Below are 47471 nucleotides of genomic sequence, written 5' to 3'. Positions count from 1 at the left end.
TGGCGCGATACGAACTGACCGAGGTCGATTTTTCCAGAACCGTTGCCGGCGTCGAAGGCCTGAAACAGCCATGACGGACACCGCGACCGAGAACCGCCCGCTGCGCCTGATGCCCTATGGCCGCGCCTACAAGCCGTTTTCGATAGGCCTCTCGCAGATTGCGACAACGGACTGGCTGGAGGCGGAGGGTGATCTCGGCCGCTATCTCGACGAGAAGAGACAATTTCTGGAAGCGGACCCTGACGCAATCTTCCGCGCCGCGCCCGACAGTCTCGCAGCCCAGCAGGAAGCGCTCGAGTTGATTGTCCGCCACCTGGGGGACGAGCATCGCGACACCCACCGGCTCGACGGCGCCATGATGTCGATGGCCGGCCACACCGTCGATATCGCCGACGGGACCATGCCGCCGCTGATGCGGGCGGGATTGCTGATCGCCGACGACCTTGCCATTCTCACCAGGCATGACGGCCATTGGCATCTTTCCGCCGGCTTCATCGCTTTCCCCTCCTCCTGGTCGCTGGCCGAAAAGGCCGGGCGGCCGATGGACGAGGTCCATGCGGACGTGCCGGGCTTTCAGGGCGGCACAAGAAATGCGGCGATGGTCACGCGCATTTTCGACAACCTGAAGCCCGACCTTCCGGCCGAGCGGTTCAACTGGTCCTTCAAGGGCTCGAATGCGCTGGCGATGCCGGTCTCCAAGCATCTGCCGGAAGACCCGTTCCGGCCGGTCCGCCCGATCGGCGACAATGTCCTGCGCGTCGAGCGCCAGACGCTGCGTCGTCTGCCGGAAACCGGCGCCATCCTCTTCACGATCAAGATCCACGCCGATCCGCTGGCCATGGTCCGGCGCCATCCCGAGAACCATGCGATCGCCGCAGCCATGCTGAAGCAGCTTGACGGACTGACGGCGGAGGAGCGCGCCTACAAGGGAATGAAAGATGCCGATATCGACGCGCTTTCGGCTTATCTGCGGGAAGTTTTGAACTGACTTCTGGAACGACGGCAACAAATCCGCTTTACTGTTGCCCGGCGTTGTGGTCACGCTTTTAACGCGATCGACAGGCCACGGAACAAAATGGCCGTGTCACAATTTGTGCTTACGTTCGCGGCATTCGCCTTGCGCGCAGGTCCTAATCGAGAAGGAAACGGAAATGCTTCAGGAATACCCGATCCACGCCGAAATCACCGGACCCATTGTCATGATCGGTTTCGGGTCCATCGGGAGAGGCGCCCTGCCGCTGATCGAACGGCACTTCAATTTCGACAAGTCGCGCATGGTCATCATCGATCCGAATGACGCCCATGCCAATATCGCGGCAAACCACGGGGTCCGCTTCATCCACGCTGCCGTGACCAGGGACAATTACGAGGAATTGCTGGAACCGCTTCTGACAGAGGGCGAAGGTCAGGGCTTCTGCGTCAACCTTTCCGTCGACACCTCCTCGCTCGACCTGATGAAGCTGTGCCGCTCGCTCGGCGTGCTCTATATCGACACGGTGATCGAACCCTGGCTCGGTTTCTATTTCGACAAGAACGCGGACAATGCCTCGCGCACCAACTACGCCCTGCGCGAAACCGTGCGCAAGGAAAAGCGCAAGACCCCCGGCGGCACCACCGCCGTTTCCTGCTGTGGCGCCAATCCGGGCATGGTCTCCTGGTTCGTCAAGCAGGCGCTGGTCAACCTTGCCCGCGACACAGGAATGAACTTCGTTGAACCCATGGCAGATGACCGCGAGGGCTGGGCGCAGTTGATGAAGGATGCCGGCGTCAAGGGCATCCACATCGCCGAGCGTGACACCCAGCGCTCCAAGTTCCTGCGTCCGCAGGGAACCTTCTGGAATACATGGTCCGTCGAGGGGTTCGTCGCCGAGGGCATGCAGCCCGCCGAACTCGGCTGGGGCACCCACGAAAAATGGATGCCGAAGAACGCCAAGAAGCACAAGAAGGGCTGCAAGGCCTCGATCTATATCGAGCAGCCCGGGGCAAATACGCGGGTGAGAAGCTGGTGCCCGACGCCCGGGCCCCAATACGGCTTTCTCGTCACACACAATGAATCCGTCTCGATCGCGGATTATTTCACCGTCAGGAACGACAGCGACAAGGTCTCCTACCGGCCGACCTGCCACTATGCCTACCACCCGGCCGACGTGGCCGTGCTCTCGCTGGACGAGATGTTCGGCAATGGCGGCAACCCGCAGGCGGAAAGCCTGGTGCTGGAGGAGGCCGATATCCTGACCGGCATAGACGAGCTCGGCGTGCTGCTCTACGGCCACGACAAGAACGCCTACTGGTTCGGTTCAAGACTTTCGATCGAGGAAACGCGCGACCTGGTGCCCTACCAGAACGCGACCGCGCTTCAGGTCACCTCCGCCGTTCTGGCCGGCATGGTCTGGGCGCTGGAAAACCCGGAAGCGGGCATCGTCGAGGCCGACGAGATGGATTATCGCCGCTGCCTGGAAATCCAGATGCCCTATCTCGGCCCGGTCGAAGGCCACTATACCGACTGGACGCCGCTCTCCGATCGCCAGACCTTCTTCGAGGAACGCAAGGACGAGAAGGATCCCTGGCAGTTCAAGAACATCCTGGTGCAGTTCTGAGAACGGGGAACGGCCGCAACGCATCGCCTGCGCGGCCGTTCCGTCCTGCTCCTGCTCTCTCAGCCGGTCGCGACAAACGGGAACAGGCGCGTCGCCTGACATCGCACCGGGAAAACGGGTCCGGCCGCGCCGCCGGATCCGGCGATGACCTGCAATGAAGCCTTGATTATGTCAGGCGAGACGGCCGTGGCAGTGTTTGAACTTGCGGCCCGAACCGCAGGGGCACAGGTCGTTGCGGCCGACATTGCGGTATTCCGGCGGCAGTTGACCGGCAGGCGCTGCGGCTTCACCGGCGCCGACCTGTTCGCCCGCCATTTCGTCTTCGCCGGTATCCGGGTCGACATGGCTGGCGCGCAGCTTCGCCGGATCCACTTCCGGCTGGGGCTGCGGCTGTTGCGCCTCGCGCACCAGCTGGACGCGCGAGAGCTGCGAGACGGCAAGCTCGCGCATATTGCCGAGAAGCGCCTGGAACAGTTCGAAAGCCTCGGCCTTGTATTCCTGCAGCGGATCGCGCTGGGCATAACCACGGAAGCCGATGACCGAGCGCAGATGATCGAGATTGACGATATGCTCGCGCCAGAGATGGTCTAGCGACTGCATGGTGACCTGGCGCTGGACATATTTCATCACGTCAGGCCCGAACTGCTCGGCCTGCCTGGCCCGGACTTCCTCGGCCTGATCGGCGGCGGCATTGATGCGCTCGAGGATTTCCGGCTCGGCAATGCCGTCTTCGGCGGCCCATTCCTCAATCGGAAGGTCGAGGCTGAGAATGCGCAGGCAGTCTTCCTTCAGGCCGGCGACATCCCACTGCTCGGCATAGGCGCGTTCGGGAATGCGGCGGTGAACCGCGTTCTCGATCACCTCATGGCGCATGTCCTCGACGATCTCGGAGATATCGTCGGAATCCATCAGCTCCTTGCGCTGGTCGAAGACCACCTTGCGCTGGTCGTTGAGCACATCGTCATATTTCAGAAGGTTCTTGCGGATGTCGAAGTTTCGGGCCTCGACCTTCTTCTGCGCGCGCTCCAGCGCCTTGTTGATCCACGGATGGACGATCGCCTCGCCTTCCTTCAGGCCCAGCTTCGTCAGCATGCTTTCCATGCGGTCGGAGCCGAAGATGCGCATCAGGTCGTCCTGAAGCGAGAGGTAGAACTTCGAACGGCCCGGGTCGCCCTGACGGCCGGAACGGCCGCGCAACTGATTGTCGATGCGCCGGCTTTCATGACGTTCGGTGGCAATCACGTAGAGGCCGCCGGCAGCCAGCGCCTCCTGTTTCAGCCGGGCGACATCCTCGCGGATCGCCTGCTCCTTCGCCTCGCGCTCCGGACCCGGCGGCGTGAACTTGCGCTCGACCTCGACGCGTTCGCCCTCTTCGTTGGTGACGATATCGATGCCCGGCTCCAGATAGCCGAGTTCGGCCTGGATGCGCATCTCCAGATTGCCGCCGAGCTGGATATCGGTGCCGCGACCGGCCATGTTGGTTGCGATCGTCAGCGCACCGGGCACGCCGGCCTGGGCAATGATGAAAGCCTCGTTCTCATGATAGCGGGCATTCAGGATCTCGAACTCCGCGATGCCGTCGCGCTTCAGCGCCGCAGCCAGCATCTCGGATTTTTCAATCGAAGTCGTACCGACGAGAACCGGCTGGCCCTTTGCCTTCGCGGCCTTGATCTCCTCGACGATCGCCTCGTATTTTTCCTGGACCGTGAGGTAGACCTCGTCATCCTCATCGAGACGCACGATCGGCAGGTTGGTCGGCACCTCGACAACGTCGAGGCCGTAGATATTGCCGAATTCTTCCGCTTCGGTTGCCGCCGTGCCGGTCATGCCGGCCAGCTTGTCATACATGCGGAAATAGTTTTGGAAGGTGATCGAGGCCAGGGTCTGGTTCTCCGGCTGGATCTTGACGCCTTCCTTGGCCTCGAGCGCCTGATGCTGGCCTTCCGAATAGCGCCGACCCGGCATCATGCGGCCGGTGAATTCGTCGATGATCACGACCTCGCCGTCACGCACGATGTAATCCTTGTCGCGGGAAAACATCTTGTGCGCCTTCAACGCGTTGTTGAGGTGATGGACGATGGCGACATTCTCGACGTCATAGAGCGATTCACCCTTCATCAGACCGGATTCGGTCAGCATCTTCTCCAGCTTCTCCATGCCGTCTTCGGAGAAGTTTGCCGAGCGCTGCTTTTCGTCGATCTCGTAATCGCCCTCGTCCAGCATCGGAATGATCTTGTCGATGGTGACGTAGAGGTCCGAACGGTCATCGAGCGGCCCGGAAATGATCAGCGGCGTGCGCGCCTCGTCAACCAGGATCGAGTCGACCTCGTCGACGATCGCGTAATTGTGGCCGCGCTGGACCATCTCCGCGCGCTGCATCTTCATATTGTCGCGCAGATAGTCGAAGCCGAGCTCGTTGTTCGTGGCATAGGTAATGTCAGCGCTGTAGGCCGCGCGACGCTGCTGGTCGTCGAGGCCGTGATGGATGACGCCGGTGGTGAGCCCGAGGAAGCCGTAGAGCCGCCCCATGTTCTCGCTGTCGCGACGCGCCAGATAGTCGTTGACGGTCACGACGTGGACGCCCTTGCCGGCGAGCGCATTGAGATAGACGGGAAGCGTGGCGACGAGCGTCTTGCCCTCGCCGGTCTTCATTTCGGCGATCGCGTTTTCATGCAGGATCATGCCGCCGATCAGCTGGACATCGAAAGGCCTCAGGCCGAGCACGCGCTTCGATGCCTCCCGGGCGACGGCGAAAGCTTCAACAAGAAGATCGTCCAGGCTTTTGCCGTCGGCGAGCTGCTTTTTGAATTCCTCGGTCTTTGCCTTTAGGTCGTCATCCGAAAGCGCCGTCATCTGCTCTTCAAGCGCGTTGATCGCCGCCACGCGGGGCTTGTAGGAGCGGATCCGGCGATCATTGGCCGAACCGAACAATTTGCGGGCTACGCCACCGAGTGAGACCATTTCAATAGCTCTTTCTGAAAGTTGTCATATCTATCCTGTACGTGGCGCCGTACAAACGCATTCCTGACAAGCGGGGTCCATATCACCGTCCGGAGCTTCACTGGACGCGGGCTTGGCAGACAGATAAGAGGGGGGTCGGGGGATGTCAACGTCAAAGGCCGCGCCACAATGGCCACATTCCTGTGTTGCCGGTCTTCTTGCGGACCGCCGCACATTAAATCGCGGTAAGGATGCAACGCATTCCGGCCGCACACGTTGACGCGTGGCAACGCTTCTACCACATGCGACGGGCCCGACCGGCGCAAGAGGGCGAAACAGGAGGTTTCGCCGCACAACAGGAAAAGGTGAACTCATGCAGAAAAGACATTTGGCAGCGGCAGCACTCCTGGCCACGACTGTCAGCTTCGCGGTCCCGTCCTTCGCTCAGGACAGCGGCTCTTCCGCGAACGACGCCGTCGTCGCCACCGTCGACGGCGCCCCGATCACCCGGTCGGAACTGCAGACCACGCTCGACCAGTTCAAGGGCCAGTTCGGTCAGATGCCGGAGGAACAGCTGCGCGCGGTCGCCCTTTCGAGCCTGATCGACATGAAGGTCATCACCGATGCGGCGGAAAAGGAGGGTCTCGACAAGACCGAGGCCTTCAAGACGCGCATGGACCAGCTGCGCCAGGAAGAACTCTACAACGCCTTCTTCGACCAGAAGATCAATGCCGAGATCACGCCGGAAATGCTGAAGGCGCGCTATGACGAGGAAATCGCCAATGCGCCGAAGCAGGAAGAGGTCCACGCGCGTCATATCCTGGTCGACACCGAGGACGAGGCCAAGAAGATCATCGCGGAACTCGACAACGGCGCCGATTTCGCCGAGCTCGCCAAGGAGCATTCGACCGGTCCGTCCGCTGATAACGGCGGCGATCTCGGTTATTTCTCCAAGGGCCAGATGGTTCCGGAATTCGAAGAGGTCGCCTTCTCGCTCAATCCCGGCGAATATACCGAGACCCCGGTCCAGACCCAGTTCGGCTATCATGTGATCGAGGTCGAGGACACGCGCGAAAAGACGCCGATCCCCTTCGAACAGATTGAACCCCAGCTTCGCCAGCTCGTTGCCAGCGAGAAGTACAATGAAGTGGTCTCCAAGCTGAAGGCCGGAGACAAGATCGTTATCGAAGATAAGGACTTGCAACAGGCCTACGACGCCGTCAATAAAATGCAGTGATCCAAACCACCCGGCCCGCGCATCTGCCGCGGGCCGGACTTTCAGAGGCCTGCCATGACGACCGCCATATCCCCGCTCGCGCCCAAATCCTACCCGCCCATGCCGCCGATCGACGGCCTGCGCATCGCCACTGCCGCCGCCGGCATCAAGTACAAGGGGCGGACGGACGTCATGATGATGATCTTCGACGAGACGGCCGCTGTCGCCGGCCTCTTCACGAAATCGAAATGCCCCTCCGCCCCCGTCGATTTCTGCCGCGCCAATCTTGCCGGCGGCAGGGCGCGCGTGCTGGTGGTCAATTCGGGCAATGCCAACGCCTTTACCGGCAAGAAGGGCGCGGAAGCCACGGCGCTGACCGCGCGCACTGCTGCCGAAGCCGCGGGTTGCGCCGAGAGCGACGTGTTCCTGGCCTCGACCGGCGTCATCGGCGAGCCGCTCGATGCCTCCAAATTCGCAAGTGTCCTCTCCAGCATGGCGGGCGATGCCAGCGCAGACCTGTGGCTTGAGGCGGCGAAGGCGATCATGACCACGGATACCTATCCGAAGGTCGCGACGAGAGGCGCCGAAATCGACGGCGTCTCCGTGACGCTGAACGGCATTGCCAAGGGCGCCGGCATGATCGCGCCGGACATGGCGACCATGCTCTCCTTCATCGCCACGGATGCGGCCGTTTCCGCCGGTGCCCTGCAGCAGCTTCTCGCCGAAGGCGTGGGCGCAAGCTTCAACGCGGTCACGGTCGACAGCGACACCTCGACATCGGATACGGTTCTTGCCTTTGCCACCGGCAAGGCGCCCGGACAGGACATGGTCACCGACGGCTCAGATCCGCGCCTCGACGATTTCCGCGCCGCCCTTCATGCCCTGATGCAGGATCTGGCGCTGCAGATCGTGCGTGACGGCGAAGGCGCGCGCAAGATGGTGACGGTGCGCGTGACGGGCGCAGAGGATGATCGCGCGGCAAACGTGATCGCCCGTTCGATCGCCAACTCGCCCTTGGTCAAGACCGCCGTCGCCGGAGAGGACGCCAATTGGGGCCGCGTGGTCATGGCTGTCGGCAAGGCCGGCGAGAAGGCCGACCGCGACAGGCTCGCCATCTGGTTCGGCGATATCCGCGTTGCCGTCAACGGCGAGCGCGATCCCGACTATTCCGAGGAATTCGCCTCCGCCGTGATGCGCGAGGACGAGATCACCATTCGCGCCGATATCGGCCTCGGCGAGGGTCAGGCGACGATCTACACCTGCGACCTGACGAAGGAATATGTCGCCATCAATGGCGACTACCGCAGCTGATACCGCTCAAATGCCGCAGTCAGCCGCGTTGCCTTCGCGCAACACCGGCCGCCTCAAGCGCGCGTGCCGTGTTTACAGTCCGGTCTGAAGCGCACTAGATGAACAAAAACAATAACGTCGCGACAGGATCGGAACAAAGGTGAGTGCGGATCTTCCTCTTGTGCGCCGGCTGGAAGCCATGGGTCTGCGCGCATGGCCGGCAAAGAACGTGCATTACGACGGCGCCTGGCAGCTGCGGCTGACAGCGGGTCACCCGTCCAAACGTCTCAACAGCCTGTCGGTGCTCGACCAGTCGGATATTTCCGATATCGAAATCCGGTTCGAAAAGGCGCGTCGCCATTACGAGGCCTTCGGACGGCCGCTTCTGGTGCGCGAAACGCCGCTGACGCCGCCGGCGCTCGTCGAGTTCCTGCAGGCGGAAGCGGCAGAACCCTTCGACGCGACCGTCGTCATGACGCTCGATCTTTTCCGCTTTGAGCCTGACGACGGCGTCGAGCTGCTGCCCAGCCAGGATGTCGGCCGCTTTGTCGGCGCTGCGCTGAAGGTGAACCCGGTCGGCGAACTGACACGGGCAGGCCTTGCCGAAGTCGTGACCGCGATCAAGCCGGCACACGGTTTTTTCATCCGGGAAGAGGAGGACGGCGAGCCTTTTGCGGCCGGCCTCTGCGTCCATGATTTCGACATGGCCGGCATCGAGGCCTTTGCCGTTGCGCCCGGCGCGCGGCGCAAGGGCCATGGCCGCGAACTGGCGACGGGCATGCTGCGCTGGGCCAGGGGACGGGGCGCGCGCACCGCCTGGCTGCAGGTGACAGAGACCAGCGCGGCGGCGCTTGCTCTTTACCAATCCCTCGGCTTTCACGAGGCCTACAGATATCGCTACTGGCGCGAAAAGGCGGAAGAATGAGCGAGATGAAACTGCTTCTGGTGGCCGCCTGCGCCCTGATCGACACGGACGGACGCATCCTCCTGGCGCAACGCCCGGAAGGAAAGGCGCTTGCGGGCCTCTGGGAATTTCCCGGCGGCAAGGTGGAGAGCGGCGAAACGCCGGAAGCCTGCCTGATCCGCGAAATGGAAGAGGAACTGGGCATCACCACCAAGCCCGACTGCCTCGCCCCGCTGACCTTCGCCAGCCACACCTATGAGCGTTTCCACCTGCTGATGCCGCTCTTTATCTGCCGCCGCTACCAGGGCATTCCATCCGGCAGGGAAGGCCAGGCAATCAAGTGGGTGCGGGCGCGCGACCTGCGCGACTACCCGATGCCGCCGGCCGACGAACCGCTGATCCCGATCCTGCAGGATCTGCTGTAAACTAGCGCTTCAGCTTGAACTCCTCGGCGTTGAGCGCGTCGGCAAGACGCGCCTTCGCCGAACCGGGTTTCAGCGGTTTCTGCTGGCTCTCATGCGGCGCCCAGCCGGAAACATAGATGATCGAAAACGTCGCGCGGATGCGCCCGTCGGTATCGCTGTAGCGCTCGGCGTAAAGTTCTGCCGCCCGCAGGAAGAAGGCCCGGCTGACAGGCTTTTTCGACCGGTCGGAGAGCGGATTGGCCATGCCCATGGCTCTCAGATCCGCCATCAGGTCGAACAGCGTATCGTAACGGACCGTGTAATTCTCCTGGTCCACGACGGGCAGCGCGAAGCCGGCCCGCTGCAGCAGGCCGCCGACATCGCGGACATCGGCAAAGGGAATGACCCTCGGGCTGACCCCGCCGTAGATCTCGGCCTCTGCCGCAAGCAGGCAATCGCGCAGCTCGACAAGCGTGCCCGACCCCGGAATGGCCGCCAGGAACAGCCCGTCGGGTTTCAGCGCCCGCCGCGCCTGGATGAAATAGCCGGGCGTATCATTGGTCAGATGCGCGGCAAGGGGAGAAAGCACCAGATTGAGCGACTGGTCCTCAAGCCCCGGCCATTCCAGCGGCGCGACCGCGACAGGCGCATCCTCCGAGGAGAAGGCCTCGTTGCTTTCCAGCCTCTCGAGCCTTCCGACCTTGCCGCTCGCCAGCGCGGCCCTTGCCACGGCACCCGTCATGCCGTGCAGTTCGACGGCGCGGTCGAAGGTGCGCTCGACGACGGCCAACCGGTCGGCGATCTCTTCGGCGACAAGCTCGAGCAGGAAATCCGCGCCGGGCTTGGCCGCCTGCCAGGCCTTCAGCCGGTTCTTCTCCACCCGTTGTGAATCGAAAACCTGTTCCATGGCATGCGGCCTTTCTCAGTGACGCCTGCCCGCCAATTAGGGAGTCGCAAAGCATCCGTCAACGCGCTACCTTCAGGCCCATGGACGAGATCGAACCCTTCAGAGGCGAGACAATAGGGCAACGTTCCGCGGCATTGGCCCGCGGCGCGCTCTCGGCCTTCGGCAATCTCCTCTTCCCGCCGGTCTGTGCCGCCTGCGGCAGGACCACCGGGACGCATCGCGCGCTCTGCGTGGAATGCTGGAGCGATATCCGCTTCATCGAACGGCCCTATTGCGCGGTTCTCGGAACGCCGTTTTCCCATGATCTCGGCCCGGATATCCTGAGCGCCGCGGCAATCGCCAACCCGCCGGATTTCGACCGGCTGCGCTCCGCCGCCTACTACACAGGCTCCGTGCGCAATCTCGTCCACGCGCTCAAATATCGCGACAACACCCATCTTGCGGTGATGATGGCCGAATGGATGCGCCGCGCCGATGACGGCATGATTGCGCGCGCCGACGGCATCGCCGCCGTGCCGCTGCACAAGACCCGGCTGATGTCGCGCCGGTTCAACCAGTCGGCCGAACTGGCGCGCAATCTGGCGCGGCTTTCCGAAAAACCCTTCCTGCCCGGCCTCTTGCGGCGCACGCGGCGCACCAGCAGGCAGGTGGGGCTTAGCCGCACGGCGCGCGAGGACAATGTGCGCGGCGCCTTTGCGCTTTCGCCCGACAGCGAGGACAAGGTCTTCGGAAAGTCGATTCTTGTCATCGACGATGTCTATACGACCGGCGCGACCGTTTCGGCCGTCGCGCGCCTCCTGAGACGCAAGGGCGCGGCGGAGATCAACGTTTTGGCCTTTGCACGCGTTCTCGATGAAACTATATGAAGGCCGGATGCCAGCAAAGAAAGGACCCCAGTTCATCATGGCGAATGTCGAGATCTACACACGGGAATTCTGCGGTTTCTGCGCCCGCGCGAAGAAGCTCCTCGCCGACAAGGGCGTCGACTTTACCGAATACAACGCCACCGAGACCCCGGAGGTCCGGGCGAAGATGATCGAGCGCGCCAAGGGCGGCTCGACCTTTCCGCAGATCTTCATCGATGACCGCCATATCGGCGGTTGCGACGATCTTTTCGCCCTGGAACGCGCGGGCAAGCTTGACCCGCTTCTCGCCCCCTGAGGAACCTCATATGACCCGTTTTACCGCCGCCGCCCTGCAGATGCGCTCCGGCACCGACCCCGAAAAGAACGCAGAGACGCTGGCGCGACTGGTTGAAGAGGCCGCCGCGAAGGGCGCTGACTATGTTCAGACGCCGGAAATGACCGGCGCGGTGCAGAAAAATCGCAAGGCGCTGATGGCGGTGCTGAGGGGCGAGGAGGACGATGTCATCGTCCGCACGGCGTCATCGCTCGCCGAAAGACACGGCGTCTACCTGCATATCGGCTCGACGGCGATTGCCGTCGGCGACGACATGGTCGCAAACCGCGCGCTCCTGGTTGCGCCCGACGGGACCGTCGCCGCGCGTTACGACAAGATCCACATGTTCGATGTCGACCTCGACAATGGCGAAAGCTGGCGCGAAAGCGCGGTCTACCGGCCCGGAGAGACCGCTCTTCTGGCGAACCTGCCCTTTGCGCGCATCGGCATGGCAATCTGCTATGACGTGCGCTTTCCCGACCTTTTCCGCACCTATGCGCTTGCCGGCGCCGAGGTGCTGACGGCGCCGGCCGCCTTCACGAAGCAGACGGGCGAGGCGCACTGGCATGTGCTGCAACGCGCCCGCGCCATTGAAAACGGCGCCTTCATGATCTCAGCGGCACAGGCCGGCGTCCACGAGGACGGTCGCGAGACCTTCGGGCACTCGATCATCATCGATCCCTGGGGCCGCGTGCTTGCCGAGGCCGGCGATGTCGGAGAGGCGGTGATCACCGCCGAGATCGACACCGATCAGGTGGCCGAGGCGCGCGGCAAGGTCCCGAACCTGAAGAACATCCGCCCCTTCACGCTGGAAGAGCATCAGGCGATGCAAGCCAGTGCCGAAAAGGCCTGAGTGAGAGGCCGGCTCCGTGATCCATTATTCCCTTTCCTGCGACAATGGCCACGCCTTCGAGGGCTGGTTTTCCGGCAGCGATGATTTCGACCGCCAGGTCGAGAGCGGTTTTCTGGCCTGCCCGATCTGCAATTCGGCGAAGATTGCCAAGGATCTGATGGCGCCGCAGGTCTCGACCGCCCGCAGAAAGGACGAGCGCAAGGCGGCCCTTGTCGACAAGGCGCAACGCGAGGCCCTGGAGAAACTGAAACAGGCGGTGGCCGAAATCCGCGCCGGTTCCGAGGATGTCGGGGAGCGTTTTCCCGAAGAGGCGCGCAGGATCCACTACGGGGAGGCAAAGCAGCGCGGCATCATCGGCGAGGCAAAGCCCGACGAGGTGCGCGACCTGCTTGAAGAGGGCATCGAGATCATGCCGCTGCCCGTCCTGCCCGAAGACAAGAACTGAGCTTCCGGCGCAACGGATGGCGAAGACGGTTGGTGGAGCCGAGCGGGATCGAACCGCCGACCTCTGCAGTGCGATTGCAGCGCTCTCCCAGCTGAGCTACGGCCCCTTTCACCAAAATCGCTGATACTCCAAACCGGCCTGACGGGCAAGCGGGAAGAGACCGAAAACGCGGACGGAGCCGGTCCGGAAGCGAGGACGCATTGCCGCAGGCAGGCGGCCCACCCAACTGCGGGATGCGCTCCCGCCGCGCATCCAGACGGCAGGACATTCCGGCAGGAGGAGAGAGAATCACCTTCGCGCGCGCGGTCTTTTAGCATAACAATATGTTTTCATTTTCTTTTCTGGTTGCTTCTTTTGGCGCCGAAAGGTTGCCTGCCCACTCGATCCATGCCTGAAAAAGTTGCCGTTCGACAACACCTCTGTCCTATCAAGACCGAATCGTGCGCGCGCCCGCCGAGAATCTGTCGGCGGCAATTGTGTTTCAAACGGGTCAACGTATAGTCGTCTCTGCAATCGCCAATAAACGATTGAACACAATAACAACCGAGTGCGTCATGGCGTCCCTGCGTTCGTGTGATGATTATCAAGGGCTCTGGAGAGTACTGACCATGAAGACCAAATTTTTCCTCATCGGCTCCGCCTCGCTGCTTGCGGCTGCAACAGGCGCGACGGCCGCCGACCCCGTCGTGATGATCGAGCCGGTCACCGCCAGTTACGTCGAAGCCTGTGACGCCTTCGGCAGCGGCTATTTCTATATCCCGGGTACGGAAACCTGCCTTGATATCGGCGGCTATGTCCGTTTCGAGACGAAGTTCGGCGGCATCCAGACCGGTTCGGCCGCCGACGGCGACTGGTATCCCTACGTCAAGACCAATCTGGCGATCACCGCCAAGTCCGATACCGAGCTCGGCACGCTGACGTCGAAATTCGTTCCCGAGCTCTATTTCTATTCCAACGGCACCGGCGACGACTTCACCATCGACGAAGCCTATATCGACATCGGCGATGCACTCGCACTGCGCGCCGGTTACATCAAGGGCTACTGGAACGAGGACCTGTGGGGCGAACTCGACAATATCGACAATGTCAGCCGCTACAACGCGATCCGCATCGCCTATAACGGCGCCGACCATTTCCAGGCCGCCCTCGAGATTGACGCGATGACGCCTGGCAATGTCGGCCTCAGCGACACCAACTACCCCAAGCTCGGCCTTGCCGCCCGCCTTGGCTACATCGTCTCCGACAGCAACTACTTCAAGTTCGACGCCGCCTGGGACACCTACAACGAGACCTATGCGCTGCGTCCCTGGGCCGGCTTCGGCATCGGGCCCGGCACGTTCGAAATCGCCGGCCTCTACGAGAGCGGCTTCATCGCCTATGGCCCCGACTTCACCGCGGCCAACTGGAACGACAGCCCGATCGCCGGCACCTATCTGAAATATGCGGTGGCCGCCAACTACTATTTCAACGTCACCGAGAACCTCATCCTCGCGCCGCAGACGCAGTATAACGTCGCCAGCAACGACAAGGCTTTCTGGGAAGCGGGCGCCACCGCCGACTGGGAGATCGTCGACGATTTCCATCTGCGCACCAACATCAACTATGCCTTCCTCGACGACAGCTGGAACCAGCAGAACTGGTTCGGCTGGGTTCGTCTCGAACGCGATTTCTGATCTCTTCGTCACGGAAAACGCATTTTAGTCTTGCTGATTTCGTCATTCCCGGCATTGTGCCGGGAATGCTTTTTTTTCAGCCTGTCGCTTGCGTGGATGCTTCCGCAGCGGAACGATTGCACCCGGCAGGCCCCGCCGCGGTGAACGCCCCGCGCAGAACGCCGCACAGTGAATGCCGTCCGACCCAGCGGGACTGACGCAAAGCGCGCCCTGCCCGGCCGCCGGCCATGTGAAGCGAGACCGCCATGCCCCCTGCACCCGGAACCAGGCAACCCCGCGCCCTCTATATCCTATTCATGACCGAGTTTTGGGAGCGGTTCGGCTATTATTCCATGGTCTCGATCTTCACGCTCTACCTCGTGAACGTGCTGAAGATGGACGATGCTCGGGCCTTTCTGATCTTCGGCGCCTATACCTCGTTCGCCTACCTGACCACGGTTGCCGGCGGCGTGGCGGCCGACCGGGTGCTCGGCTTCGGCCGGGCGATCATCACCGGGGCGATCATCGTCGGCTTCGGCTATCTGGCCCTCGGCTTCGGCAGCGAGAGGCTGATGTTCCTGGCGCTTGCGCTGATGGCCGTCGGCAACGGCCTTTTCAAGCCGAATGTTTCCGCCCTTCTCGGGCATTTCTACACCGATGACGACCCGCGTCGCGCGCCGGGCTTCACCATCTTCTATATGGGCATCAATATCGGCGCCTTCGCCGGCGCGCTTCTTGCCGGCATCATCGCCACAAAGTTCGGCTACACCATGGCCTTTGCGCTCGCCGGCCTCGGCAAGATGGCCTCGCTTGCCACCTATCTGGCGGGCAGGCGCTTTCTGGAAAAGCGCGACCGGCCGCCGGAGATTTCAGGCAGCGCCCGCTGGAACGCCATTGTCGGCCTTGCGATCCTGCTGGCGATCGGCCTGTCGGCCATCCTGCTTTCCCGACCGGAATGGGCCGGCTGGTTCGTCTTCGCGGTCGGTGTCGCGCTGGTGGTCTCCTATTTCGCCATCATGGCGAAGGAAGATCCCGAAAGCCGCCGCCGCATGCTGATCCTGCTGGTGCTGATCCTGTTCTCGATCCCCTTCTGGGCGATCTATCAGCAACAGGGCATTTCGGTCACGCTGTTCACCGATCGCGACGTCAACCGCAATGTCTTCGGCTGGATCGTGCCGGCAAGCGAGGGCACGGCGTTTTCGGCGCTGGTGCTGATCATCCTCTCGCCTTTCGTCGCGCGTCTCTGGCTCTTTCTCGCCCGCAAGGGCTATGCCGTCAGCGACCTGGTGAAATACGCGCTCGGCCCGATCTTCCTCGGCCTGTCCTTCTGGGTTCTCTCAGTAGGCATCGTCGAGACCGGGGATACGGTCAAGGCGAGCCTGATGTGGATCGTGCTGTTCTACATCGTCTTCGAGATCGGCGAGATCTGCCTGTCGCCGCTTGGCCTGGCGCTGACGACCAAGCTGGCACCGCGCCGGCTCGGCGGCTATGCCATGGGCGTGTGGTTCTATGCCACCGCCGCCGCCAATTTCGTCGCCGGCGTGATCGGCGACTACGCGGCCGTGCCCAAGGGTGCCGCACCCGCCGCGGAAGCCTCGATCTACGAGCACGGCTTCTTCGTCTACGGGCTGATGGCGATCGCCGCCGGCATCATTCTCCTGGTTCTGGCACCGTTCCTGAAGCGATTGATGCACAACCGAGATGATTCTGGACATTGATGGCCGTCATTTTTACGAAGAGGCGAAGAGTGATTTTGAGCAATGGCTTCCGAAGCTTTCGAAAGACGCCATCTTTCTGTTTCACGATACCGAAGTCAGGGAGCGTGACTTCGGCGTATGGAAACTGTTTGACGAGCGAAGCCAGAAATATCCGTCGTTCAATTTCCATCGTCAGCATGGGTTGGGGGTGCTGGTCCTGGTCGGCCTGCTGCCCCGGCAATCCAATGCGCCCGTTCGACAGGCCGGATCGCTTTGAACGAATGACCTCTCACCAACGTCCATTCACCGCCGCGCGCTGTCCGGCACGCGACGGCGAACGCATTCCGGCCGTCAGGCCGGTTCTGACCACTCGGTCTCGAGATCGACGGTGAGACGCTGGCGGATATCGCCGGCATTGGCGGCGACAAGAAGCGTATAGCGACCCGCCGGCGCCACCCATCGCTGGCGTTCGACATCGAAATAGGCAAGATCGCGCGGCACGATGCCGAGGCTGGCCGTTCCGTGCTCGCCCGGCGTGAGGGCGAGGCGGGCGAAGGCGCGTAGTTCCTTTTTCGGGCGGGCGACGGGCACGTCGTCCACCATCGCCTCCGGCTGCACGTAGAGTTGCACGACCTCGACGCCATCCGCCGCCCCCGAATTGACGATTGGTACGGTGACGGTGACCCCGGCATCCGTCATGATCGCGGTGTCCGCCGTGGCGTCGCCCCAGTCAAACCGGGTGTATCCGAGGCCGAAACCGAAGGGGAAGAGCGGCGGCACATCGCGGCTGTCGTGATGGCGATAGCCGACGAATACGCCCTCGTCGTAGCGCACATGCCCGTCCTTGCCGGGATAGGTGAGCGCATCGTCGCTCCAGGCCGAATTGTCCTTCATGCGGCGTGGGAAGGTCTGCGGCAGCCGGCCGCCGGGATAGGCCGCGCCGCTCAGCACATCGGCAATCGCATTGCCGACCTCCTGTCCCGGATACCAGAACTGAACGACTGATTTCACCTTGTCGAGCCAGGGCATCTCCACCGGACCGCCGGTCTGCAGCACCACAACCGTGTTCGGATTGACGGCGGCCACGGCCTCGATCAGCGCATTCTGCCGGCCGGGCAATGTCATGTCCGGCAGATCGTGCCCCTCGCTGTCCCATTCCTCCTGGCGGCCGACGAACAGCACCGCCACATCCTGCTCCCCCGCAAGCCTGACGGCATCATCGATGTCCTGCTCGCCCATGGTCTTTTCAATCCCGAACCGGAGCGCGCGAACGGTGATGCCGTTCTCGGCCGAATCCGGGGAACAATAGTCGATGACCAACTGATAGGTGGTTCCGGCTTGAAGCTCGATTTCGACCTGTCGCTCGTCATTGGCCGCACCGAAAAAGTTCTGTCCGTGCGACCAGTCGCTCTCGCCGTCGATCAGCAGTTCGCCATCAAGATAGGCGCGCGCGAGACCGGCATTGGTCATGCCGGCGCGGTAGGTCCCGTTTTCCTCCGGGGTGAAGGTCGCGACGACCTGCACGGAAAAATCGTTCTGGTCCAGTTCCGGGACCGGAAGATCGAACCAGAAGCAGTTGAGCGCCTCCTCGGTTGCGATATGAACGGGCTTGCCTTCAAGCCGGCGGCCGTGATGGAACCGAAGCTCGACATCGCCCTGCAGGACCTGCGTCAGCCTGTTGTTGGTGCAGCCCTTGGCATGGGAAACGCGATTGTCGCCGAAGGCGGCCTTCAGCCCCGCGACCGGCGTCACCCGATAGGGCGCGTTGATCTGCGCCGAACCGCCCCCCATCAACCGCGCCACGCCGGCATTGGGGCCAAGCGCGGCAATCGATACGTTCTTTTCGAGCGGCAGCAGATTGCCTTCATTCTTCAAAAGAACGGCGCCCTCCGCGCCGAGACGACGGATCAGCGCACGGGTCTCCGGCGCATCACGCGAGGTTTCCGCCTCGGGACCGGCGCTGTGAAACGCGCCGACGCGCTCGAACAGAACGAGCAGGCGGCGCGCTGCCGCCCGGATCGTCTCGGCATCGACCTCGCCTGCCTTAACAGCATCGATAAGCCTTGCACCGCGGTAGCGTGTCGGCCCGGGCATTTCGAGATCGTGTCCGGCATTGACCGAGGCCGCGACCGAATTCGTGCCGAACCAGTCCGACATGAAGATGCCGTCATAACCGAACTCACCGCGCATCACCTCCTGCAGCGCCCATTTGTGGCCGTCCATATGGATGCCGTTGAGCCGGTTATATCCGGTCATCACCGCCCAGACGCCTGCCTTCTTGACCGCTGCCTCGAACGGCGGCAGGTAGATCTCCCGCAGCGTCCGTTCATCGACATCGGATGAAACCGTCTGCCGGTCGATTTCGGAATCATTGGCGACGAAATGCTTGATCGTCGCGCCAACGCCATTGTCCTGCAGGCCCTTGACATAGGCAACGGCCAACATGGACGTCAGCAGCGGGTCTTCCGAATAGCACTCGAAATTGCGACCGTTCAGACCCGAGCGGTGCATGTTGACCGTCGGCGCCAGTAGCACCCGCGCGCCTTTCGAACGCGCCTCGGCGGCCAGCGCCGCCCCCATTTCATAGGCCGCATCTCTGTTCCAGCTCGCCCCAAGTGCGATGGCGCAGGGGAAGGCGGCCGCCGGCGTGCCGTTGGTCAGGCCGCCCGCGCCGCGCGCGCCATTGGGGCCATCGGAAACCTTCACGGCCGGAATGCCGAGGCGCGGCACCGGAACGGTGGTCCAGAAATCCGCCCCCGCCATCAGCGACACCTGTTCCTCCAGGGTCAGTTCCTCCAGAAGGTGGTCAATATTGACGGCCGCGCCGCCCGTCTGATCATTGTTCATCAAAACCTCATTTCATCGCCGGCATGGACGTCCGACAGCCACGCACGCGGCGCAGCGCCAATCACTGTGGCCACACGAAAGCACAAAAAGCTACTAAACACTAGGTTTTAAGTTTTACCCCCTTTCATGTATCCTGGGAAACCAATGGAGATGACAGGACATGCCGGACGACACCCCGACAAAACGCGAACCGCGAAAGGCAGGCGCCGGTGCGCGGGGGCCTTATGGGAAAGGCCAGCGGCGGCGCGCCGAAATCGTCGAGGCGGCAGTCCGCGTGTTCAGCCAATCGGGCTATCAGAATGCGGCCATTGCCACCGTCGCCGCAGAGGTGGGGCTTACGCTTCCCGGCCTGCTGCATTATTTTCCAAGCAAGACCGCGCTGCTGCTGGCGGTCCTGGAAGAGCGGGACGCGGTCACCGCCGTTATGTTGCCGAAGAAGGGCGCCGATTGGCGCACATTCCTCGGTTCCCTGGTGGATATCGTTCGGTATAACGAGACGATCCCGGGCGTGATCCGCGCCTTCGCGCTTCTCTCGGTGGAAAGCCTCTCGGCCGATCATCCGGCTGCGGACTGGTTCGCGGCGCGCTCGGCAAGGACGCACGCCATGATCGCCGGGGCCCTCAGATCGGGCCAGGCTGACGGCACATTCGATCCGGCATCCGATGCCGACAACCTCGCTTTCGAGATCATCGCCATGATGGACGGTTTGCAGGAGCAATGGCTGCGTTCGGGCGAAACGCTCGACATGGCCGGCATCTTCGGGAACTACATCAATCGCCTTGCCGGGCAATACGGCCGGGATCACGATCGCTTGGTTTGGATAGGGTGAAGGCACCGGGTTCGCCGAAGACCCGGACACAGGACGGCGCCACAATCCGCGCCTTCCGGAAGGCCTGTGTCGCGGGAAACGGCATCAGTATGTCGGGACGCCTCGAGCCTCGCCTGCTCAGGTGCCGGCCGTTCGCGGCGGCGATGCGGAGCGCAGCGTGTTCATGCCTATCGTTCGCAGAGTTCAATCAGGATTCCGTCGGGATCGCGGCAGAACGCGACCTTGTCGACGATGTCGCGGTTGTAAGCCTCGCGCGGAGCCTCGACCAGTTCGACGCCGGCCTCCTCCAGCCTGCGGTAGAGCGTGTCGATATCATCGAAGCAGAACGTCAGATGACGCAGCCCCGCCCGACCGGCGGCGACGTCTTCGGCCTGCAGCGCTCCGGTCGCCGGGCCCATGATCTCGAGCATCCCGTTGCCCGCATCAAGGAAACAGAATTCGAAACCGGAATCATCCTGCCCCCTGCGGCGCACCGTCAGCTTCAGCCCGAGCAGATCCACATAGAAATTCAGGCTCTTATCGATATTGCTGACAGTCATGCCTACGTGTTCAAAACCCTTCAGCATCTCCGATCTCCATCTCAATCGTCCGCGGATTCGGACGAGAACCGGCCCAGTTCGTCCGCGCGCAACAATTCGTCAGTCACGTTGTTTATATGGCGCGTCATGGCGTGACGCGCGGCTTCCCCATTACGCATTTTCAACGCAGCAACGATGGCATAGTGATCGCCGATCCACAACGCACGCACCTTCGGGGCATGGATGTGCCGGTGAACGCGCTGCCACATGCGCGAGGCGTCGCGCTGGTCCCACAAGGCCTGGATCATCGACAGGATGATGGCGTTGCCGGTCATGTTCGCGATCGTCAGATGAAACTCCCGGTCTCCCTTTTCATTCAGGAAAACCTCATCGGTTTCCAGCTGCATGCGCTCGATGCATTCCTCGAGCTCCATGATGTCATAGCGTGTGGCCCGTTCGGCGGCGAGCGCGGCGGCGCTCGATTCCAGCGCCAGCCGCGCCTCCAGCAATTCGAAAGGGCCCGGCCCGATGTCGGTGTTGATGGCATCGAAGCTGAGAGGGTTGACATGCGCCGGCAGCACGATGATGCCGGCACGACCGCGCACCTCCACGATGCCGCGCATCTCCAGCGCGATCACCGCCTCGCGCACCACCGTGCGGCTTACCTCCAACTGTTCGGCGAGCTCGCGTTCGGAGGGCAGCCGCCAGTCTTCCCTACCCTGATTTTCCTCGATCATCCGGGCGATGCGCCGTGCCACAACCTGGTAAAGCCGCTTGGCCGCAAGCAGGCGCACCTTCCGCCCGCCCGCGCCTTCGCCCTGTGCGGCTCCGGCCGATCCCGCGTCATTCGGGCTGGTTGTGTTGGCACTGCGCACGCGTCTGCTATTCCTTCCCCGCCTCCGGCAGCCATGACCGATAGAGCGGATGGTCCTCGGTAATCGGCAATGGCGTCGGCCTGCCGGTACGATCTGAATAATACGCCGCCGTGACCAAGGCCAGCGAATTCCGCGCATCAGCAAGTGTCACCGGCGGCGCGCGGCCTTCCACAAGCGCGGCATGGAACAGCTCGAACTGGCGCGTGTAGCCATCCTCCGTGACCGCGACCTCGGCGAGCGCGGCGTCGATGCGCGCCTGATGCGCGGCATCGCCGGCGATGAACCGCCACGGATCACGCCCCATCGTATAGGGTTCGCGAATGCTTTCGGCGGTCAGGTTTTCAAAACAGAAGCGCAACCGCGAAATCTCCTCGCGTGAGCCGAGCGTCATCGACAGGCTTGCCAGCGAACCGTTCTCCATCTTCACGGCCAACGCCATCGTGTCCTCAACCTCGATCTTGTTGACCAGCGTCGCTCCATAGGCGAAAACCTCGGCGCAGGGGCCGTGGACATAATTGAGCATGTCGTGGGCGTGGATGGCATGGCCGAGCAAACCGCCGCCCAGTTCCGTTGCCCACTTCCCGCGCCATTCCACCGCAAAATAGGGCGGAGGACGCCACCAATGGGTCTCGATCGTGGTCATGAACGGCCGGCCGGCCAGCCCTTTCGCGATCAGGTGTTTCAGCTTCTGCAATCCCGTGCCGTAGCGATACTGAAAGATCGGCATGATAACCCTGCCGGATGCCGCCGCAATCTTCTCCATAGCGTCGACATCGGCGAGCGAACCGAACAGCGGCTTCTCGCAGATGACGTGCTTGCCCGCTTCAAGCGCCCTTCGAGACAGCTCGAAATGGCTATGCGGCGGCGTGCAGACGTCGATGATGTCGATATCCTCGCGGGCGAACAGCGAATCGGTGTCCTGCGTGTATTCGGGCACGCCGAATTCCTCGCAAAGCGCCCGGCCGCGCGCTTCGTCGAGCGAGCAGATCACCTTGACCTCGAAGCGCTCGGCATTCCACCTGTAGCCCGTCATGTGACGGGCGGCGATACCGGCGCCGATGACGGCAACGCGGAACTTTCTGGTCATGGTTTCTCCTCCCGGTTCCGCTCAGCGCGCGGTGATGTTGTGGGCTTTTTCCTGGGCCTCGAGCGACAGGCGGCAGACCTCGAAAACATGGGCCTGGCTCATGGCGGTTTCGGTCCGCTCGCGCACATCGGTGACGAACTGGTCGAAATAGTCGAGTTTCTCCCCGGAACAGTCGATATATTCGGTATGGGTCCGGTCAACGAGGAACAGGTGGTCCTTGCCGTCGCGGCCGCAGATATCGACATATTTTCGCAGCTCGATATAGCCGTCCGTGCCGAGAATGGTGAGACGGCCGTCGCCCCAGGTCGGCAGGCCGTCCGGCGTGAACCAGTCGACGCGGATATAACCGGCGGCATGATCGCTGCGCAGCAGAACCTCGCCGAAATCCTGAAAGGCGGGATGGTCTCCCGTGGCGAAATTGCCGATGCTGGCGGCAGCGACTTCGGCCGTCTCCGAGCCGGTGTAAAACAGGAACTGATCGATCTGGTGCGAGGCGATGTCGATGATGATGCCGCCAAACCGGTCAAGTTCAAAAAACCAGTCCGGCCGCTGGCCCGCCGACTTGCGGTGCGGCCCCATGCCGATGGTCTGCACCACCTTGCCGATCGCTCCCGCAGTAACCAGTTTTCCGGCCTTGACGGCGGAGGGAACACAGAGCCGCTCGGAGAAACAGACCGAGAAGATCCGGCCGGTCTTTCCGACGGTCTCGCGCACCGCCGCGAGTTGCGCGCCAGTGGTCATACCAGGCTTGTCGACCATGACATCCTTGCCGCCTTCCATCGCCCGGATCGCGAGACCGGCGCGATCTGCGGGAACAGCGGCGATGCAGATGACGTCAATACTGTCGTCGCCAAAAATCGTCTCCCGGTCGATGACGGGCGCATCGGGATAGGTTCGACGGAATGCGTCAACCAGTTCTGGAACCGAGGTTTTTTCGCAATATCCTGCGAATTCGGCCCCTGCCGCCAGCAATCCGTTGACGTGATCGAAAATATGTCCGTGGTCGATGCCCACGACAGCAAACCTCAACATTTACCTGGTTCTCCTTGGTTTCGGCAAAGCACGACACCCGGCTGAAGTTCGAAGTCGCATCCCAATCTTGCCGATTTGGACAGACCAAACAAAAATAATCTGGCTCTGTCAAGCTGCTCTCTTGTGGAGACAAGCGCTTCATAGCCCATTTTTACGGCGCTTTTTGGGGATCGTCGCAGCTGTTGACTTTTTGGTCAGGCCAATCAATAGTTCCGTGGTTGGACCAATGCGTCTGACTGGAGAAGATGCCTGGCGGAGGGCTGGCATCGTCCAACGGGAGGATCAAAATGAAACTTTCAGCGTTCGCTTACCCGGCGGCGGCAGGCGTCTTTTTGGCCTGCGCCGCTGCCGCCTCGGCGCAGAATGGCGCCGCCACGATCTTCTGTGACGACACCGGCTTCGGCTGCATCACCATGCAGCCCGTGGTCGACCGTTACAACGAGGAGCATCCCGACCTGCCGGTCAAACTGGAAACCGTGAGCTATCAGGCCATCCTGGAGAGCCTGCCTGTCCAGCTCGAATCCGGCGAAGGGCCGGATGGCGCGATCATCACCGATCTCGGGGGCTTGAGCCGCTTCTATCTCGACATCACCCCTTATGTCGACGCGGCGCAGTTCGAGAAGGACTATGGCCAGACCCTTTCATGGCTGCGCGGCAGCGACCCCGACGGCGCGGCGATTTTCGGCATGCCGACCTCGCTGACGGTCAATGGCGCCTATGTCAACAAGACACTGTTCGAGCAGGCCGGCGTTCCCTTGCCGGAGGAAGGCGCAACCTGGGATGACTGGGCGGTCGCCACGACAGAGGTTGCCGAGGCCACCAACACGGATTTTCCGATGGAGATGGACAGGTCGGGCCACCGCTTCGCCAGCTTCGCCATCAGCCAGGGCGCCGAACTTGTCGATGACGAGGGTCGGCCCGTCGTCGATGACGGCCTGCGTAACGCGATCGAGAAATTCAAGGCGTGGCACGAGACCGGCGTGATGCCGATGGATCTCTGGGGGGCCGTCGGCGGCGCGACCCATCGCGAGCTTTTCGCCGACTTCCTCAATGCCAATGTCGTCTTCTATTTCGGCGGCTCATGGAACCTCGGCAAGATGGATGCCGAAGTCGGCGACCTGTTCGACTGGGAGGTCGCACCCGCGCCTTGCGGCCCGTCCTCCTGCACAGTGATGCCGGGCGGCGGCGCGCTGGTGGCGTTCAAACACACCGAACACCCGGAAGCCATGGGCACCTTCATCAACTATCTGTCACAGCCCGAAAACCTCACCGAGGTGATCGCCGCCTCGGTCGAGATCCCGGCCTCCCGCTCGGTCGGCGATGCCGGCGTCGAATATCCGGGCGCTTCGGAGCGCACCCAGGAGGCGCTCGCCACCTTCAGCGCCCAGGTGCCGAAAATGGCCGACGCCGCCTACCGTTTTCAGGGCTGGCGCTACCAGCGCGCAATGATGAACTCGCTGACCACCCGCATCAGCCAGGTGCTCAACGACGAGCTGACGGTTGACGAGGCGCTGGCCCGTATCGAGACGGACGTCAACCTGGCGATCGATGCCGCCCGGGGCAACCAGTAACCGGGCGACCTTCAGGCGGCAGCAGACAGGAGGACGCCCGGCCTTAAGGGCGCCTCCACCACCGAAGGCGGAGGGAGAGACGGATGACAGCAAGCATGCAAGCCGGCCGGATGCTGGCCAATGTCGCGGCCTTGCCCGCCCGGCTGATCGAGCCGGCGATGAGCGGGGTTCAAAAGACAATCGGCATCAAGCGGATGCCGTGGATTTTCCTGATCCCCAACCTGACGGCGGTGCTGCTGTTTGCGCTCCTTCCGGTCTTCATCAATATCTTCTATTCGGTCACCGGCAGTGACAGGCTCTACCCTGTGGATCGGCCCTTCATCGGCATGGCCAATTACGAGACCCTGCTCGATTGCCGGAACTATCTCCAGCCATCGACATGCTCGCGCGACCTGTTCTGGCGCGCCCTCGGCAACAGCCTCGTATTCGTGCCGACGCAGGTGGTGCTGATGATCGGCATTTCCCTGCTGACCGCCATCTGCCTCAACCGGGAGATCAGGGGACGCGGCTTCTTCCGGGGCGTGTTCTTCTTCCCCGTCATGCTGTCGCCGGTCGTTGTTGCGCTGACCTGGCAATGGATCCTGCAGCGCAACGGCGCGCTCAACGGGCTTCTGGAATCCGTGGGCCTCGGCGGCGTCAACTGGCTGGTTCACGCAGACACCGCCTTTGCCTGGGCCGTCGCGGTGACGATCTGGGCCCATATGGGGTTCTACACCATCATTCTTCTCGCAGGCCTGCAGGCGATCCCGCGCGATGTCTACGAGGCCGCGAAGATGGATTCGGCCAGCCACTGGCGGGTGTTCCGGCGCATCACCCTGCCGCTTCTCCTGCCGGTGCTTCTGGTGGTCTTCGTCCTGTGCGTGATCCGCTCTGTGCAGACATTCGACGAACTCTACGTGCTGACCGGCGGCGGTCCCGGCTCCGCCACCATGCTGATGGTCCAGTATATCTACGAGGTCGGCTTTGCCGCCCAGCCGCGCAATTTCGGCCTTGCCGCAGCCGCCTCTCTGCTGCTCGGCCTCGTGCTGCTGCTGTTCACGGCACTGCAACTCAAATTCTCCAGGAGCGCACGTGATGGCTGACCTCGACGACATCCGCATCGCCCGGAACCGGCCGTCGCCAGGTATTCTGGGAACCATCTTCGGCAAACGCGGCGGCAGGAAGGCGGACTGGACCGACTACGTCACCTATGGCTACCTGCTGCTTGGCCTGGTCATCATGTTCGCGCCGGTGCTGTGGCTGGTGATCTCCTCGTTCAAGACGCCGGCCAATCTGCAGGATTTCCCGCCGACGCTGCTGCCGGTGACGACGGAAACGGTCTCCGTCGAAGGCTTCGACGAACCGCTGCCGCTCTACGACGTCAGGACCGAGGACGGCGAGACCATCCGGCTCGCCCAGATCCGGCGCGTCGGGCTCAACGCCCAAGTGATCGATCCGGCCGATCCGGCGGCGGGGCGGCTCGTGATCAAGGTCGCCAATGCCGAGCCGGTGCGCAAGGTCCGTTTCACGATCGACAACTATGTCAATCTTCTGACCACGGCGGGCGCGGACATCTGGCGCTATGTCTACAATTCGCTGTTCATCACGGTCGTCGCCACGGTGATCACGCTGGTGATGAATTCGATGGCGGCCTTCGCGCTGTCGAAATACCGCTTCCGCGGCTCCACGGCGGCCCTGACGGCAATTCTGGCGACGCTGATGATACCGGCCACCGTGGTTCTGGTGCCGGTCTATCTGATCGTTGCCGAGCTCGGCCTTGTCGGCAGTCTTTGGGGCGTGATCCTGCCGACCGTCGCCACCCCCACCGGCGTGTTCCTGCTGCGTCAGTATATGCTCACCATTCCCGACGAACTGCTGGAGGCGGCGCGCATGGACCATGCCAGCGAATGGCGGATTTTCTGGCGCATCATCCTGCCGCTGTCCTCGCCGGCGCTGGCGGTGGTCGCGATCTTCTCGATCCTGTCGCGCTGGAACGACTTCCTGCTGCCGCTGATCGTGCTGAACAACCGGGAATCCTTCACGCTGCAGCTGGCCCTCGCCTCGTTCCAGACGGAATTCGAGATCCGTTACGACCTGCTTCTGGCGATGACGACGCTGACCGCCCTGCCGCTCGCCTTCGCCTTCATCTTCCTGCAGCGCTACATCACCAGCGGCATCGCTTCCACAGGCATAAAATAGGTTCGACATTCATGGCAAAACTGACCCTCGAGAACCTCAACAAGTGTTTCGGCGTTGTCGAAGTCATCCCCGATGTCAACCTGACGATCGACGACGGTGAGTTTGTCGTTTTCGTCGGGCCGTCCGGCTGCGGCAAATCGACATTGCTCCGCATGATCGCCGGGCTGGAGGATGTCACAGGCGGCGATATCCGGATCGACGGCGAAAGCATCGCGCATGTGCCGGCGGCCGACCGCGGCGTGGCGATGGTGTTCCAGTCCTATGCGCTCTACCCGCACATGACGGTGCGTGAAAATCTGAGCTTCGGGCTGGAAAACATCCGCATGCCGAAGGATGAGATCAACCGCCGCGTTGCCATGGCCGCCGGGATGCTGCAGATCGACGCGCTGCTCGACCGCCGGCCCAAGCAGCTTTCCGGCGGCCAGCGCCAGCGCGTGGCCATCGGCAGGGCGATCACCCGCGATCCGAAGATATTCCTGTTCGACGAACCGCTCTCCAATCTCGACGCCGAACTGCGCGTTCATATGCGCCTGGAGATCACCAAACTGCATGAGCGGCTCGGCAACACCATGATCTATGTGACCCACGACCAGATCGAGGCAATGACCATGGCCGACAAGATCGTGGTATTGAGACGCGGCGTTATCGAACAGGTCGGCGCGCCGCTGGAGCTTTACAACAATCCGCGCAACACCTTCGTCGCCGGTTTCATCGGATCGCCGAGGATGAACTTCGTCGAGGGCACGCTCGGCGTGGCGGCCGACGGCGCACTGGTCTTCAACGCCGCGCAATTGCCGCCGCTGAAACTGTCCGACCATGCCGCCAAGTCTGCGACCGGACAGAAGGTAACGCTCGGCATCAGGCCCGAACACCTCGTCACGGTGGATGCCCATGATCTGACCTGGCCGGTGACCGTCTCCGTCTCCGAGCAGCATGGAGCCAACAGCTACCTGCACTGCACGCTGCCGGACGGCGCGCCGGTTCTGATCCATGAGCCGGGACAAAGCGCGCTATCGCGCGGCGATGTCGTCCATGTGCGTCCGAGGGAAGAGCACTGGCATCTCTTCGAGGCCGATGGCCGGAGGATCGATCCGGATTAGAGCGCCGTGCGTCCATTCGGACGCACAAAGGACGCTCTAACCTATTGAATCTACGCGTCCAGGAGAAGCGGACACGCTAGGCACTCTTCCAGGCTGAAAGTGGTGAACAAGCCAATCGAATTGGGTCGCTCAAGCTGAACAGCAGAAGAAGGCGCATCACGGCTTCTTCCAAACCCTCATTGCTTCTTCTCGCCCACCCGTGCGATCATCAGAGGATCATAGCGCGGGGCTTTGATCCGGCGGCGATCCGGTTCCGCTTGCGAAAGCGGTTCGGCCGGTCGCGTTCGGCCTGCCGCCTCGAAGGCAAGCTGGCGATAGATATCCGTGCCGCCCGTCTTCCAGGCGATTTCCTCATCCGTCAGAGGACGGATCACGCGCGCCGGATTGCCATGGGCGAGCATGCCTTCGGGCACGACAAAGCCCTGCCTGACAAGGGCCATCGCCCCGATGATGGCATTCTTCCCGATCACCGCCTCGTCCATGACCACGGCATTCATGCCGACCATGGCATTCTCGCCGACGCGGCAGCCATGCAGCACCGCGCCGTGGCCGACATGGCCATAGCGTTCAACCACCACATCGCGATCGGGAAAGGAATGGCAGACGCAGGTCTCCTGGATGTTGGAGCCCTCATGCATCTCGATCCGGCCGAAATCGCCGCGCAGCACCGCGCCCGCCCCAACGAAGCATTGCGGGCCGATGATGACATCGCCGATCAGCACCGCATCCGGGTGGACATAGGCGCCCTGATCGACAACCGGCACGATATCGTCATAGGCGTAGACAGCCATGGCTCAGCCCGCCATTCCTGAAAGCGTTTCGGCAGCAAGCGGCCAGGTCTTTGCAACCATGGTCAAGACGTCATATTGCGCGACGATCTCGTCCTTCTGGTTGGTGACGCGGCAGTCCCAGCGCACCTCGCCATGGCCGGCGTTTTCCCGCGGATTGATCGCCTTGCAGGTCAGTCGAACTTTAAGCGTATCGCCGAAATAGACCGGGGTGAGGAAACGCAGATCGTCGACGCCGTAATTGGCAAGAACCGGGCCCGGATCGGGATCGACGAACAGGCCGGCCGCGAACGAGGCGATCAGATAGCCATGGGCCACCCGGTCCTCGAAGAAGGGATTGGCCTTCGCCGCATCGCTGTCCATGTGGGCGTAGAACGTATCGCCGGTGAAGGCGGCAAAATGCTCGACATCCTCGCGGGTGATCGTGCGGGTCTCCGTCACGATCTGGTCGCCGATCTTCAGCTCTTCCAGCGACTTGCGGAAGGGATGTTTGCCGCTCCGGCTTTCCGCGCCATCGACCCATTCGCCGGTGATCGCCGTCAGCATGTCGGGCGTGCCCTGCACGGCGGTGCGCTGCATGAAGTGCTTCACCCCGCGCATGCCGCCCATTTCCTCGCCGCCGCCGGCGCGGCCCGGGCGGCCATGGACGAGCGGCGCGAGCGGCGAGCCATGACTGGTGGAACTCTTCGCCGAGCCGCGATTGCCGATCATGACGCGGCCGTGATGGGCGGCAAGGCCGGTGACAATCTCGGCGGCAATCGCGCCGTCATTGGTAAACAGCGAGGAGACCAGCGAGCCCTTGCCGCGCTCGGCAAGCGCCACCGCTTCTTCGGCCTCATCATAGGCCATCACGGTTGCGACCGGCCCGAAGGCTTCAACATCGTGCACGGCCTTTGCCTCGAACGGATTGGCACAGCGGAGAAGCACAGGACTCATGAAAGCGCCCTTTTCCGCATCGCCCGAAACCAGCGTCACTTTTTCAGGGTCGCCATGGACGATCTCGCCATCTCCGAGAAGGGCCGCGATCTTCTCGCGCACGCCGTCACGATCCGACAGCGAGACCAGCGCGCCCATGCGGGCATTCTCATCGTCCGGCAGGCCGATCGCCGTCTTGGCAAGCCGCGCGGACAGCGCCTCGACCACCGCCTGTTCATGAGCGCGCGGCACGATGATACGGCGGATGGCGGTGCATTTCTGCCCGGCCTTGGACGTCATCTCATTGGCCGCCTCGCGGATGAAGAGATCGAATTCCGGCGTGCCCGGTCCGGCATCTTCGCCGAGGATCGCGGCGTTCAGACTGTCGGCCTCCATGTTGAAGCGCACGGCGTTTTCGACGATCGCCTTTCCGGTCTTCAGCTTGCGCCCGGTCGTTGCCGATCCGGTGAAGGTGACGACGTCCTGGCCGGTGACATGATCCAGCATGTCGCCCGCGCTGCCGCAGACAAGCTGCAGCGCGCCATCCGGCAGGAACTCGGTTTCGATGATGGCGCGGGTGACAAGCTCGGTCAGATAGGCCGTCTGAGAGGCAGGCTTGACGAGGCACGGCATGCCGGCAATCAGCGCCGGCGCGATCTTCTCCAGCATGCCCCATACGGGGAAGTTGAACGCGTTGATGTGGATCGCGACGCCCTTCATCGGCGTCAGGATATGGCGGCCGGCAAAGCTGCCATCCTTCGACAGCGGCTCGACATCGCCCTCGCTCAACACTTTCGCGTTCGGCAGTTCGCGCCGCGCCTTTGAGGCGAAGGTCAAAAGCGTGCCGATGCCGCCCTCGATATCCACCCAGCCATCGCGCCGCGTGGCGCCGGTCCAGCTATTTTCGACGTAGAATTCCTGCCTGCGCTCCATCAGCGCCGTGCCGATCGCCTTCAGCATCAGCGCGCGCTCGTGGATGGTGATCGCCCGCAGCGCGCTTCCGCCCTTTTCGCGGCCATAGGCAAGCGCATCGGCGAAATTCAGTCCGTCCGAGCCGATGAGCGCAATGGTTTTTCCGGTAGCGGCATGGGCAAGCGGTTTTCCCGCCCCCGAGCCCGTCTGCCAGGCGCCGAGCACATAGCTCTCAAGGCGGCGTGCGGCCGTCTCAGTCATGGGGATATCCTTCCTCGTCGGTCCTGCCGTCCGTCTGATCGGCGACAGGACCTCAAATGTTGAGAGATGCGACAATCAGGCCGCAACCGGCGTCTTCAGCCCGCAGTCTTCGAGCACGCTTTCGGCATCCGCCCGCCAGCGGTTCCTCAGCGCCTCGTTTTCACTATGGCGCAGACCGAAGCGCGAAAGCCGGGCGAAGCGTTCGGAGACTGCCGGACCGAAGGTTTCGGCAACGCGGGGATGCCAATAAGCAACGGCCGCCTCTGCTGCACTGCGGCCTTCTTCGGTGGCGACAAGCTTGCGCAATCCCTCGAGTCCAAGCTCCATATGCCGCTTCTCGCGCGGCAGGACAGAGCGGATCACCTCGGCATAGGGCGTGTAGGAGGCATGGGTCATTTCCTCGAGCTGGATGACGGTGGCAAGCCCCATCAGCACGTTCATCACCACCGCGTCCGTCCAGTCCTCGAAGGGATAGTGGAAGACGGAAAGCCGCATGTCGCCGCCCATCCGGCGCGGGTCGACCACGGCATCGCGGGAAAGTCGCGCCGCCCAGCTATGGGCGCGATTGTAAAGCGCCGTATCGGTTCCGAAATCGCCCATCAGGGTGAGCACGCGCTCGGCATGGTCGGCCTTTTCCAGCACGATCCGGCTTGCGGCGATGCGTTCGGCAATACCGGGCGCCCAGTTGATGGCGGCGGCAAAACCGGCCGAACCGGCAAGCTCGCTGTCGACGAAGGAGGACATCATCCGCATCAGTTCCGCGCGGTAGAGCGGCGGCGCATTGTCCGGCGAGGAAAGCTTGCCGCCTTCGGCCAGATAATCGGCAATCGACATGTCACTCGTCATAGCTGATCACCACCTTTTCCGAGAGTGGCAGGCACTGGCAGGAGAGCACGTAGCCGGCCCGCACCTCGTAATCCTCCAGCGCGTGATTGCTGATCATCTCGACTTCGCCCTCGACCACCTTGGCCCGGCAGGTCGAGCAGATGCCGCCCTTGCAGGAGTATGGCGCGTCGATATCGTGGGCGAGCGCGGCATCGAGCACCGCCGTGCCGTCGCGCGGCATGGTGAAGGAGCGCGTCGTGCCGTCGAGCGTCAGGTGAATTTCCACGCTCTCGCCGGCGGTCGCTAGAGTTTTGGAAACCACTTTCTGCTTCGCGCGACCGGGCTGGGAGGAGGCGAACAGTTCGAACTTGATCTGCTCGTCCTTCATGCCGTGCTTCTTCAGCGACGCCGCAATGGTCAGCATCATCGGCTCCGGCCCGCAGATGAAGGCGGTGTCGACGGCGGGAAGATCGATCCACAGATTGAAGAAGGCTTCGAGTTTTTCCGCATCAATACGGCCGGTGAAGAGGTCGATCTCCTGGCTGTCGCTCTCCAGAACATGGATGACGGAAAGCCGGCCGAGATAGGTGTTCTTCAGGTCTTCCAGCTCCTCGCGGAACATGATCGACTTGATCTGGCGGTTGGCATAGACCAGCGTGAAGCGCGATTGCGGCTCGCGCGCCAACACCGTCTTGACGATCGAAAGCAGCGGCGTGATGCCGGAACCGCCGGCAAAGCCGAGATAGTCCTTGCTCACCTCGGCGTTTAGCGGCGTGAAGAACTTGCCCATGGGCGGCATCGCTTCGATGACGTCGCCGGGCTTCAGCTCTTCATTGGCGAAGGTGGAAAAGGCGCCGCCCTCCACGCGCTTGACGCCGACCTTGAGGCAGCCCTCGTCGAGCCCCGCGCAGATCGAGTAGGACCGGCGCACCTCCTCGCCGTCGAAGAGGCGGCGGAAGGTCAGATATTGACCCTGGGTAAAGCCGAAGGCGCCCGCATCCTCGTCGCGGGGCTTCAGCGTGAGCACCACCGCATCGCTCGTTTCGCGGCGGACATCAGTCACTTCCAGCGGATGAAACCGTGCCATCTGATCACTCCTCCTCAGATACACTTGAAATAATCGAACGGCTCCAGACAATCCTTGCAGCGATAGGACGCCTTGCAGGGGGTCGAGCCGAACTGGGAAACGCGCTCCGTATTGCCCGAGCCGCAGCGCGGACAGGCAATGACGAGATTTGAGTGGCCGGAAAGCCTCGCCGCGCGGGCGACAAGCCGGCCATCGGCGGCCGTGCCGTCGATCGGCGGCGCGATGCCGTATTCGCGCAGCTTTTCCCGCGCTTCCGCCGACAGGAAATCCGTGGTCCAGGGCGGGGAAAGCTGCTGCTCGATCCGGAAATCCTCGACGCCCTTCTCCAGAAGCTTGGCCTCGATCTCCAGATTGATCAGCGACACGGCCGGGCAGCCGGAATAGGTGGGCGTGACGGTGACGACCAGTGTGTCGCCATCATGGCCGACCTTGCGCACGATACCGAGCTCGGTGATCGAGATCACCGGGATTTCGGGATCGGGCACTTCGGAAAGCCAGGCCATCACCTCTTCCGGCGAGGGCAGAACGGCGGTTGCAGCACTCACCATTCCGCTCCCGGATAGGCGCGCTGCAGGAATTGCAGCTCGGCCAGGATGAAGCCCAGATGCTCCGTATGACGCCCGGTCTTGCCGCCGGTATGGGCATAGCCCTCTTCCGGCTTCTTCAGCGTCGCTTCGGAGAAGACGGAAGCGAGCGTCCGGTCCCATTCGGCCTTCAGCGCATCAGGCGCCGGCGCAATGCCGGCGTCCGCTACCTGCCGGTCGATATCATCGGTGATGAACATCTCGCCGGTATAGGGCCAGAGATAATCGAGCGCGTCCTGCATGCGCCGATGGCTTTCCTCGGTGCCATCGCCAAGGCGGATCACCAGATCGGCGGAACGCTCGAAATGATAGGCCGCTTCCTTGACTGCCTTGGCCGCAATCTCGGCCACGCGCGGGCTCTTCGAACCCGTCAGCCGTTTCAGCAGCGCGAAATGCCAGGCATCAAACAGGAACTGGCGCATCACGGTGACGCCCATGTCGCCCTTCGGCAGTTCGGTGATCAGCAGGTTGCGGAACTGCGCGGCATCGCGCAGATAGGCGAGATTATCAGCGCTGCGGCCCTCGCCTTCCACCTCGCCGGCAAGCCCCAGCCACATCTGCGTGTGGCCGATGAGATCGAGCGCGGTATTGGCAAAGGCGATATCTTCCTCGAGCACCGGCGCATGGCCGCACCATTCCGAAACCCGGTGGCCAAGCACCAGCGTGCTGTCTCCGAGGCGACAGAGCCATTCGAAAAAGGCCGGGCGCAGAGCCTCGTCGCCAATGAAAGGGTCGGGCGTCGTCGACACCGGCATCGGCGTGACATTGCCCGTATGCTGAGCGGTCGCCGTCATCACATATGCCCCACTTCTTCGGGGATGTCGAAGAAGGTCGGATGACGATAGGCCTTGCTCTCGGCGGGGTCGAAGAGCGGACCCTTTTCCGACGGCGAGGATGCGGTGATATCGTTCGACTTCACCACCCAGATCGACACGCCTTCCTTGCGGCGGGTGTAGACGTCGCGGGCATGGCGGATCGCCATTTCCGCATCGGGCGCGTGCAGGCTGCCGACATGGCGGTGGTTCAGACCGTGTTGACCCCGGATGAAGACTTCGTAGAGCGGCCATTCCTTGGACATGTTTTCCTCCCTTGAGAAACGCTGTGCGCTTATTCTGCGGCTGCGACCGGCGCCTTGGCGCGTCGTGCTTCCTTTTCGCCGTGGGCGGCAAGCCCGTCGCGGAACCATTCGCCGTCATCCCAGGCCTTGCGGCGGGCTTCGATGCGTTCGCGGTTGCACGGACCATTGCCCTTGATCACCTCGAAGAATTCCGACCAGTCCGGCTCGGAGAAGTCGTAACCGCCCTTCTCCTCGTTCCAGGCAAGGTTTTCGTCCGGGATCGACAGGCCGAGATATTTCGCCTGCGGCACCGTCTGGTCGACGAATTTCTGGCGCAACTCGTCATTGGTGTTGATCTTGATCTTCCACGCCATCGACTGGGCCGAATGGACGCTGTCCTTGTCGGAGGGTCCGAACATCATCAGCGAGGGATACCAGAAGCGGTTAAGCGCATCCTGCGCCATTTCCTTCTGCTCCGGCGTGCCGAAGGCCATCTTCATCATGATCGAATAGCCCTGCCGCTGGTGGAAGCTCTCTTCCTTGCAGATGCGGATCATCGCCCGCGAATAGGGTCCGAAAGAGGTGCGCTGCAGCGGCACCTGGTTCATGATCGCGGCCCCATCGACCAGCCAGCCGACCGCCCCCATGTCCGCCCAGTTGAGCGTCGGGTAGTTGAAGATGGATGAATATTTCATCCGCCCGTCATGCAGCTTTTCCATCAGGTCGTCGCGCGAGACGCCAAGCGTTTCGGCGGCCGAATAGAGGTAAAGCCCGTGGCCGGCCTCGTCCTGGACTTTTGCCAGCAGAATCGCCTTGCGCTCCAGCGAGGGCGCGCGGGTGATCCAGTTGCCTTCCGGCAGCTGGCCGACGATTTCCGAATGGGCATGCTGGCCGATCTGGCGCACCAGCGTCTTGCGATAGCCCTCCGGCATCCAGTCCTTCGGCTCGATCTTTTCGCCGCGGTCGATGCGGTCCTGGAAGGCCAGTTCCTCCGGCGACATCTCTTCGCGGGATTTCATGCCTTCCGATTTTACCATCTGTGCATACATGGCTCTCAAGGCCTCCTTGGTCAGATCCGTTCGATAATCATGGCGATGCCCTGGCCGACGCCGACGCACATGGTGCAAAGGGCGTAGCGTCCGCCGGTGCGGTGAAGCTGGTTTGCGGCCGTCAGCACCAGGCGGGCGCCGGACATGCCAAGCGGATGGCCGATGGCGATCGCGCCGCCATTGGCGTTCACATGGGCCGCATCATCGGGAAGCCCGAGTTCACGCAGCACCGCAAGGCTTTGCGCGGCAAAGGCTTCGTTGAGCTCGATCACGTCCATATCGGCAAGCGAAAGACCGGCAAGCTTCAGCACCTTGCGGGTCGCCGGAACAGGGCCGATGCCCATGACCCGGGGCGGAACGCCGGCGGCGGCCATGGCAACAATGCGCGCCTTCGGCACCAGACCGTTTGCCGATGCAGCCTCTTCCGAAGCGATGAGCAGCCCGGCAGCACCGTCATTGACGCCAGACGCATTGCCGGCGGTCACCGAAAGCTCCGGCGCGTTGACGCCCTTCAGCTTGGCGAGAACCTCAGCGGTGGTGCCGGGGCGCGGATGCTCGTCGGTATCGACGACAAGCGGATCACCCTTCTTCTGGGGAATGGTGACCGGCACGATTTCGTCGGCATAGATGCCTTGATCCTGCGCCGCTTTCCAGCGCGCCTGGCTCATGGCCGCGAACCGGTCCTGATCCTCGCGCGCGATGTTGTAGTCTGCGGCAACATTGTCAGCGGTTTCCGGCATGGAGTGGGTGCCGAACGCGCTGTGAAACTTCCTGTTCTTGAAGCGCCAGCCGATGGTGGTGTCGTAGATTTCGGCCTTGCGGGAAAAGGCCGTCTCGGCCTTGCCCATGACGAAGGGGGCGCGGCTCATGCTTTCCACGCCGCCGGCTATCATCAGGGAGCCATCGCCTGCGCGGATCGTGCGCGCGGCAAGGCCGATCGCATCCATGCCGGAACCGCAGAGCCGGTTGACCGTGGTGCCCGGCACGCCTTCCGGCAGACCGGAGAGAAGCACCGCCATGCGCGCCACGTTGCGATTGTCCTCGCCCGCCTGATTGGCGCAGCCGAGAATGACGTCGTCGACGCTTTCCCAGTCGACCTTGCCATTGCGCTCCTGAAGCGCTGACAGCGGCACGGCGGCCAGATCATCGGCGCGCACGGCAGACAGCGCGCCGCCATAGCGGCCCACAGGCGTGCGGATTCCATCGCAGATAAAGGCTTGCGCCATGAAATGCTCCTCCTTCGGCGGCATCAGCCGCAGCAAAACCCTTGCCCGAATGTCGGCGGTTTGAGCCGCGTTCGCCGGGCATCCGGCCGGGAACCCTCAATTCGCCGACCGATCGGTCACTTATATAGCGCATAAAACATCACACAAAAAGGCATTTGTTGTATTTATCGTGATGTTTTGTGTCGAACGGCGAATAAATGTCTGATTCGCTTGCGTTTAAATTGGTGGCTTTCGGGCCCGATGCGCACCTTTGTCACCAACTTCGCGAAACCGATCTGCTTCGGCCAGACAGCATGAACCGGCGCGATGTCGGGGCGCGCCCTGCGACCAAATAGCGCTTTGGTTGCATTAAAACTTGACCAAAAAAATCACCTTAATGTAAAGTTCCTACCTGCCGTTTATAAAAGGAGCTCTTCATGAAGACCGTCATGCCGCTCGGCATCGCCTCCCTCATCCTGGCCGGAGCAAGCGTTGCCCATGCCGACCCGATCGAAATCACCGACCAGGCCGGCCGCGCGGTTGTTCTGGAAAAGCCCGCCGAGCGCGTTGCCTCGATCCCGATGCCCATGGCCTCGACGCTGATCGCGATCGATGGCGGCGTTGAAAAGCAGGTCGGCATGAACCCGGTTGCCAAACAGGCCGTGCTCGACGGCATTCTCGGCAAGATTTATCCGGAAGCCAGGGACATCCCCTCCGATATCACCGCGCCGAACTTCATCCCGAATGTCGAGGAACTGGCAGCCACCAACCCCGATCTCGTCATCCAATGGGCCGATCGCGGCAATGACCTTGTCGATCCGATCACCAATGCCGGCCTGACGACCATGCTGATTTCCTACGGCACGGAAGAAAAGGCGCGCGAATACATGACCATGTCGGCCGTTGCCATGGGCCGTGACGACCGCATCGGCCCGCTGATCGAATGGCGCGAAGAGGTTGCCCGCGATATCGCCGACAAGGCCGCTTCCATTGACGACGCCGACAAGCCGAAAGTGCTTTATCTTCTGCGGGCCCAGGAAACCCTGAAGGCATCGGGCGCGAAGAACAATTACAATAGCTGGTATATCGAGTTGACCGGCGGCAAGAGCGCCTCGGCCGATCTTGAGGCTAATGGCGTCACCATCAACCCCGAGCAGATTGCCGCCTGGAACCCGGATGTGATCCTGCTCAACAATTTCGAAAGCGGGATTTCGCCCGAGCGCATCTATGAGGACCCGATCCTGTCGCTCACCAATGCGGCGCAGAACCACAAGGTCTATCGCATGCCGCTCGGCGGCTATCGCTGGGACCCGCCGAACACGGAAAGCCCGCTGACCTGGATGTGGCTCGCCGAGCTCCTGCACCCCGATGTCTTCGACTATGACCTGCGCGCCGAGATGAAGGACGCCTACGCCAAGATCTACGACTACGATCTGACCGAAGAGGACATTGACGGCATTTTGTGGACCGACCTCAATGAGGGCGCGGCCAATTACGATCAGTTCAAGGCCAAGTCATGAGCGATGTGACAGCCGGCGCCCGCCTTCACGGCGGGTCCGGCGCCTTGCGGGCGGGCGTCTTCCTCGGCCTTTTTGCCGCACTTTTCGCAGCCCTGATCTTTGCCATCGGCGCAGGGCGGTTTTCCGTCTCGCCCGGCCGCATTGCCGAGATCATTCTCGCCTGGATCGCAGCGCCGACCGCGCCGCTTGAGACCATCGACCAGCGGATCGTGCTTCTGGTGCGCATGCCGCGCGTGCTGATCGCCGCCGTTTCCGGCGCGGCGCTTGCCGTTGGCGGCGCTGCCCTTCAGGGCGTCTTCCGCAATCCGCTGGTCTCCCAACAGGTGCTCGGCATCAGCCAGGGGGCGGCCTTTGGCGGCGCGCTTGCCATTCTGCTCGGCTATGCCGAGGCCACGCTTCTCGGTCTCGCCTTCATCTTCGGCCTTGCGGCCCTCGTCATCGTCGGCCTCCTGGCGCGCATCAACGGGCGCACCGAGATCGTCACCGTCATCCTCTCCGGCATGGTGGTCGGCGCGCTTTTTTCCGCGCTTGTCTCGGTGGTGCAGTTCGTCGCCGATCCCAACACCTCGCTGCCCGCGATCGTCTACTGGCTGATGGGCTCGTTTTCGACCGCCACCTGGGCGCGCTTCTGGCTCGGGCTCCCTGGCCTTGCCATCGGCATCGTCGCCGTGTGGCTCTTCCGCTACCGGCTCAATCTTCTGGCGCTGGAAGATACCGAGGCGCGTTCGCTTGGCGTCAATCCGGACCGCGAGCGCTGGTTCATCTTCATCGCCACGGCGCTGATGACGGCGACCTCGGTGGCAATCGCCGGCATTATCGGCTGGATCGGTCTCGTCATTCCGCACGCCGCGCGCATCCTGGTGGGCGAGGATCACCGCGTTCTGATCCCGGCCTCGGCCATTCTGGGGGCCGCCTATCTCACCTTCGTCGATACGCTGGCGCGCACGCTGACCTCTGCGGAAATCCCGCTCGGCGTGCTGACGGCGCTGATCGGCGCGCCTGTTTTCGGCCTGCTCCTGCGCCGGCACTTCTCGAAAGCAAACCAGCCATGATCGGACTTGAAAATGCCAGCGTCGCCTTCGGTCACAATATCATCTTCCGCGATGTGAGCTTCAAGGTTCCCGTCGGACGCACCATGGCGATCCTCGGGCCGAACGGGCGCGGCAAGACCACGCTTCTGCGCGCGCTGCTCGGCTTCCAGCCGCTGAGGACAGGACGGCGCACCGCGCCGAAGATCGCCGGCTACGTGCCGCAGCACGGGGCGTCACAGGCCAAGCTTTCCGGCCTCGATGTCGTGGTCATGGGCCATGCCGCGCAGATCGGGCTTTTCGGCCAGCCGGGAAAGGACGATGTCGAAGCGGCGGAGCACGCGCTTGAAATCGTCGGCGCCACACATCTTGCCGGCCATCGCTATGACCGCATGTCGGGCGGCCAGCGGCAGATGATCCTGATTGCCCGGGCGCTCGCCACCGGCTCGCCCGCGCTTGTCTTCGACGAGCCGACCTCGGCGCTCGATCTCGGCAACCAGTCGAAGACGCTCGACCTTCTGAACATGCTGCGCGAACGGCGCGACAAGGCGATCCTGTTCACCACGCACGACCCGAACCACGCCCTGGCAGCCGCCGATGACGTGCTGATGATGATGCCGGGCGGGCACGAGGTGAACGGCACGGTGGAGGAGATGATCGTGCCCGAGGCTTTGGCAAGGCTTTACGGCGTCGATATGCGCTGGGTGGATATGACAGGACCGGAAAACGGCGTCCGCAAGGCCGTGATACCGGCTTTTGCCGGAAGGGAGTTCCGATGAGCGTTCTTTATGTCAAATCGGCCTATGAGGGGCCGTCGGCAACCTTTCGCGACGCGGAAGCCGAAGGCGTCGTGACCATCGTCGATCAGTTCGATCTCGCTGCGGAGCATCTGGCCAGCCATGACGGCCTGATCACCGGCAACCAGCTTGACCAGAACGCCATGCTCGGCCTGAAGGCGGCGCTCGCCGCGTTTCTCGATCGGGGCGGCCGCTGGTTCTTCAATGGCCACATGCTGCGCCCGCTGGTCGATGGCATGGCGCAATATCGGCCGATTGCCGAACCGAAACGGCCTGATTTCGATCTCTCGGCCGTCAACGCCCATCCGATCTTTGACGGAACCGACCTGAAAAAGCTCGAAACCAACAAGGGTGTGGCCGGGTTTTACGGACGCGGATGCAACCCGCCGCCGGACGGCGCCGTCATCGTCAACGGACTCGGGCCGGATGCCGTGCCGGTCGACTGGGTCTGGGCGCGGCCCGAGGGCGGACGCATCTTCAGCCATGCGGGCAATGATCTTGCCACGATGGGGCGCGAATGGGACCTGCCGGCAACGCTTGCCGCCCGCATCATCGCCTGGGCCGATGGCGGCGATTGCATTGATCCGGCGACGGCGACGCGACCCGGAAACGGCTTTCGCAAGCGATTGGGGGATGCGGAGGACTATCCGGGTTTCCGGTCCACGCCTGAACGGGAAAAGCGCCTCGTCCTGCCCTCATCGGGCTGCTATTACCAGATCCGCAGCCTCGAAGGCCCGCGCTATGGCGACCTGTTCGACGTGATCACGAGCCCGGAAGCGCTTGGCGAGACCTTGCAGCCGGATGATACGCTCTGGGTGCCCTGCCGCACGCCGGCGCAGCGGATGATCGCGCAGCGGCCCGTCATCGACCGGCATCTGGCTGCCGGCGGCACGGTGGTCGCGCTCGGCGAGAGCCTCTCGCATCTGTGGCTGCCGAATGTCGCCTTCACCCGGACGCCGACGAACTGGTGGTGGTGGCTGGAGCCGGGTGCGGATCTCGGGGTCACGATTGCAGATCCCGCCCACCCGCTGATGGCGGGGATGAGCGACCGCGACGTGACCTGGCACCTGCACGGCTTTTTCGAACCACCGGAAGGAGCCGAAGTTCTTGCGCGCGACGGCGAGGGCCACGCAATCTTCTACATCGACGCGGTTTCGACGCCCGGACGGATGATCATCTCCTCGCTGGACCCAATGTTCCACCACGGCTCTCATTTCATGCCGGCGACGACGCGTTTTCTCGACCGGTTCATTCCCAATCTGAAGGGTTTTCTCGATGCATGACACGCTCACGGTCCGCGAAGGCGGCCGCGACCTCACCTTTTCCTTCAACGATATCATGGCCTATCACGGCGGCGGTTTTCCGGGCGGCGTGGTCCATGGCCTCAAAGCCATGCAGGCGGCCTTTCCGTTGCTCGATGACGCCCCGCTTGAGCGCCGCGAAATCTCCGTGCTCACCGCCTTTACCGGCCCCGGCGGACGCGATGCGCTGGAAATGGTGACGCGGGCGCTGACGGAAAACCGGCTCGCCGTCTTCCGCCCGCTCGGCGGCAAGGATGTGATCACCGATCCGCCGGGGCCTTACCTGTTCCGCTTTTCCTATCGCGGAAAGCTGGCCGAAGCCGTCATCAAGCCCGGTCATGTGCTGGAGGAATTCGTGCGGCTCGGCGGCAAGAAGGACAAGACGGCCGAGGAGACCGAACGCCATGAAGCGCTGAAGCGCGAAATGGCCGATCGGCTCTTGCCGCTGCCAGCAGGCGAAATTTACGCAGTGCGGCTGATCGGCTGAACACGGCATCGACGGGCTTTCCGCTGATGCCCGCGCAAGGATCCGATTTCCTTTGTCAAAAGGCCCCGTTGACGGCCGCCGGGGCAGGCAGATCGGTTGACGGTGGCTCGGAGAAAATCCGGATCGTCCTTCCCCGCATCGTGTCCATGGGCAGTTCGGGCGCATCAGCGGCGGGGATCATGCCGGGCGAAAATCCCTCCGCCTCGAAGCGTTCGACAAGGCCTGCATCGCGACTGATGACGTGGACGGGCACGGCGCGCGAGGCATCCGGCCCGGTGACGAGCGGCGCGGGCTGGTGATCGCCAAGCACGATGAAGACCGCGTCCTCGCCGAAGCGGGCGATATAATCGCCGATCGTCTGCAGCGCGTAATCGATGGTCCGGATATATTGACGCCGAACCCGGTCGCGGTCGGACCAGACCACCGCCGGCGGATCGCCGCTTGTCGCCTGCCGGTCGAAGACGCTGCCATCGCCGACATCGGCCCAGTCGATCAGTTCGGGCACCGGCGTCCAGGGGGCGTGGCTGGAGATCAGCGCGATCTCGGCCATCACAGGCCGCTCGTCGTCGACATGGCGCACCAACCCGTCGAAGGCCGAGAGCGTATACTGGTCGGGCATGGTCACCCAGTTGAACGGCTTGCCCCGATAACCGAGATCGTCCGAGGCGAAGATCGTGTCATAGCCGTAGTAAGCGCTCTCCGGCCAGTCCATGGTGATGGCCGGCATGATGGCGGCGGTGCGCCAGCCGGCCTCGCGGAAAAGCCGGTTCAGGCTCTTGCGCTCGCTCATCATCAGCCGGTCATAGCGGGCCTGGTTGTCGACCCAGAGCCCCGAAAGGAACGTGCCGTGGGCAAGCCAGCTGAGCCCGCCCATGGTCGGCGACACGCTCCAGCCGCTGGCCACGGCAAAACCGGCCTCGCTCAGTTCCTCCTCGACCGCCTCGAGACGCGGGCCGATCAGCGGCGCATAGCGCGGGTCTTCGACCGCGCTTCGGCCGTAGGATTCGATGAAGACGAGCACGATATCGCGGCCCTCGACCGCCCGGAAGAGCGTCTCGCTGTCCGCCAGGCCGTCGTTTTCGGAAAGCATCCGGTCGAAGTCCCGCATGTCGCGCATCGCCGTTGCGACCGCCTCGACGCGCGCAACGACATAGGCGGAGCCGCCCGCATCGGCATAGGACCGCGTTCCGGTCGCCGCACCCGCGCCCCACAACGCGAGCCCCGCGGCGAGAACGCCGGCAAAGGCAAAAGCCATGGCGCGCGCCGCCTTGCCGGAAAGACGCGCCAGCGCGCGGGCGGAAAGGAAGAACACTGCCAGCACGGCAAGGAAGGCGGCCACCGCGCCGACAACCGCCAGTGACGCGGCGAGAGGGCCGACCGCGCCGGAGAACACGTTCCAGCCATCGGCAAAGATCCTGACGTCGAGATAGGGGTTGAAGCGACGCTGAAAGGCTGACTGCACGCCGATATCGCCAAGGCGCAGGAACAGCACGAGCCCAAGCAGGACAGTGCAAAGAGCGGCAAGAAAGAGCGCGATGCGGCGCGGCAAAAGTACCAACGCCAGCGCAAGGAACGGGATCTCCACCGGCAGATGCAGGAAGGCCCGAGGCGAAAAGGCGTGCGGATGATCCGGCAGGTTGAGCACGAAAAGGGCGATGAGCGAAAAGACGAACGCCGCGCCGATCGTCCGCGCGGAAAGGTTCTGCTTGCAAGCCGGTTGCTCAGCCATCATGACTCCACCTTCCGCTCGTCCGGAAACCGCGTGCAATCGAAAGGAGCGGCTGTTGTCCGCATATGGCGTCCTTGCTGTGATCTTCTGTCTGGCGATCATCGCCGGGCTGGTGGTCGCTGTCGACCCCGCCGACGTCGCGGCGGCCTTCGAGAATGTCACCGCCGCCCCGCTCGCGGCCGCTCTCGTCATCGTGCAGTTGCAGGTCGTCCTTTCGGCGTTGCGCTGGCGGTTTACGGCCGCAAGGCTCGGCCACCCTATTTCCGTGCCCCTTGCCATCGGCGAGTATTATATCGCCAGTTTCGTCAATCAGGTTCTGCCGGGCGGCATGGCCGGCGATGCGGTGCGCGCCTATCGTTCGCGCACTGAGGAGGGCTGGAAACGGCCGGCCGCGGCGATCGTGCTCGAGCGGCTTTCGGGACAGCTCGCCTTTTTCCTTGTCGCCGGCGCCGGCCTGTTCGCCTGGCCGCTGCTTCTTTCGGAGAGCCTGCCGCCCGGCTTCTACAGGCTCGTTCTCATCTGCGCGGGCTTTCTGACGCTTGCCGTCGGTCTCGGCCTCGTCATCGCCCGCAGCAGGCTTCTGGCACGGTTTCAAACGCTCAAACCCGACCTTGCCGCCGTCTTCTGGCAGCGCGGCGCGGCCGGCATCCAGTTCGGCCTCAGCATGCTGACGGTTCTGTCCTATATCGCCGTCTTCATGATCGCGGCTGATGCTACCGGCGCGCCCCTTCCGCCGGTTGCCGCCGTCACGGTCATCCCGCTTTGCCTGATGACGATGCTGATTCCGGCGGGCGCCGGCGGCTGGGGCACGCGGGAGGCGGCGGCGGCCGCCCTCTGGCCGCTGTTCGGGCTGACAAGCGCCGAGGGGCTTTCGGCCAGCCTTCTCTACGGCCTCATCTCGCTTTTCGGCGTTGCCCCGCAGGGATTGGTCCTGCTGGCGGTCACGCTCCGGCACCGCCGCGCTCATGGAGAGAGATGACGCCGGCGGGCCAGATCGATGACATCCACGCCGAAGGAATAGACGATCAGCCCGAGAGCGATCGCCGCAACCACCGTTGAGGCCGGCGGCGCGACAATGGGCAGCAGGATGACGCAAAGCGCCGCCACCTGCACCACGCAGATCAGCTTGCGCCGGAAGGATGGCGGGAGCGGCGCGTTGAGGAAAGGCAGGAAGGCCTGCCCGAGCACGAAGCCGTACCGCATCAATCCGATCAGCAGCACCCACCAGCCGGCCTTGCCGATGAGAAGGGCGGCAAGGCTCAGAAGCAGGATCAGGAAGGCGTCCACCTCCATGTCGAAGCGCGTTCCAAGCGGGGAGATCAGCCCGGTGCGTCGGGCGAAATACCCGTCGACCCCGTCCATGGCGAGCGCGATGGCGACGATCGCGACAAGGGCCACGGGGTCCGACGCGCCCGCGCCGAAAAGGACGGCAGATCCGAAGAAGCTGACCATGGCCGCGCGGATCGCGGTGATGATGTTGGCAGGACCGAAACGAAGGTGTCCATGGCCGGGCAATGCCCGGATCACAAGGGCGAACATCGCAAGAAGCGCCAGGGATGCAACGACCACGCTCGCGGCCCCGGTCTCAAGCCACGCGGCAAACCCGACATAGGCCGCAAGCGCAACGAAGTAGACCGGCGCCAGCGCGGCGAGCGCGTTCTTCAGCAGGCTTTGTCTGTACCAGGAGGGCGCCTGCCCTTCCGCCAGCCGGAAATCGCGCAGATGCCCTCTCCTGGAGGTCGGCGGTTCGAGCGTGCTCATATCGTCCTATTCCGCCGCAATCAGGCTTTCGAGTTCCAGCGTGTGGCCGGCTCTCAGCGTCTTGGTCCGAAGATAATTGACATTGTCGGCGGTGACCGTTCCGGTGACGCGGACATGGCCCGATACGTCGATGCCGTTTGCGCGCAATCCGTCAATCTTGGTCGGATTGTTGGTGTGCAGGATGACGCTGGGAATGCCGAGCAGGCGCAGCATGGAGGCGGCCGCCTCGTAACGCCGGTGATCGCTTCCAAGGCCGAGTTCCGCATCGGCGTCGATCGTGTCCAGGCCCTGATGCTGATAGCCATAGGCGCGCATCTTGGCGCCGATGCCGGTGCCGCGGCCTTCCTGATCGAGATAGACCAGAACCCCGCCGCCGGCGGCTTTCAACTGTTTCAATCCGTTGCGAAGCTGGTCGCCGCAGTCGCATTTGAGCGAGCCGGAAAGGTCGCCGGTGATACAGGAGGAATGGATGCGCACCGGCACCGGCGCGCCGAGATCCGGTTTGCCGACGATGATCGCGATCTGGTCCTTTTGCGCCAGCCCGCCGCGGAAGACGGCAAAGTCCGCATCGCCGATGTCCTTCAGCGGCACCCGCGTGCGCACAACCTGCTGGAAATTCTGCCGGGCGGCATCGCTTTGTCTCAGGGTTTCAAGTCCAATGCCCTGGCAGGCGGAAAACCGGCCGTCTTCCGGCCCGATCTCGCCGGTCACCATGGCCGGCAGCAGGAGCGCCAGCCGCGCCAGTTCCTGCGCGGCCGCCGAAAGAGGATCGGCCGGGGACCAGACGACGGGTTTTGCCCCGGAAAGCGCATAGGCAAGCCTCGAGGCCTCATCGAAGCCGACACCGGCAAGCGGCACGGCAATGCCGTCTTTCGCGCTTATGCCGATCCGTTCGGCGCGCTCGCCCGTCAGAACCAGGCTGTGGCGATCATCCATGGCGCGGGCAAACTGGTCGAACACAGCCGGCGCCACGCAATCGAGCGCCAGCGCGGCGATCCGCTTGTTGCCGTCACGCATGATCACCGGTCGTCCGAAACGCAGTTCCGCGACGGCCCGCTCCACCTCGGCCTCAGGGGAAAGCGTCGTGAAGTCGAAACCTGGATCGTGCGTCATTCTTGTCTCCTCCAAGGGCGCCGTGCCGCAATCGACAGGCGGCAGCGGGCACCCGGAAAATGCGTTGCGTCTGATGCAAAGAACGTATTTTCTTCCCAAGTGGTTCAGTCTGTTGCACAAAAAACAGAAAATGAAGCGCACATTCGCGTGATCCGGAACAAAGAACGCGCCGTTGACGTCTTCGAATGAACGACAACCGCTTGCTCCAGGGAGGGGTCATTGTCAAAAAAAGAACGGCGTCTTGAGGCAACGGCCCTTTGGTTTCCCGAGGCCGGACACGCCGCCCTGCGATGCGAAACGCTGAAAAGCCCGGGCAGGGACGAAGCGCTTGTCGAGACGCTTTTCACCGGGATCAGCCGGGGCACCGAAAACCTCGTCTTTCACGGCAAGGTGCCGGAAAGCGAGCGGGAGCGCATGCGCGGCCCCAATATGGCGGGCGATTTTACCTTTCCGGTGAAATACGGCTATTCCGCCGTCGGCAGGGTCGCCGAGGGCCCGGGCGATCTTTCCGGCCGGCTTGTCTTCTGCCTTCATCCCCACCAGGACCGGTTCGTTGCGCCCGCCGCCATGCTTTCCGCCCTGCCCGAGGACCTGCCGCCGGAACGCGCGATTCTCGCAGCCAATATGGAAACCGCGCTGAACATCGTCTGGGACGCCGGCATCCAGCCGGGCGATATCGTTGCCGTTTATGGAGCCGGCACCGTCGGCTCGCTGGTGGCGTTCCTGGCTTCGTCCATTCCGGCGACCGAGACGACGCTGATCGATCCCAACGGGAAACGGGCCGCGCTTGCAGAAAAGCTTGGCCTAGCCTTCTCGTCAGGCGATCACGCAGGCCCTTTCGATGTCGCCGTCAATGCCTCGGGGTCGGACAAGGCGCTTGCTGCGGCCGTCGCGGCAGCCGGACAGGAAGCGCGGATCGTCGAGGCAAGCT

General features: G+C 63.1%; 44 protein-coding genes and 1 tRNA gene. 25 read left to right on the top strand and 20 right to left on the bottom strand.

What is annotated here, in order from left to right:
* Positions 1 to 70: 70 nt before the first annotated feature.
* Positions 71 to 988 (top strand): heme-dependent oxidative N-demethylase family protein, encoded by a 918-nt coding sequence (locus tag AC5DC2_RS00770; RefSeq protein WP_491697134.1) that lies wholly within the window; start codon positions 71 to 73, stop codon positions 986 to 988.
* A 163-nt stretch (positions 989 to 1151) separates the two neighbouring features.
* Positions 1152 to 2597, top strand: coding sequence for a homospermidine synthase (locus AC5DC2_RS00765; RefSeq protein WP_491697133.1), 1446 nt, complete (start codon positions 1152 to 1154; stop codon positions 2595 to 2597).
* Between the two features lie 171 nt (positions 2598 to 2768).
* Here the strand turns inward: AC5DC2_RS00765 and secA are convergent, their stop codons facing one another.
* Entirely contained in the window at positions 2769 to 5558 is a 2790-nt protein-coding gene (secA, locus tag AC5DC2_RS00760; RefSeq protein ID WP_491697132.1) for a preprotein translocase subunit SecA, read from the bottom strand.
* A gap of 352 nt (positions 5559 to 5910) precedes the next feature.
* On the opposite strand from secA, the gene AC5DC2_RS00755 reads away from it, so the two are divergent.
* From AC5DC2_RS00755 to mutT, 4 genes are all read left to right on the top strand, one after another.
* Positions 5911 to 6774, top strand: coding sequence for a peptidylprolyl isomerase (locus AC5DC2_RS00755; RefSeq protein WP_036236863.1), 864 nt, complete (start codon positions 5911 to 5913; stop codon positions 6772 to 6774).
* A 54-nt stretch (positions 6775 to 6828) separates the two neighbouring features.
* On the top strand, positions 6829 to 8064 hold the full coding sequence (gene argJ, locus AC5DC2_RS00750) for a bifunctional glutamate N-acetyltransferase/amino-acid acetyltransferase ArgJ (protein ID WP_491697131.1): 1236 nt from the start codon (positions 6829 to 6831) through the stop codon (positions 8062 to 8064).
* Between the two features lie 139 nt (positions 8065 to 8203).
* Entirely contained in the window at positions 8204 to 8968 is a 765-nt protein-coding gene (locus tag AC5DC2_RS00745; RefSeq protein ID WP_491697130.1) for a GNAT family N-acetyltransferase, read from the top strand.
* A complete protein-coding gene (gene mutT, locus AC5DC2_RS00740) occupies positions 8965 to 9372 on the top strand; it encodes an 8-oxo-dGTP diphosphatase MutT (RefSeq protein WP_491697129.1) in 408 nt (135 codons plus the stop codon). Before AC5DC2_RS00745 ends, mutT begins: the two co-directional genes overlap by 4 nt.
* A 1-nt stretch (position 9373) precedes the next feature.
* Here the strand turns inward: mutT and AC5DC2_RS00735 are convergent, their stop codons facing one another.
* Positions 9374 to 10258 carry an SAM-dependent methyltransferase gene (locus AC5DC2_RS00735; protein ID WP_491697128.1) on the bottom strand — a complete coding sequence of 295 codons (885 nt, stop codon included), beginning with the start codon at positions 10256 to 10258 and terminating at the stop codon, positions 9374 to 9376.
* An 80-nt stretch (positions 10259 to 10338) separates the two neighbouring features.
* Here AC5DC2_RS00735 and AC5DC2_RS00730 point away from each other — a divergent pair, with 80 nt between their 5' ends.
* From AC5DC2_RS00730 to AC5DC2_RS00715, 4 genes are read left to right on the top strand one after another with little or no spacing between them, the layout of a single operon-like run.
* Positions 10339 to 11124 carry a ComF family protein gene (locus tag AC5DC2_RS00730; RefSeq protein WP_491697127.1) on the top strand — a complete coding sequence of 262 codons (786 nt, stop codon included), beginning with the start codon at positions 10339 to 10341 and terminating at the stop codon, positions 11122 to 11124.
* Between the two features lie 37 nt (positions 11125 to 11161).
* Positions 11162 to 11419: a glutaredoxin 3 gene (gene grxC / locus AC5DC2_RS00725; protein WP_491697137.1), complete on the top strand. Its 258-nt coding sequence runs from the start codon at positions 11162 to 11164 to the stop codon at positions 11417 to 11419.
* Positions 11420 to 11429: 10 nt separating this feature from the next.
* Positions 11430 to 12290, top strand: coding sequence for a carbon-nitrogen hydrolase family protein (locus tag AC5DC2_RS00720; RefSeq protein WP_491697126.1), 861 nt, complete (start codon positions 11430 to 11432; stop codon positions 12288 to 12290).
* Between the two features lie 16 nt (positions 12291 to 12306).
* Positions 12307 to 12735, top strand: coding sequence for a DUF1178 family protein (locus tag AC5DC2_RS00715; RefSeq protein ID WP_024709817.1), 429 nt, complete (start codon positions 12307 to 12309; stop codon positions 12733 to 12735).
* Positions 12736 to 12765: 30 nt separating this feature from the next.
* Here the strand turns inward: AC5DC2_RS00715 and AC5DC2_RS00710 are convergent.
* A tRNA-Ala gene (locus tag AC5DC2_RS00710) sits at positions 12766 to 12841 on the bottom strand.
* Positions 12842 to 13343: 502 nt separating this feature from the next.
* Between AC5DC2_RS00710 and AC5DC2_RS00705 the strand changes: the two genes are divergently transcribed.
* The 3 genes from AC5DC2_RS00705 to AC5DC2_RS00695 all read left to right on the top strand — a co-directional run bounded on the left by AC5DC2_RS00705 (position 13344) and on the right by AC5DC2_RS00695 (position 16361).
* On the top strand, positions 13344 to 14408 hold the full coding sequence (locus AC5DC2_RS00705) for a porin (RefSeq protein ID WP_491697125.1): 1065 nt from the start codon (positions 13344 to 13346) through the stop codon (positions 14406 to 14408).
* A gap of 245 nt (positions 14409 to 14653) precedes the next feature.
* Positions 14654 to 16105 carry a peptide MFS transporter gene (locus AC5DC2_RS00700; RefSeq protein WP_491697124.1) on the top strand — a complete coding sequence of 484 codons (1452 nt, stop codon included), beginning with the start codon at positions 14654 to 14656 and terminating at the stop codon, positions 16103 to 16105.
* Positions 16089 to 16361 (top strand): class I SAM-dependent methyltransferase, encoded by a 273-nt coding sequence (locus AC5DC2_RS00695; RefSeq protein ID WP_491697123.1) that lies wholly within the window; start codon positions 16089 to 16091, stop codon positions 16359 to 16361. Before AC5DC2_RS00700 ends, AC5DC2_RS00695 begins: the two co-directional genes overlap by 17 nt.
* A 74-nt stretch (positions 16362 to 16435) precedes the next feature.
* On the opposite strand, the gene AC5DC2_RS00690 is transcribed toward AC5DC2_RS00695, so the two are convergent.
* On the bottom strand, positions 16436 to 18931 hold the full coding sequence (locus tag AC5DC2_RS00690) for a beta-glucosidase (protein ID WP_491697122.1): 2496 nt from the start codon (positions 18929 to 18931) through the stop codon (positions 16436 to 16438).
* Positions 18932 to 19091: 160 nt separating this feature from the next.
* Here AC5DC2_RS00690 and AC5DC2_RS00685 point away from each other — a divergent pair, with 160 nt between their 5' ends.
* Positions 19092 to 19760, top strand: coding sequence for a TetR/AcrR family transcriptional regulator (locus tag AC5DC2_RS00685; RefSeq protein WP_491697121.1), 669 nt, complete (start codon positions 19092 to 19094; stop codon positions 19758 to 19760).
* Positions 19761 to 19927: 167 nt separating this feature from the next.
* Here the strand turns inward: AC5DC2_RS00685 and AC5DC2_RS00680 are convergent, their stop codons facing one another.
* The 4 genes from AC5DC2_RS00680 to AC5DC2_RS00665 are packed head-to-tail and all read right to left on the bottom strand — an operon-like array spanning position 19928 to position 23272.
* Positions 19928 to 20326, bottom strand: a complete 399-nt coding sequence (locus AC5DC2_RS00680; protein ID WP_024709811.1) for a VOC family protein — start codon at positions 20324 to 20326, stop codon at positions 19928 to 19930.
* 14 nt (positions 20327 to 20340) lie between these two features.
* Complete coding sequence (locus tag AC5DC2_RS00675) at positions 20341 to 21153, bottom strand: FCD domain-containing protein (protein ID WP_491697120.1); 813 nt, start codon at positions 21151 to 21153, stop codon at positions 20341 to 20343.
* A 7-nt stretch (positions 21154 to 21160) separates the two neighbouring features.
* Positions 21161 to 22240, bottom strand: coding sequence for a Gfo/Idh/MocA family protein (locus AC5DC2_RS00670; RefSeq protein ID WP_024709809.1), 1080 nt, complete (start codon positions 22238 to 22240; stop codon positions 21161 to 21163).
* Positions 22241 to 22261: 21 nt separating this feature from the next.
* Positions 22262 to 23272 (bottom strand): Gfo/Idh/MocA family protein, encoded by a 1011-nt coding sequence (locus AC5DC2_RS00665; RefSeq protein ID WP_491697119.1) that lies wholly within the window; start codon positions 23270 to 23272, stop codon positions 22262 to 22264.
* A gap of 287 nt (positions 23273 to 23559) precedes the next feature.
* On the opposite strand from AC5DC2_RS00665, the gene AC5DC2_RS00660 reads away from it, so the two are divergent.
* The 4 genes from AC5DC2_RS00660 to AC5DC2_RS00645 all read left to right on the top strand — a co-directional run bounded on the left by AC5DC2_RS00660 (position 23560) and on the right by AC5DC2_RS00645 (position 28121).
* Entirely contained in the window at positions 23560 to 24843 is a 1284-nt protein-coding gene (locus AC5DC2_RS00660; protein WP_491697118.1) for an ABC transporter substrate-binding protein, read from the top strand.
* Between the two features lie 83 nt (positions 24844 to 24926).
* Positions 24927 to 25925 carry a carbohydrate ABC transporter permease gene (locus AC5DC2_RS00655; RefSeq protein WP_245308949.1) on the top strand — a complete coding sequence of 333 codons (999 nt, stop codon included), beginning with the start codon at positions 24927 to 24929 and terminating at the stop codon, positions 25923 to 25925.
* On the top strand, positions 25918 to 27021 hold the full coding sequence (locus AC5DC2_RS00650; protein ID WP_491697117.1) for a carbohydrate ABC transporter permease: 1104 nt from the start codon (positions 25918 to 25920) through the stop codon (positions 27019 to 27021). Before AC5DC2_RS00655 ends, AC5DC2_RS00650 begins: the two co-directional genes overlap by 8 nt.
* A gap of 11 nt (positions 27022 to 27032) precedes the next feature.
* Positions 27033 to 28121: an ABC transporter ATP-binding protein gene (locus AC5DC2_RS00645; RefSeq protein ID WP_024708719.1), complete on the top strand. Its 1089-nt coding sequence runs from the start codon at positions 27033 to 27035 to the stop codon at positions 28119 to 28121.
* Positions 28122 to 28297: 176 nt separating this feature from the next.
* On the opposite strand, the gene AC5DC2_RS00640 is transcribed toward AC5DC2_RS00645, so the two are convergent.
* The 9 genes from AC5DC2_RS00640 to pcaF form a co-directional block, all read right to left on the bottom strand.
* Positions 28298 to 28912, bottom strand: a complete 615-nt coding sequence (locus AC5DC2_RS00640) for an acyltransferase (RefSeq protein WP_491697116.1) — start codon at positions 28910 to 28912, stop codon at positions 28298 to 28300.
* Between the two features lie 3 nt (positions 28913 to 28915).
* A complete protein-coding gene (paaZ, locus tag AC5DC2_RS00635) occupies positions 28916 to 30997 on the bottom strand; it encodes a phenylacetic acid degradation bifunctional protein PaaZ (RefSeq protein WP_491697115.1) in 2082 nt (693 codons plus the stop codon).
* Between the two features lie 75 nt (positions 30998 to 31072).
* Positions 31073 to 31843: a Phenylacetic acid catabolic protein gene (locus AC5DC2_RS00630; protein ID WP_024708716.1), complete on the bottom strand. Its 771-nt coding sequence runs from the start codon at positions 31841 to 31843 to the stop codon at positions 31073 to 31075.
* Positions 31833 to 32909, bottom strand: coding sequence for a 1,2-phenylacetyl-CoA epoxidase subunit PaaE (paaE, locus tag AC5DC2_RS00625; RefSeq protein ID WP_491697114.1), 1077 nt, complete (start codon positions 32907 to 32909; stop codon positions 31833 to 31835). Before paaE ends, AC5DC2_RS00630 begins: the two co-directional genes overlap by 11 nt.
* Positions 32910 to 32923: 14 nt before the next feature.
* Positions 32924 to 33412, bottom strand: a complete 489-nt coding sequence (gene paaD / locus AC5DC2_RS00620) for a 1,2-phenylacetyl-CoA epoxidase subunit PaaD (protein ID WP_491697136.1) — start codon at positions 33410 to 33412, stop codon at positions 32924 to 32926.
* A gap of 38 nt (positions 33413 to 33450) precedes the next feature.
* Complete coding sequence (paaC, locus tag AC5DC2_RS00615; protein ID WP_491697135.1) at positions 33451 to 34248, bottom strand: 1,2-phenylacetyl-CoA epoxidase subunit PaaC; 798 nt, start codon at positions 34246 to 34248, stop codon at positions 33451 to 33453.
* A 38-nt stretch (positions 34249 to 34286) separates the two neighbouring features.
* Positions 34287 to 34571, bottom strand: a complete 285-nt coding sequence (gene paaB / locus AC5DC2_RS00610) for a 1,2-phenylacetyl-CoA epoxidase subunit PaaB (RefSeq protein WP_024708712.1) — start codon at positions 34569 to 34571, stop codon at positions 34287 to 34289.
* A gap of 29 nt (positions 34572 to 34600) precedes the next feature.
* A complete protein-coding gene (gene paaA / locus AC5DC2_RS00605) occupies positions 34601 to 35599 on the bottom strand; it encodes a 1,2-phenylacetyl-CoA epoxidase subunit PaaA (protein ID WP_491697113.1) in 999 nt (332 codons plus the stop codon).
* A 20-nt stretch (positions 35600 to 35619) separates the two neighbouring features.
* Positions 35620 to 36825: a 3-oxoadipyl-CoA thiolase gene (gene pcaF / locus AC5DC2_RS00600; protein ID WP_491697112.1), complete on the bottom strand. Its 1206-nt coding sequence runs from the start codon at positions 36823 to 36825 to the stop codon at positions 35620 to 35622.
* Between the two features lie 416 nt (positions 36826 to 37241).
* Here pcaF and AC5DC2_RS00595 point away from each other — a divergent pair, with 416 nt between their 5' ends.
* Genes AC5DC2_RS00595 through AC5DC2_RS00575 form a run of 5 tightly spaced genes read left to right on the top strand, consistent with a single transcriptional unit; the run spans position 37242 to position 41937 of the window.
* Positions 37242 to 38324 (top strand): ABC transporter substrate-binding protein, encoded by a 1083-nt coding sequence (locus AC5DC2_RS00595; protein WP_491697111.1) that lies wholly within the window; start codon positions 37242 to 37244, stop codon positions 38322 to 38324.
* The gene (locus AC5DC2_RS00590; RefSeq protein ID WP_491697110.1) at positions 38321 to 39376 is read left to right on the top strand and encodes a FecCD family ABC transporter permease; all 1056 of its coding nucleotides are present in this window, start codon (positions 38321 to 38323) and stop codon (positions 39374 to 39376) included. The genes AC5DC2_RS00595 and AC5DC2_RS00590 overlap by 4 nt, the downstream gene beginning before the upstream one ends.
* Positions 39373 to 40131 carry an ABC transporter ATP-binding protein gene (locus AC5DC2_RS00585; protein ID WP_491697109.1) on the top strand — a complete coding sequence of 253 codons (759 nt, stop codon included), beginning with the start codon at positions 39373 to 39375 and terminating at the stop codon, positions 40129 to 40131. Before AC5DC2_RS00590 ends, AC5DC2_RS00585 begins: the two co-directional genes overlap by 4 nt.
* The gene (locus AC5DC2_RS00580; RefSeq protein ID WP_491697108.1) at positions 40128 to 41432 is read left to right on the top strand and encodes a hypothetical protein; all 1305 of its coding nucleotides are present in this window, start codon (positions 40128 to 40130) and stop codon (positions 41430 to 41432) included. Before AC5DC2_RS00585 ends, AC5DC2_RS00580 begins: the two co-directional genes overlap by 4 nt.
* Positions 41425 to 41937 carry a hypothetical protein gene (locus AC5DC2_RS00575; RefSeq protein WP_491697107.1) on the top strand — a complete coding sequence of 171 codons (513 nt, stop codon included), beginning with the start codon at positions 41425 to 41427 and terminating at the stop codon, positions 41935 to 41937. The genes AC5DC2_RS00580 and AC5DC2_RS00575 overlap by 8 nt, the downstream gene beginning before the upstream one ends.
* A gap of 55 nt (positions 41938 to 41992) precedes the next feature.
* Here the strand turns inward: AC5DC2_RS00575 and AC5DC2_RS00570 are convergent, their stop codons facing one another.
* Positions 41993 to 43669 (bottom strand): sulfatase-like hydrolase/transferase, encoded by a 1677-nt coding sequence (locus AC5DC2_RS00570; protein WP_491697106.1) that lies wholly within the window; start codon positions 43667 to 43669, stop codon positions 41993 to 41995.
* Positions 43670 to 43721: 52 nt separating this feature from the next.
* Here AC5DC2_RS00570 and AC5DC2_RS00565 point away from each other — a divergent pair, with 52 nt between their 5' ends.
* Complete coding sequence (locus AC5DC2_RS00565; protein ID WP_491697105.1) at positions 43722 to 44645, top strand: lysylphosphatidylglycerol synthase transmembrane domain-containing protein; 924 nt, start codon at positions 43722 to 43724, stop codon at positions 44643 to 44645.
* On the opposite strand, the gene AC5DC2_RS00560 is transcribed toward AC5DC2_RS00565, so the two are convergent.
* Positions 44630 to 45427 carry a CDP-alcohol phosphatidyltransferase family protein gene (locus AC5DC2_RS00560; RefSeq protein ID WP_491697104.1) on the bottom strand — a complete coding sequence of 266 codons (798 nt, stop codon included), beginning with the start codon at positions 45425 to 45427 and terminating at the stop codon, positions 44630 to 44632. The genes AC5DC2_RS00565 and AC5DC2_RS00560 overlap by 16 nt on opposite strands.
* A gap of 6 nt (positions 45428 to 45433) precedes the next feature.
* Positions 45434 to 46540: a GTP cyclohydrolase II RibA gene (gene ribA / locus AC5DC2_RS00555; RefSeq protein WP_491697103.1), complete on the bottom strand. Its 1107-nt coding sequence runs from the start codon at positions 46538 to 46540 to the stop codon at positions 45434 to 45436.
* Positions 46541 to 46759: 219 nt separating this feature from the next.
* Here ribA and AC5DC2_RS00550 point away from each other — a divergent pair.
* The coding region (locus AC5DC2_RS00550; protein ID WP_491697102.1) for a zinc-dependent alcohol dehydrogenase at positions 46760 to 47471 on the top strand (712 nt) is incomplete at its 3' end.

The organism is Martelella sp., assembly GCF_984369615.1.
This window is presented reverse-complemented; position numbering and strand designations above follow the sequence as displayed.

Coding starts and splice junctions, on each gene's coding strand:
- AC5DC2_RS00700 (WP_491697124.1), top strand. CDS start 14,654: ATGCCCCCTGCACCCGGAACCAGGCAACCCCGCGCCCTCTATATCCTA.
- AC5DC2_RS00645 (WP_024708719.1), top strand. CDS start 27,033: ATGGCAAAACTGACCCTCGAGAACCTCAACAAGTGTTTCGGCGTTGTC.
- argJ (WP_491697131.1), top strand. CDS start 6,829: ATGACGACCGCCATATCCCCGCTCGCGCCCAAATCCTACCCGCCCATG.
- paaZ (WP_491697115.1), bottom strand. CDS start 30,997: ATGACTGAGACGGCCGCACGCCGCCTTGAGAGCTATGTGCTCGGCGCC.
- AC5DC2_RS00705 (WP_491697125.1), top strand. CDS start 13,344: ATGAAGACCAAATTTTTCCTCATCGGCTCCGCCTCGCTGCTTGCGGCT.
- AC5DC2_RS00580 (WP_491697108.1), top strand. CDS start 40,128: ATGAGCGTTCTTTATGTCAAATCGGCCTATGAGGGGCCGTCGGCAACC.
- mutT (WP_491697129.1), top strand. CDS start 8,965: ATGAGCGAGATGAAACTGCTTCTGGTGGCCGCCTGCGCCCTGATCGAC.
- AC5DC2_RS00655 (WP_245308949.1), top strand. CDS start 24,927: ATGACAGCAAGCATGCAAGCCGGCCGGATGCTGGCCAATGTCGCGGCC.
- paaC (WP_491697135.1), bottom strand. CDS start 34,248: ATGCCGGTGTCGACGACGCCCGACCCTTTCATTGGCGACGAGGCTCTG.
- AC5DC2_RS00660 (WP_491697118.1), top strand. CDS start 23,560: ATGAAACTTTCAGCGTTCGCTTACCCGGCGGCGGCAGGCGTCTTTTTG.
- AC5DC2_RS00755 (WP_036236863.1), top strand. CDS start 5,911: ATGCAGAAAAGACATTTGGCAGCGGCAGCACTCCTGGCCACGACTGTC.
- AC5DC2_RS00640 (WP_491697116.1), bottom strand. CDS start 28,912: ATGGCTGTCTACGCCTATGACGATATCGTGCCGGTTGTCGATCAGGGC.
- AC5DC2_RS00650 (WP_491697117.1), top strand. CDS start 25,918: ATGGCTGACCTCGACGACATCCGCATCGCCCGGAACCGGCCGTCGCCA.
- AC5DC2_RS00570 (WP_491697106.1), bottom strand. CDS start 43,669: ATGATGGCTGAGCAACCGGCTTGCAAGCAGAACCTTTCCGCGCGGACG.
- secA (WP_491697132.1), bottom strand. CDS start 5,558: ATGGTCTCACTCGGTGGCGTAGCCCGCAAATTGTTCGGTTCGGCCAAT.
- AC5DC2_RS00585 (WP_491697109.1), top strand. CDS start 39,373: ATGATCGGACTTGAAAATGCCAGCGTCGCCTTCGGTCACAATATCATC.
- AC5DC2_RS00665 (WP_491697119.1), bottom strand. CDS start 23,272: ATGTTGAGGTTTGCTGTCGTGGGCATCGACCACGGACATATTTTCGAT.
- AC5DC2_RS00595 (WP_491697111.1), top strand. CDS start 37,242: ATGAAGACCGTCATGCCGCTCGGCATCGCCTCCCTCATCCTGGCCGGA.
- AC5DC2_RS00770 (WP_491697134.1), top strand. CDS start 71: ATGACGGACACCGCGACCGAGAACCGCCCGCTGCGCCTGATGCCCTAT.
- paaD (WP_491697136.1), bottom strand. CDS start 33,412: ATGGCCTGGCTTTCCGAAGTGCCCGATCCCGAAATCCCGGTGATCTCG.
- pcaF (WP_491697112.1), bottom strand. CDS start 36,825: ATGGCGCAAGCCTTTATCTGCGATGGAATCCGCACGCCTGTGGGCCGC.
- AC5DC2_RS00690 (WP_491697122.1), bottom strand. CDS start 18,931: ATGAACAATGATCAGACGGGCGGCGCGGCCGTCAATATTGACCACCTT.
- AC5DC2_RS00630 (WP_024708716.1), bottom strand. CDS start 31,843: ATGACGAGTGACATGTCGATTGCCGATTATCTGGCCGAAGGCGGCAAG.
- AC5DC2_RS00730 (WP_491697127.1), top strand. CDS start 10,339: ATGGACGAGATCGAACCCTTCAGAGGCGAGACAATAGGGCAACGTTCC.
- AC5DC2_RS00685 (WP_491697121.1), top strand. CDS start 19,092: ATGCCGGACGACACCCCGACAAAACGCGAACCGCGAAAGGCAGGCGCC.
- AC5DC2_RS00560 (WP_491697104.1), bottom strand. CDS start 45,427: ATGAGCACGCTCGAACCGCCGACCTCCAGGAGAGGGCATCTGCGCGAT.
- AC5DC2_RS00670 (WP_024709809.1), bottom strand. CDS start 22,240: ATGACCAGAAAGTTCCGCGTTGCCGTCATCGGCGCCGGTATCGCCGCC.
- AC5DC2_RS00765 (WP_491697133.1), top strand. CDS start 1,152: ATGCTTCAGGAATACCCGATCCACGCCGAAATCACCGGACCCATTGTC.
- AC5DC2_RS00720 (WP_491697126.1), top strand. CDS start 11,430: ATGACCCGTTTTACCGCCGCCGCCCTGCAGATGCGCTCCGGCACCGAC.
- AC5DC2_RS00735 (WP_491697128.1), bottom strand. CDS start 10,258: ATGGAACAGGTTTTCGATTCACAACGGGTGGAGAAGAACCGGCTGAAG.
- ribA (WP_491697103.1), bottom strand. CDS start 46,540: ATGACGCACGATCCAGGTTTCGACTTCACGACGCTTTCCCCTGAGGCC.
- paaB (WP_024708712.1), bottom strand. CDS start 34,571: ATGTCCAAGGAATGGCCGCTCTACGAAGTCTTCATCCGGGGTCAACAC.
- grxC (WP_491697137.1), top strand. CDS start 11,162: ATGGCGAATGTCGAGATCTACACACGGGAATTCTGCGGTTTCTGCGCC.
- AC5DC2_RS00590 (WP_491697110.1), top strand. CDS start 38,321: ATGAGCGATGTGACAGCCGGCGCCCGCCTTCACGGCGGGTCCGGCGCC.
- paaA (WP_491697113.1), bottom strand. CDS start 35,599: ATGTATGCACAGATGGTAAAATCGGAAGGCATGAAATCCCGCGAAGAG.
- AC5DC2_RS00575 (WP_491697107.1), top strand. CDS start 41,425: ATGCATGACACGCTCACGGTCCGCGAAGGCGGCCGCGACCTCACCTTT.
- AC5DC2_RS00680 (WP_024709811.1), bottom strand. CDS start 20,326: ATGCTGAAGGGTTTTGAACACGTAGGCATGACTGTCAGCAATATCGAT.
- paaE (WP_491697114.1), bottom strand. CDS start 32,909: ATGGCACGGTTTCATCCGCTGGAAGTGACTGATGTCCGCCGCGAAACG.
- AC5DC2_RS00695 (WP_491697123.1), top strand. CDS start 16,089: ATGATTCTGGACATTGATGGCCGTCATTTTTACGAAGAGGCGAAGAGT.